This window comes from Pectobacterium versatile, assembly GCF_003932035.1.
Classification (GTDB): Bacteria; Pseudomonadota; Gammaproteobacteria; order Enterobacterales; family Enterobacteriaceae; genus Pectobacterium; species Pectobacterium versatile.
On record NZ_CP034276.1, the window covers coordinates 4,725,043 to 4,782,713 of the forward strand.

48 protein-coding genes and 1 pseudogene (1 of these 49 running past the window's edge) are annotated in these 57,671 nt (G+C 53.3%); 18 read left to right on the forward strand and 31 right to left on the reverse strand.

Annotated elements, in window-relative coordinates; all coding sequences use genetic code 11:
* The 6 genes from aguB to EIP93_RS21450 form a co-directional block, all read right to left on the reverse strand.
* Positions 1 to 625, reverse strand: the 5' portion of a protein-coding gene (gene aguB, locus EIP93_RS21425; protein ID WP_039474891.1) for an N-carbamoylputrescine amidase. It extends 260 nt beyond the left edge of the window; only the first 625 of its 885 coding nucleotides appear in the window; the start codon lies at positions 623 to 625; its stop codon lies beyond the left edge, outside the window.
* A gap of 509 nt (positions 626 to 1,134) precedes the next feature.
* Positions 1,135 to 1,893 (reverse strand): ABC transporter ATP-binding protein, encoded by a 759-nt coding sequence (locus tag EIP93_RS21430; protein ID WP_125233242.1) that lies wholly within the window; start codon positions 1,891 to 1,893, stop codon positions 1,135 to 1,137.
* Between the two features lie 17 nt (positions 1,894 to 1,910).
* The gene (locus EIP93_RS21435; RefSeq protein WP_125233243.1) at positions 1,911 to 3,518 is read right to left on the reverse strand and encodes an ABC transporter permease; all 1,608 of its coding nucleotides are present in this window, start codon (positions 3,516 to 3,518) and stop codon (positions 1,911 to 1,913) included.
* 21 nt (positions 3,519 to 3,539) lie between these two features.
* Positions 3,540 to 3,941, reverse strand: coding sequence for an ExbD/TolR family protein (locus EIP93_RS21440; protein ID WP_039474885.1), 402 nt, complete (start codon positions 3,939 to 3,941; stop codon positions 3,540 to 3,542).
* 1 nt (position 3,942) lies between these two features.
* A complete protein-coding gene (locus EIP93_RS21445; RefSeq protein ID WP_040032702.1) occupies positions 3,943 to 4,659 on the reverse strand; it encodes a MotA/TolQ/ExbB proton channel family protein in 717 nt (238 codons plus the stop codon).
* A gap of 10 nt (positions 4,660 to 4,669) precedes the next feature.
* Positions 4,670 to 5,533 (reverse strand): energy transducer TonB, encoded by an 864-nt coding sequence (locus tag EIP93_RS21450; RefSeq protein ID WP_116361644.1) that lies wholly within the window; start codon positions 5,531 to 5,533, stop codon positions 4,670 to 4,672.
* 582 nt (positions 5,534 to 6,115) lie between these two features.
* On the opposite strand from EIP93_RS21450, the gene EIP93_RS21455 reads away from it, so the two are divergent.
* The 4 genes from EIP93_RS21455 to EIP93_RS21470 all read left to right on the forward strand — a co-directional run bounded on the left by EIP93_RS21455 (position 6,116) and on the right by EIP93_RS21470 (position 13,007).
* Positions 6,116 to 7,123, forward strand: a complete 1,008-nt coding sequence (locus EIP93_RS21455; protein ID WP_107333591.1) for an ABC transporter substrate-binding protein — start codon at positions 6,116 to 6,118, stop codon at positions 7,121 to 7,123.
* Between the two features lie 85 nt (positions 7,124 to 7,208).
* Complete coding sequence (locus EIP93_RS21460; protein ID WP_125233244.1) at positions 7,209 to 9,494, forward strand: TonB-dependent receptor; 2,286 nt, start codon at positions 7,209 to 7,211, stop codon at positions 9,492 to 9,494.
* A 4-nt stretch (positions 9,495 to 9,498) separates the two neighbouring features.
* Positions 9,499 to 12,279: an exo-rhamnogalacturonan lyase family protein gene (locus tag EIP93_RS21465; protein ID WP_125233245.1), complete on the forward strand. Its 2,781-nt coding sequence runs from the start codon at positions 9,499 to 9,501 to the stop codon at positions 12,277 to 12,279.
* Positions 12,279 to 13,007: a DUF6250 domain-containing protein gene (locus tag EIP93_RS21470; protein ID WP_103862307.1), complete on the forward strand. Its 729-nt coding sequence runs from the start codon at positions 12,279 to 12,281 to the stop codon at positions 13,005 to 13,007. Before EIP93_RS21465 ends, EIP93_RS21470 begins: the two co-directional genes overlap by 1 nt.
* Here EIP93_RS21470 and EIP93_RS21475 read toward each other — a convergent pair.
* The 12 genes from EIP93_RS21475 to cpxP form a co-directional block, all read right to left on the reverse strand.
* The gene (locus EIP93_RS21475; protein WP_109225571.1) at positions 12,994 to 13,923 is read right to left on the reverse strand and encodes a LysR family transcriptional regulator; all 930 of its coding nucleotides are present in this window, start codon (positions 13,921 to 13,923) and stop codon (positions 12,994 to 12,996) included. The two genes, EIP93_RS21470 and EIP93_RS21475, sit on opposite strands and share 14 nt — an antisense overlap.
* A gap of 457 nt (positions 13,924 to 14,380) precedes the next feature.
* Positions 14,381 to 15,343, reverse strand: a complete 963-nt coding sequence (pfkA, locus tag EIP93_RS21480) for a 6-phosphofructokinase (protein WP_012821982.1) — start codon at positions 15,341 to 15,343, stop codon at positions 14,381 to 14,383.
* A 206-nt stretch (positions 15,344 to 15,549) separates the two neighbouring features.
* The gene (fieF, locus tag EIP93_RS21485) at positions 15,550 to 16,452 is read right to left on the reverse strand and encodes a CDF family cation-efflux transporter FieF (protein ID WP_125233369.1); all 903 of its coding nucleotides are present in this window, start codon (positions 16,450 to 16,452) and stop codon (positions 15,550 to 15,552) included.
* Between the two features lie 61 nt (positions 16,453 to 16,513).
* Entirely contained in the window at positions 16,514 to 17,701 is a 1,188-nt protein-coding gene (locus tag EIP93_RS21490) for a sugar transporter (RefSeq protein WP_039275814.1), read from the reverse strand.
* 291 nt (positions 17,702 to 17,992) lie between these two features.
* A complete protein-coding gene (locus EIP93_RS21495) occupies positions 17,993 to 20,065 on the reverse strand; it encodes an SWIM zinc finger family protein (protein WP_125233246.1) in 2,073 nt (690 codons plus the stop codon).
* The gene (locus tag EIP93_RS21500) at positions 20,062 to 21,213 is read right to left on the reverse strand and encodes a VWA domain-containing protein (RefSeq protein WP_125233247.1); all 1,152 of its coding nucleotides are present in this window, start codon (positions 21,211 to 21,213) and stop codon (positions 20,062 to 20,064) included. The genes EIP93_RS21495 and EIP93_RS21500 overlap by 4 nt, the downstream gene beginning before the upstream one ends.
* Entirely contained in the window at positions 21,210 to 23,762 is a 2,553-nt protein-coding gene (locus EIP93_RS21505; RefSeq protein ID WP_125233248.1) for a DUF5682 family protein, read from the reverse strand. Before EIP93_RS21505 ends, EIP93_RS21500 begins: the two co-directional genes overlap by 4 nt.
* Before the next feature lie 59 nt (positions 23,763 to 23,821).
* Complete coding sequence (locus EIP93_RS21510; RefSeq protein WP_125233249.1) at positions 23,822 to 24,931, reverse strand: AAA family ATPase; 1,110 nt, start codon at positions 24,929 to 24,931, stop codon at positions 23,822 to 23,824.
* A 69-nt stretch (positions 24,932 to 25,000) separates the two neighbouring features.
* Positions 25,001 to 28,744, reverse strand: a complete 3,744-nt coding sequence (locus EIP93_RS21515) for a DUF4132 domain-containing protein (RefSeq protein WP_125233250.1) — start codon at positions 28,742 to 28,744, stop codon at positions 25,001 to 25,003.
* Positions 28,745 to 29,004: 260 nt separating this feature from the next.
* Entirely contained in the window at positions 29,005 to 29,367 is a 363-nt protein-coding gene (locus EIP93_RS21520) for a type II toxin-antitoxin system HicB family antitoxin (protein ID WP_010308714.1), read from the reverse strand.
* Positions 29,364 to 29,639 (reverse strand): type II toxin-antitoxin system HicA family toxin, encoded by a 276-nt coding sequence (locus tag EIP93_RS21525; protein WP_103862315.1) that lies wholly within the window; start codon positions 29,637 to 29,639, stop codon positions 29,364 to 29,366. The genes EIP93_RS21520 and EIP93_RS21525 overlap by 4 nt, the downstream gene beginning before the upstream one ends.
* A gap of 229 nt (positions 29,640 to 29,868) precedes the next feature.
* Complete coding sequence (cpxP, locus tag EIP93_RS21530; protein ID WP_103943770.1) at positions 29,869 to 30,393, reverse strand: cell-envelope stress modulator CpxP; 525 nt, start codon at positions 30,391 to 30,393, stop codon at positions 29,869 to 29,871.
* 153 nt (positions 30,394 to 30,546) lie between these two features.
* On the opposite strand from cpxP, the gene cpxR reads away from it, so the two are divergent.
* From cpxR to EIP93_RS21550, 4 genes are all read left to right on the forward strand, one after another.
* Positions 30,547 to 31,245 (forward strand): envelope stress response regulator transcription factor CpxR, encoded by a 699-nt coding sequence (cpxR, locus tag EIP93_RS21535; protein ID WP_010308725.1) that lies wholly within the window; start codon positions 30,547 to 30,549, stop codon positions 31,243 to 31,245.
* Positions 31,242 to 32,612 (forward strand): envelope stress sensor histidine kinase CpxA, encoded by a 1,371-nt coding sequence (gene cpxA, locus EIP93_RS21540; protein WP_103862317.1) that lies wholly within the window; start codon positions 31,242 to 31,244, stop codon positions 32,610 to 32,612. The genes cpxR and cpxA overlap by 4 nt, the downstream gene beginning before the upstream one ends.
* Before the next feature lie 193 nt (positions 32,613 to 32,805).
* Positions 32,806 to 34,980: a PA5441 family protein gene (locus EIP93_RS21545; RefSeq protein ID WP_105879854.1), complete on the forward strand. Its 2,175-nt coding sequence runs from the start codon at positions 32,806 to 32,808 to the stop codon at positions 34,978 to 34,980.
* Positions 34,950 to 35,750, forward strand: a complete 801-nt coding sequence (locus tag EIP93_RS21550; RefSeq protein ID WP_125233251.1) for a DUF3142 domain-containing protein — start codon at positions 34,950 to 34,952, stop codon at positions 35,748 to 35,750. The genes EIP93_RS21545 and EIP93_RS21550 overlap by 31 nt, the downstream gene beginning before the upstream one ends.
* Positions 35,751 to 35,760: 10 nt before the next feature.
* Here EIP93_RS21550 and EIP93_RS21555 read toward each other — a convergent pair whose 3' ends face one another.
* Positions 35,761 to 36,225 carry a tRNA (cytidine(34)-2'-O)-methyltransferase gene (locus tag EIP93_RS21555; protein WP_102118143.1) on the reverse strand — a complete coding sequence of 155 codons (465 nt, stop codon included), beginning with the start codon at positions 36,223 to 36,225 and terminating at the stop codon, positions 35,761 to 35,763.
* A gap of 322 nt (positions 36,226 to 36,547) precedes the next feature.
* Between EIP93_RS21555 and EIP93_RS21560 the strand changes: the two genes are divergently transcribed.
* The gene (locus EIP93_RS21560; RefSeq protein ID WP_102118142.1) at positions 36,548 to 36,844 is read left to right on the forward strand and encodes a hypothetical protein; all 297 of its coding nucleotides are present in this window, start codon (positions 36,548 to 36,550) and stop codon (positions 36,842 to 36,844) included.
* Positions 36,845 to 36,857: 13 nt separating this feature from the next.
* On the opposite strand, the gene EIP93_RS21565 is transcribed toward EIP93_RS21560, so the two are convergent.
* From EIP93_RS21565 to EIP93_RS22970, 11 genes and pseudogenes are all read right to left on the reverse strand, one after another.
* A complete protein-coding gene (locus EIP93_RS21565) occupies positions 36,858 to 37,814 on the reverse strand; it encodes an AEC family transporter (RefSeq protein WP_102118141.1) in 957 nt (318 codons plus the stop codon).
* Positions 37,815 to 37,929: 115 nt separating this feature from the next.
* On the reverse strand, positions 37,930 to 38,679 hold the full coding sequence (ugpQ, locus tag EIP93_RS21570; protein WP_107333601.1) for a glycerophosphodiester phosphodiesterase: 750 nt from the start codon (positions 38,677 to 38,679) through the stop codon (positions 37,930 to 37,932).
* On the reverse strand, positions 38,679 to 39,752 hold the full coding sequence (locus EIP93_RS21575) for a sn-glycerol-3-phosphate import ATP-binding protein UgpC (protein WP_125233252.1): 1,074 nt from the start codon (positions 39,750 to 39,752) through the stop codon (positions 38,679 to 38,681). The genes ugpQ and EIP93_RS21575 overlap by 1 nt, the downstream gene beginning before the upstream one ends.
* Positions 39,753 to 39,950: 198 nt before the next feature.
* Positions 39,951 to 40,796 (reverse strand): sn-glycerol-3-phosphate ABC transporter permease UgpE, encoded by an 846-nt coding sequence (gene ugpE, locus EIP93_RS21580; RefSeq protein ID WP_039542012.1) that lies wholly within the window; start codon positions 40,794 to 40,796, stop codon positions 39,951 to 39,953.
* 25 nt (positions 40,797 to 40,821) lie between these two features.
* Positions 40,822 to 41,709, reverse strand: a complete 888-nt coding sequence (ugpA, locus tag EIP93_RS21585) for a sn-glycerol-3-phosphate ABC transporter permease UgpA (protein ID WP_010303217.1) — start codon at positions 41,707 to 41,709, stop codon at positions 40,822 to 40,824.
* 72 nt (positions 41,710 to 41,781) lie between these two features.
* Entirely contained in the window at positions 41,782 to 43,116 is a 1,335-nt protein-coding gene (gene ugpB, locus EIP93_RS21590; protein WP_010303220.1) for a sn-glycerol-3-phosphate ABC transporter substrate-binding protein UgpB, read from the reverse strand.
* Positions 43,117 to 43,248: 132 nt separating this feature from the next.
* Positions 43,249 to 43,731 (reverse strand): GNAT family N-acetyltransferase, encoded by a 483-nt coding sequence (locus EIP93_RS21595; RefSeq protein ID WP_125233253.1) that lies wholly within the window; start codon positions 43,729 to 43,731, stop codon positions 43,249 to 43,251.
* Positions 43,722 to 44,000, reverse strand: coding sequence for a type II toxin-antitoxin system TacA family antitoxin (locus tag EIP93_RS21600; RefSeq protein ID WP_125233370.1), 279 nt, complete (start codon positions 43,998 to 44,000; stop codon positions 43,722 to 43,724). Before EIP93_RS21600 ends, EIP93_RS21595 begins: the two co-directional genes overlap by 10 nt.
* A gap of 110 nt (positions 44,001 to 44,110) precedes the next feature.
* Positions 44,111 to 44,527: a hypothetical protein gene (locus EIP93_RS21605; protein WP_125233371.1), complete on the reverse strand. Its 417-nt coding sequence runs from the start codon at positions 44,525 to 44,527 to the stop codon at positions 44,111 to 44,113.
* 1 nt (position 44,528) lies between these two features.
* Positions 44,529 to 45,224, reverse strand: coding sequence for a hypothetical protein (locus tag EIP93_RS21610; RefSeq protein ID WP_125233254.1), 696 nt, complete (start codon positions 45,222 to 45,224; stop codon positions 44,529 to 44,531).
* A gap of 116 nt (positions 45,225 to 45,340) precedes the next feature.
* Positions 45,341 to 45,511: pseudogene (locus tag EIP93_RS22970) on the reverse strand (DeoR family transcriptional regulator); the annotation flags it as partial.
* Positions 45,512 to 45,721: 210 nt separating this feature from the next.
* Here EIP93_RS22970 and EIP93_RS21620 point away from each other — a divergent pair.
* Together EIP93_RS21620 and EIP93_RS21625 are read left to right on the forward strand one after the other, a co-directional pair.
* The gene (locus EIP93_RS21620; protein ID WP_125233255.1) at positions 45,722 to 46,147 is read left to right on the forward strand and encodes a type II toxin-antitoxin system RelE/ParE family toxin; all 426 of its coding nucleotides are present in this window, start codon (positions 45,722 to 45,724) and stop codon (positions 46,145 to 46,147) included.
* On the forward strand, positions 46,098 to 46,427 hold the full coding sequence (locus EIP93_RS21625) for a helix-turn-helix domain-containing protein (RefSeq protein WP_010303241.1): 330 nt from the start codon (positions 46,098 to 46,100) through the stop codon (positions 46,425 to 46,427). Before EIP93_RS21620 ends, EIP93_RS21625 begins: the two co-directional genes overlap by 50 nt.
* Before the next feature lie 23 nt (positions 46,428 to 46,450).
* Here EIP93_RS21625 and ygbI read toward each other — a convergent pair whose 3' ends face one another.
* Positions 46,451 to 47,212: a DNA-binding transcriptional repressor YgbI gene (gene ygbI / locus EIP93_RS21630; RefSeq protein WP_103862321.1), complete on the reverse strand. Its 762-nt coding sequence runs from the start codon at positions 47,210 to 47,212 to the stop codon at positions 46,451 to 46,453.
* Positions 47,213 to 47,550: 338 nt separating this feature from the next.
* Between ygbI and ltnD the strand changes: the two genes are divergently transcribed.
* The 7 genes from ltnD to EIP93_RS21670 all read left to right on the forward strand — a co-directional run bounded on the left by ltnD (position 47,551) and on the right by EIP93_RS21670 (position 56,910).
* Entirely contained in the window at positions 47,551 to 48,465 is a 915-nt protein-coding gene (gene ltnD, locus EIP93_RS21635; RefSeq protein WP_014917036.1) for an L-threonate dehydrogenase, read from the forward strand.
* The gene (gene otnK, locus EIP93_RS21640; RefSeq protein ID WP_103862323.1) at positions 48,462 to 49,736 is read left to right on the forward strand and encodes a 3-oxo-tetronate kinase; all 1,275 of its coding nucleotides are present in this window, start codon (positions 48,462 to 48,464) and stop codon (positions 49,734 to 49,736) included. Before ltnD ends, otnK begins: the two co-directional genes overlap by 4 nt.
* Positions 49,733 to 50,389: a 3-oxo-tetronate 4-phosphate decarboxylase gene (otnC, locus tag EIP93_RS21645; RefSeq protein WP_103862324.1), complete on the forward strand. Its 657-nt coding sequence runs from the start codon at positions 49,733 to 49,735 to the stop codon at positions 50,387 to 50,389. The genes otnK and otnC overlap by 4 nt, the downstream gene beginning before the upstream one ends.
* Before the next feature lie 33 nt (positions 50,390 to 50,422).
* A complete protein-coding gene (gene otnI, locus EIP93_RS21650) occupies positions 50,423 to 51,205 on the forward strand; it encodes a 2-oxo-tetronate isomerase (protein WP_103862325.1) in 783 nt (260 codons plus the stop codon).
* 193 nt (positions 51,206 to 51,398) lie between these two features.
* A complete protein-coding gene (locus EIP93_RS21655) occupies positions 51,399 to 52,757 on the forward strand; it encodes a GntP family transporter (protein WP_040032727.1) in 1,359 nt (452 codons plus the stop codon).
* A gap of 323 nt (positions 52,758 to 53,080) precedes the next feature.
* Positions 53,081 to 54,760, forward strand: a complete 1,680-nt coding sequence (locus tag EIP93_RS21660; protein ID WP_125233256.1) for a methyl-accepting chemotaxis protein — start codon at positions 53,081 to 53,083, stop codon at positions 54,758 to 54,760.
* A gap of 479 nt (positions 54,761 to 55,239) precedes the next feature.
* On the forward strand, positions 55,240 to 56,910 hold the full coding sequence (locus EIP93_RS21670) for a methyl-accepting chemotaxis protein (RefSeq protein ID WP_103862328.1): 1,671 nt from the start codon (positions 55,240 to 55,242) through the stop codon (positions 56,908 to 56,910).
* Positions 56,911 to 57,671 lie beyond the last annotated feature (761 nt).

The following is a 57,671-nucleotide window of genomic DNA, read 5'->3' on the forward strand; positions in this document are numbered from 1 at the left end:
CCGGCACCAGATTCGCGGCGGCGTGACCTTGCTGAACGCGGGTCCAGTGCGGCTGGCTGTCGATGTCTGGGTAAGCGGGTTCAGAACCAATCGCGGTAGGATAGAAAATCAGCTCGGCACCCTGCAACGCCAGGCTGCGTGCGGTTTCTGGGAACCACTGATCCCAGCAAATGCCCACGCCGATTTTTGCGTAGCGCGTCTGCCAGACTTTAAAACCAGTATCGCCCGGAATGAAGAATTGCTTCTCCTGATACGCCGGGCCATTCGGAATGTGCGTTTTGCGATAAACGTCCAGCACAGAACCGTCCGCGTCAATCATCACCAGCGAGTTGTAATAGGCGTTATTGGCACGCTCAAAGAAGCTCAACGGCAACACCACGTTCAGCTCCGCCGCCAGTGCGGAAAAATGCTTAATCAGCGGGCTGGTTTCCAGCTCCTGCGCCAGCGCATAGTGCTCCGGGCTTTGATCGATACAGAAATACGGTGCGGCAAACAGTTCCTGAATCAGGATAACCTGCGCGCCTTTTGCATGCGCTTGTCGCACCAGTTTTTCAGCGTTTTCGATATTCTTGGGCAGATCCCAGGAACACGCCATTTGTGTTGCGGCAACGGTAACTTTTTTCATGCGAAAACCTCAATAATAACGATATATACCCGCCCTTTCTCACCGGCAAGTATCGGCAATAAGTGTTTCTCTCGGTCACGATTATGCATCGGCGCTAACCAGCGCGGCCTTAACGAGTGTAGGCCAACACGCCGACTCATGCCCGACGGGAATCCCCCGTTAAGGTATTGACCGAAAATGACATGCGCATTATGCCAGTTAATGGCAGCACTTCACTATTCTGAAAATGCATGATCTCGCGTGACGGGCAGAAAAGAAAAACCGCCTTTTCACGGCGGTTCAGACTGCCAACAAACTTATTTGCTGAACGAAAACGGGAATAACGGAATAGAAGAGTAAAGCGTCCGCGACAGGGATGTCGCGGCTCGAGCGTACAGGGATGTATTTACAGCGTCTTTACGATCTATCCGTTACTCCCGCTCTACGGACTTTGTCAGCAACCTTAATCGCCTTTTTCACGGCGGTTTCTATCGATGATTAAGATTGAGAGAAAGCGGTAGGCAGCAGCATCAGACTTCAACGGTATCCGCCTGGTGTAAGGCCTGACTGACCGCTTGCCGCTGCTCCAAGAGCGTTGGGCTGGTGCGGTCGCGAGGATAGGTCAGCGTCACAGGTAGAATCGCGCTAATCCGGCCGGGTCGGGGCGACATCACCACGACTCTGTCCGCCAGAAAAACCGCCTCTTCCACATCATGCGTCACCAGCAGAATCGTCAAATCCGTTTGCTGGCGAATCTCTGCCAGACGTTCCTGCAACTGCTGTTTGGTCAGCGCATCCAGTGCCCCAAAGGGTTCATCCAGCAAGAGAATGCGCGGCGTCGACACCAGCCCGCGAGCGATCGCCACACGCTGCGCCATTCCGCCCGACAGCTGGTGCGGCCACGCGTCGGCAAAACCTTCCAACCCCATCATCTGGAGATAGTGTGCAATACGGCGCGTCACTTCCGCAGGAGAAAGATCGAGGTTGAGCATACCGAGGCGAATATTGTCCGTCACGGTGAGCCACGGAAACAGGCGCGGCTCCTGAAACACCAGACTGACATAGTCAGGAATACCGCGCACAGGGCGTTCGCCAATCAGAATACGCCCGCGTTCCGTGGTATCAATTCCGGCCGCCAAACGCAGCAGCGTCGATTTACCACAACCGCTGGCACCGATGACCGCAACCAGTTCACCGGCATGCAGCGACAGATCGATGTCCTGTAACACCGTCAGCGGTGCGCCGTTGACGGTAAAATGTTTAGTAATGTGCTGAAAATGCAGGGACATAGATTCTCCGTTAACGGTCACGCAAAGCGCCAGCGGGTCAGCCGCCGTTCAGACAAGGTAATCAATCGGGAAAACAGTGCGGCCACTGCGGCAATCAGCACCACGCCCGCCATGATGCGATCGGACTCAAGCAACTGCTGGGCACGAATCATCATGCCGCCCAGCCCCTCGCCCGACGGCATGAAATATTCTGCACCAATCGCGCCCGTCCACGCATGCATCAGCGCCAGCCGTAGACCGGAGAACAATGGTGGCAATACGCTGGGCAGTATCAGCGTGCGAAGCGTCTGCACGGGCGTCAGACGCAGAACCTGCGCTACTTCCAATAGCGCAGGCGGAAGTTGGGCAATCCCCTGACGGGTTGCCAGCATCACAGGAAAGAACGCCGCTACGGCGATAAACACGATTTTGGCGCTTTCCCCTAAACCAAACCAGGCCGTGATCAGCGGCAGCCAGGCAAATAGCGCCACACAGCGCAGCGCGGACAGCGCCGGATTAAACAGCCTGTCGGCGATGCGCCAACCGCCGAGTAACGCGCCGACCAGCACACCGATCGCACTTCCCAGCACAAAGCCCTGTAGCGCACGCAGCAGGCTGGCCTGGAGATCGGCCAACAGCCCGCCCTGAGCCAGCCCCGTCCACAGCGCGTCGATCACGCTGCTTGGTGCGGGAAGAAAAGCCACGTTCACCCACTCGCGCACGCTGCTAACCTGCCACAGCGCAACCAGTACCACTGGTGCTAACCACGGCGTCAGCGACAGGCTCGGCAGCGCAGTGCTCAGGCTATCGCGCCCCAACACCGGCGCAGGCCAGTGAATCCAGCGACGCTCCAGTTTCAGCAGCACGCGTTCTCCGGCAAAGCCCAGTATTCCAATAATCAAAATGCAGACAAACACCAGATCGAGCATGAACAGCTGGCGGCTTTGTACCAGCAGATAGCCCAGCCCTTCGCTGGATGCGAGCAGCTCGACCGCGATCAAGGCGACCCATCCGGTAGAAAACGCCAGCCGAATGCCCGTCATCACATAAGGCAGCATCGCAGGCAAAATCAGATAACGTAGGAAAGCGGCGGGAGGTAAACGCAGGCTACGCGCCATTTCATGCAACTTTTGCGGGGTCTGTTGGATACCCGCGCAGGTATAAAGCGTCACTGGCACCGTTACCGATTTCACCAGCACCACCAGTTTCAGTGCTTCACCGATACCCAGCGACAGCATCAAAAGCGGAATCCAAGCCAGCGTCGGAATCTGCGCGATGACGGTAAAGAGTGGCATAAACAGCGCATTCAGCCGTCGGTTCAGACCGAACAGGCTACCGAGCACCAGACCCAGCGCGATCCCACCGCTAAAGCCAATCACCAGCCGTATCAGGCTGATAGGTAACTGGTGAATCAGCTCTTCGGGGATAAAAGCCCGTGCGCTATCGATGACTGCCAGCGGCGAAGGCAGAATCTGTTCAGACATCCATCCGTGGCGACTGGCAAGCCACCAGCCTGCGAGCACCAGCAGCGGCACGATCAATGACATGACCAATGACATGACCAATGCGGAATATCCCGCCGACAGCGTGGCGGTCAGCGAAGCGTCAAAGGCGGAGCGTATCCGCAACGGGTATTTAGGCATCATGATCGTCGGTATCCGGCTACGTTATTTTTGCGTTAGCAGGGATAGGCGCGTAATCCCCGCCTGCTCGACATCAGCCAGCAGCGCGGCAACCTCGCCGTAATTCGCCTCTTTGTCCGCCTGCACCTGCACCACCAGATCCGCGTTACTCGCTTTAGCTTGTTGCAAGCGCGGCACCAGCTGTTCCCGCGCCAGATTCTCTTTATTGATGAACACACGCTGCTCGCCATCAATGCTAATCACCACCGGATCGGCGCGATCGGCCGGTGCCACCGCCGACGTTTTCGGGAGCTGAATCGGAATGGCATTGGTCAACATCGGCGCGGTAACGATAAACACCACCAGCAGCACCAGCATGACATCCACGAGCGGCGTGATATTCATTTCACTCATGACGTCTTCATCATTACGCGAGGTAAACGCCATATCAGACCACCTCTCTCAGGTTCTTCACGGAGAAAGCGGTGGCCGATGGCTCCGCGCTGGGATGAAACGTGCTGACATGAAAATCGTTCGCCTGCATCACGCTGTAGACGTCATGCGCAAAGTCATCCATGTCTGCGACGGCCAGCTTGAGGCGACGCAAAAAGTAGTTGTAGATCAGCACCGCAGGAACCGCGACGGCAATCCCGATTCCGGTGGCAATCAACGCGTTGCCAATCGGCCCCGCAACGGTATCGAGACTGGCAGAACCCGAAAGCCCAATCTCCTGCAACGCCGCCATAATCCCCCAGACGGTGCCAAACAGGCCGATAAACGGCGATGTACTGCCGATACTGGCGAGAACCGCCAGCCCGCTTTCCAGCGAACGGCGTTCACGCTGAATCTGCTGTTGCAGCGCGCGCTCAACCCGATCGGGCAGATGAATATTCAGCGCAAGCTGTCCGCTAATCCGTTCCGGTGCTTTGACGGCAGCCAGCGCCAAATTGGCGAGTGAGCCGGGCTGCTTTACACTGGTTTCTGGAGTCTGACTGACGTCATCCTGCTGCCAGAAGGCGGCGCGAAAACGTCGATCGCGCCGTTGCGCCCGACCGTATTGGACGAATTTCAGTAGCCCCAGCCCCCAGGTGACGAGAGAAAACAGCAGCAGCAACAGGATCACCGCGCCTTCCGCAGAAAAGAGTTCAATGTGTCCGAGCGTCATAACCAATACCTCATGAATTTAGCGAAAAATCGACGGGAACCACCACCCAGCCGCTAACCGGCTGACTGCCACGGCGCGCCGGAACGAAAGACCAGCGCCGCACAGTGTCTCTGGCGGCATCGTCCAGCGAGGGATAACCGCTTGATTGATGGATCTGAATGGTTTGCACCTTGCCGTCGGCACGCACCTGCACGTTCAACAGCACGGTGCCTTCATAACCACGGCTAATCGCCACGTCGGGATAAGCCGGTGCGGGATTATGCAGGTAGTCAGCATTCGCGAGCGGCGGCGTCAACGGCGCATCAACGGGCTGTTCGACGGCCTTTTTCGCCACCGGAGCAGGTGTTATCGGGGCCGTTGCCGATGCAGCTTCCGCCTGAGGTTTCGGCGCAGGTGCGGGCGGACTCTTTTTCACCGCAACCTTTTTCGGCGCGGGTTCAGGCTTTTTCTCAGGCTCTTTTTTCTCGGGCACTGGCGGCAGCAGCGCGTTGTCATCAACCGGCTTGTCCACGGGCGGCGTAGTAAATTCCGGCGGTGGCGTTACGACGTCAGGCTCAATAGGTTCAGGTTCGGCTGGCTGGGCTTGCAGCACCGGTTCGGCAGCCGCAGCAACCAGCTCGATGCTGACAGGCTGTGGCCGGGCAGGCACCGTAACGGGCGGTGTCGATGCGCTGTGGAATAATGCCAGCACCGCCGCGTGCAATAGCAACGTCGCTATCACCGCCAGCCAGCGTTCCGGTCGAGACGAAACCGTCGTATTCAACGTCGGCAAGCGTGGCTGCACGACGCCGCTCACCCGGCTGGCGTGCGGAGCCGGCTCCGGTGAATAAGACCGGGATCCTGGCGCTGCTCCCGCATAGAGTAATTCCGTCATGGTAAGTGCTCCTGACCGTGTTTATTTATACCCGTCATACTTCAAATTGCCTGTGTGTTGGCTTCCCTTACTCACCCCAGTCACTTACTTGTGTAAGCTCCTGGGGACTCGTTCGGTTGCCGCCGCCATGCAACTCGAATTATTTAGGGTATTTACCCGGCATAATTCACATTGCAGGCGTCATGGATAGATGACCTGAAATAGCGGTGGAATAATCGATTCTTCTCGAGAGCTTAATAAAGTCAACGTATGTATCTGTATATCGATATTCATTTAATTATCTATTTCATCGAAAAGATAATCGCGTCCATTGTTTAACGACAAACTAAAGGCAATAAGTCCCGATAGGCTAATGCATAGTTGGAATAGTTTTTTTTCGTTCGCTGCATAACGATGAAATAAGCGATGAATGCTGATTTAGCTATTTACTAAAAATAATAATGCTTTTTTTGTATTAGTCAGTTTATTGCCAAGCCTTTAAATGTGGTTCTGCAACGATATGACGCCGTGCTAAATCGGCGCAATAACAACATTGATATTCACACACTCACATTCAAACACCTCATCACTGGCGGACGAAACATGACAACATCAGGACGAAAATGGTTAGTGACCGGCTTATTGGCAATGGGTATGGCCTGGTCAGGCATCGCATCGGCTATCACTGAAATTCGTATTGCCGCGCCGGACATTGGCGCGGGCACAAAACCCAGCGGCGGCGGCCTGCTCGACGTCATCCACAGCCAGAAGCTGTTGGAACGCGAATTCGGCAAAGATGGCATCAGTGTCCGCTGGACATTCATTAAAGGCGCTGGCCCCGTCATTAACGAAGCATTTGGTAACCATCAGGTTGACGTGGCCTATCTGGGTGATTTAGCCAGCATTATCGGCCGTTCTCGCGGTCTGGATACCCGAGTGATCGCCGTGGCATCACGCGGCATCAATCACTATCTGGCGGTGGCGAAAGGCTCCGGTATTGAGAAAATCCCCGATCTGAAAGGCAAACGTATTGGGATCTTTCGCGGAACAGCAGGCGAGCTGTCCTTCGTTAGCGCGCTCGATTCACAGGGCCTGAAGCCTTCTGATGTGAAGCTGATCAATCTCGATTTCGCGGCAGCCAGTGCGGCGTTAGCCGCTGGACAGATTGACGCCACCTGGGGCGGCAGCAATACGCTTTCGCTGCGGGATAAAGGGCTGGCGGATGTTCCGCTGTCGAGCCGTGATCTGGGCGGCGCAGGCCAGCTCAGCGGCTTCCTGCTGGTGGATGAGAAATTTGCCAAAGGCAACGAGGATATTCTGCAGCGATTAGTTAAAGTCCAGCGCGAGGCGGCAAACTGGGCCAGCGATGCTAAAAATAAAGATGAATTTATTCGGCTCTTAGCCACCCAGTCAGGCTACCCGGAAAATATATTACGCGTCGAATGGGATACATTACCGCCATTATCTGAGCGTCTTTCACCCAAATTAGATACCGCCTATGTGGATAAATTAAAACGTGCGGTAAAACTGGCCTATGAATCACGCCTTATTCGGCAGCCTTTTGATGTCGATAAATGGCTGGATGATTCTTATCTGAAAGCCACCCAGTAATTTATACCCCAAAAAGATTATAGCCCACGTATTGCCGTGAATTTCACGGCAATCGGCAACCTATTGACGACATTCGGAAGAAACCATGTATTTAAAAAGACACCAGCAGTATTTAAAAAAACACCAGCGCAACATAACGTCAGGCATTTTAATGAGCTGCGTCTTAACGCTTCCCGCGATAGCGCGGGCAGCCGACCCACAAGTCACAACGGATAATCCATCACAACAGATAATACCCGGCACCGAGACGGCAACCGCCGCCCCGGTCCAGTTGAAACGCGTGAAAGTTAACGCTCAGCGTGTACCCGTTCAGCCGCCGACCACGCTGGCCTCGGTGATCGATGGCAAAACGCTCGAAGAAGAGCGGATCTACCGCTTTGAAGAACTGTCGCAGTTGGTGACAGGGCTGGATGTCGATACCGTCGATGTGATGGACACCACGGTGACCATTCGCGGGATTGGCGACGGCGGCGAGAGCGGCACCAACATCGGTATGCCGGGCAGCGTGGGCCTGTTTGTCGATGGCGTTTACTTGTCCCGTCCCGGTGTCATCTCTAATGATTTGCTGGATATCGACAGCACCCGCGTGTTGAAGGGCCCGCAGGGCGCGGCCTATGGCTTTAATACCACCGGCGGCGCGATTGATATTCGCACGCGCAAGCCGACCTTCACGCCTGAATATTCACTGGAGCAATCGTTCGGGCAGCGTGGCTATCTGCAATCCAAACTGATGGCGTCCGGGCCACTTAGCGACCACTGGGCGGGACGCATCAACCTGTCGCGTACGGAGCGCGGCGGAAACGTCACGAATATCGAAAACGGCCATAAGCTGGGAGGTAGCACCAATAACGGCGTGCGCGGCCAACTGCTTTATCAGCCCAATGACAGCTTTAGTCTCAGAATCACCGGCGACTACAGCGATTCCACCCAGCGTCCGGTCTCCGTGCTGGTCAGTGCAACCGACGACTTCCGTACCCGCGCACAACAAACTGGCCTCAAGGTCGTCGGCGGTCGTCAGGTCGCGATGGACGATGAAAATGTGATTCGCGTTGCGCAAGGCGGTGGCTCGGTAGAGGCCAACTGGAAGCTGAAGAGCGGCTATAGCCTCAACTCCCTATCGTCACTGCGCTATTTCCGCGTGCTGCCCAGCACGGCGGATAACTGGAATATCCCGCTCTATCGCGACAGCGGCGCTGACGTACGCGATCGCGTCTGGTCGCAAAGTTTTTGGCTCGATTCTCCCAAAGGCAATACCTTCGATTATTCACTGGGCGTCGATTACTGGGGAGAAAACCTCGATACCGAGGCAAACAGCCGCTACTACAACGACAACCGCGTGCGGACGTGGGTCGGAAATGGCTATCAGGGTATTAACGTTCAGCGCTTTGGCACGCTGGATGACACCGTCTATTCCGTCTATGGTCGCGGGACCTGGCATGCCGCCGATAAACTGGATGTCATTGTCGGTCTGCGTCAGACCTATGAGAAAAAAGAGGGAACGTTCCAGCGTAAAAATCGCGCCACCTTTGATTCTGGCCCACTCTCGCAAACCAACCACCTGCCCTCTGGCTCCGTCAGCCTGAACTGGTTCGCGGCACCAAATGTTACGCCTTACGTCACGCTGGGCTACGGGGAAAAATCCGGCGGCCTGAACGTCTCCTCTGGTGCCGCAAGACAGCTGGGGATTGATTCGCTGTACGTCGATCCAGAAAAAAACCGTTCGGCAGAGCTAGGCGTCAAAACCCACTGGCTACAGCGCAAAGTGGAATGGAATACCGCGCTGTTCTGGAGCGTCGTCGAAGATTTCCAGAACAACGCCTATGACGAAGAAACGGATACCAGCTATCTGATTAACGCGGGGAAATTCCGCTCGCGCGGCGGCGAAACGCAGTTAACGCTGCGCCCCGTTGACGGCTTAAGCATCAGTCTGGCCGGTACCGTTCTGGATGCCCGCTACCTGAATTTCCCTAACGCCCGCTGCCCGGCAGAAATCTCCGCTGTCTCGTGCGATATGTCTGGAAAGCGTGTCTTTAAATCCCCAACGCTGAGCTACAACACGCGCGTACGTTATCAATGGGATACGCCAAATAACCTGCAAGCCTCGGTTTCCGGTCAATGGTCATGGCGGAGCTGGGCCTACGGCACGCTCGACGATTCCGAATCCAACCGTATTCCCTCATACGGCGTCCTCAACCTGTCTAGCGGGCTGAGCGGCAAGCAAGGCGACAACCGCTGGAACGTGTCGCTGTGGGTGAAAAACGCGCTGGATAAAAACTACTACCGCTCGGTCAGAGGCTCCAGCGCCACAACGGGCGTGATTGGCGAACCGCGTATGGTCGGCATATCAGTCGGCTACGATTTCAAAGGCTAACGTCATGGACAAGATGACTTACTCACGCCGACGCTTCCTGCGCGACAGCACGCTGCTGGCGCTGTCGGCACCGTTCTGGACATCTGCGCACGCCGCCGCACCGCTGGCCCCAACCTCTGGCTACGCTGGCGAATCGGCACCGCAGGTCGGCCTGCGTTGGCTAGATGGGCAGCGGCCTCTCGCCTTCACTGGCGTAACCTGGGGCGTCCCCTGGCCGCAGGGGGCGGTACGCAACGACAGTGGTTTCCAACTGCATGATACGCAACAGCGAGCTTATGACCTGCAAAGCTGGCCGCTGGCTCGCTGGCCGGATGGCTCGATTAAATGGTCGGCGCATGCGCTGGGTGGCGATATCCCGCCAGAAGATGGGCTAACGCTGCGGCCGACAGCCAAAGCAGAGAAACCATTGGCTTCCGGGATGGTCAGCGAGCATGACCACGGCTGGACGGTGGATACCGGCCGCATTCGCTGCGTGATTCCACGCTCAGGCTCTCGCTTGATCGAAGAAATCTGGCGGGATAATCGACTGGCATTAACCAACGGCAGGCTGGTGTTGCGCATGCAGCGAGGTGTGGAGGCGGATAGTACGCTGACGCAGGATACCTATCAGGGCGTGATCGACACCGTCACGGTGGAACAAAGCGGGCCACAGCGGACGGTGATTGCGCTACGTGGTAAGCACCACGCGCAACAACAGGGGGTGGCGCACATCCCCTTTATTATCCGGCTGTATAGCTATGCGAACACCGACTCGCTGCGCGTCATACACACCCTGATCTATGACAACGACGACGACCTTCTCAGCCTGAAAGGACTTGGGCTGGCGTTCGACGTTCCGCTACAGGGGGAACTGCACGATCGCCACGTACGCTTCGTTTCGGATCAGGGGGGGCTCTTTCGTGAAGCGGTACGCGGCCTGAGTGGGCTACGTCGCGATCCCGGCGCGGCGGTTATCGCGGCACAGCTGGCTGGGCAAGCCACGCCACCAATCGCAGATTTTTCACCGGAGGTCGGGAAACGACTGGATTACATTCCCGCGTTTGGCAGCTACCGCCTGACGCAGCACCATCCCGATGGCTTCCAGATACACAAACGCACCGCGGCCGGACAGGGCTGGCTCCTTTCCGCCACGGGTGACCGGGCGGCAGGCGTCGGCTATCTGGGCACGCCCACCGGCGGCGTGGCATTCGGCCTGCGAAATTTCTGGCAGAGCTATCCCGCCAGTCTGGAAATCGACAATGCCCACACCGACGTGGCGACCGTCACGCTCTGGCTGTGGTCGCCGTGGGCAGAACCGATGGATATGCGCTTCTATCATGACGGGCTGGATCAGGATACCCATGAAAAACAGCGTGAAGGGCTGGCAATCACCTATGAAGATTACGAGCCGGGTTTCGGTTCGGCGGTCGGCGTGGCACGCACCAGCGAACTGTTTATCGATGTGCTGCCCGCGACGCCTGACGCGGAAAATCTGGTCAACCGGGCGCGGCGCATGCAGCAACCGCCGCTGCTGGTCGCGGATGCACAGGATCTGTACCGCGCGCAGGCGTTTGGCCCACTCTGGGCTCCGGCTTCTTCCTCTGCCACCACGCCCGGCCGCATCAGGCTGGAGAAACAGCTGGATGCGTATTTCGATATCTACCAGCAGGAAGTCGAACAGCGGAAATGGTACGGCTTCTGGGATTTCGGCGACGTGATGCATACCTATGACAGCGACCGCCACGTCTGGCGCTACGATGTGGGCGGCTATGCGTGGGACAACTCGGAACTCAGCACCGATCTGTGGCTCTGGTATTACTTCCTGCACAGCGGACGCGCCGAGGCGTTTCGTATGGCAGAAGCCATGACGCGCCACACGGGCGAAGTTGACGTACACCATTTGGGGCAATTTAGTCCGCTGGGGTCGCGGCACAATGTCCGCCACTGGGGCGACAGCGCCAAGCAATTACGCATTTCTACCGTCGCCAACCGCCGCTTTCTCTACTATCTCACCGCTGATGAACGCATCGGTGACCTGATGGACGAACAGATCGAGGCACTGCGTACGCTCGGCACCGTGCTGCCCGGCCGCAAGATTGGGCAGACATCGCCCGCCGATCCGCATCACGTCAGCCTGAGTTTTGGGACAGACTGGGGCGCGGTAGCCGCCGCCTGGCTAACCGCATGGGAACGACACGGCGATCCGGCAATGCGTGAACGCCTGCTGACCAGTATGCAAACCATTGCCGCCCAGCCGCACGGCTTTTTCACTGGCGGATCGGCTATCGACCCCGATACGGGCCGTATCGAGCTGGCCCCACCGGATCAGGTGGAAATTTCACATTTGAGTGCGGTTTTTGGCCTGACAGAAATCTGTAGTGAGCTGGTTGAAGCCCTGCCCGACCCCGCCTTTACCCGCGCATGGCTCGACTACTGTCGGCTGTATAACGACCCCGTCGCGTTAAGCGCAGTCGTGGGTAAGACGGTGAAAAAGCTCAATCTGGCTCAGGGACATGCCCGGCTGACCGCCTTTGCCGCACGACGGTTAAACGATCGCACGCTGGCGCAACGCGCTTGGGCAGAATTTACCGCGGGCAGCGGCGGTATCGCCCATCCGACTCTCGAACAGCGGCGCTTAACGCCCCCCACCGTGCTTTACCCAATCAATGAGGCGCTGATTGATTCGACCATCGATAAACATTCCGGCAGCACCACAGCCGCCAATCTGGCAACCAATGCCGTCGCCCAATGGGGATTAACCGCTATCGCCCTGCTGGCCTTGCTGGATGACATTCCCTCTTCTTAATGCCGCCCCCCGGCGGCACGCTACAGGACATCACCATGACTGACCCAAGCTGTACTGAAAATACGCTCCTCCTGTCGCCGCAGGCAGGCAGCACACATGAGATTATCGATTCGCCACACCGTTCAACGTTTATCTGGTCCACGGATTCAACGGGCCAGCCGCTACGCTGGCAGGTGGAACAGGAAGACCCTGACCGCACGGCGATCCAGACCACGTCTGAGCGCCTGACGCTGGAAAGCGCCGCCGGGCTAACGATCTGGCTGGATGCGCCGCTCTCAGGCACCTATCGCATCGCCTTCACGCGCGAGATTCTGGTTACCGATCGTCCCTACGACCGTGTGTCCGACCTCAACCAATTCTGGGCCGCGCGTGACCTGCATCATTCGAACCTTTTTACCCGGTACGGCAAGCTCAACGAATATGACAGCCTGAATCTGTACTATGTTGGCATGGGCGGCAACTGGAACAGCACTACGCGCTTTCGTTATTACGACGGTCACGGCGAACGCCTGCTGCTCGGTGAGTACACCGATGCCGCACATCTGCTGCGTCCGAATCATCGCTATAGAATTGTGATTGAAGTGGATCGGCGGGAAACCCGTTTTTGGGTCGACGATGTACTCTATTTTCATGCCAGCTATCCGAGCACGCCCGCTCCGGGCTATTTCGGCTTTCGGACGGTCTTTTCGCGTCAGGAAATCAGTGAGTTCAGTATCACTCCGCTGTAAGCGCCACAGGTGTACCGTGCAGGTCGCTGTCGACCTGCACGAAGGTTTCAATCAGCTTGCGCGCCAGCAGCGATAGGCGGGCGTCCGCCAGATAAATAATGCCGTAATGGGTATAAAACTCGTCGGTATTGTCGTCCAGACCGGCAATCTTCAACATGTGAATGCCGTGCCGATCGGGCTCGTTGAAATGATTCGTCGTCCCGATGGCATCCGAATGGCGTACCACGTCCAGCAGACTGTAGCCATTTTCACACTCAATGCTGGTGCGAATATCCAGTTTACCGCTCAGCTGTACCAGCGCACGGTGCAGGTTAGGAGGGCGTATCGTTGCCGCCAGCGGGTAGGAAAAAAATTGTTCGACGGTAATCTCTTCCTGCGCCGCCAACGGATGCCCGCTACGGCAGCAAAATCCCCAACGGTGCTGGCTCAGCGGCTGAACCCGATAGCGGGTATCGAATTCAAAGTTACGCATATCCGCCACGATGAAATCCAGCTCTTCGGCCATCAGCCGATGGCCTAACGCCTGCCAATTATCAACGCGAAAAACCATCCGCACCTTTGGATAATGTCGGGAGAAAACCCCGATCACCTGCGGCATAAGCCAGGCGGCGGGGGCCGGGCCGCAGCCAAAATTCACTTCGCCTGCCTCTTTCTCATTGAACTGCTGGATATCGTTAAACAGATCGTGCGTCTGGTTAATCAGGCGACGCGCGTGTTCCAGCACCACCAACCCTTTCGGCGTCGGCTCCAGTTGGTTCATACGGTCAATCAGGCGGGTGCCGATGGTCTGCTCCAGCGACTGGATGCTGCGGCTGAAGGCAGATTGGGAAAGCTTCATCGCCTGTGCCGCCGACGTAAAATTGCGATGCTCAATCAGGGCAATAAAGTGGCGCAGTTGGCGAAGATCGATATTCATAGCGGCAGTCGCGTGTCATCAAGACGGAAGGAATGGGCAGGCTAGCAGGTCTGGTCACGCAGAAAAAATAATAAAACCGATGTTTATATTCTTACCGGTTATATATGCAGCGCGGTCTCTTATACGTCAATCCAGAGGCATCGCGGGTTTTGCCGTTATCCGGCGTAAAAAATTATGCTGAGGAGATAGCGGGCTTAGGATGAGCCGCAGGGACGCGGCTCAAGCTTGCGCCACGTAGGGAACGTGTCGCAAGCGGTCCGTTAAGCCAGATACCGACGAAGGCACCGCGTAGCGGCATAATTCGCGCCAAAAGCCAAGGGGTCACGGGGCGAGCGGCGCTTAAGCCGCCCCGTGTCGGGCGCGTGCTACGAGGTAGCATGAAAATAACGACATTACCGCGCACGAAACCGTCTCGGCGTCCGCATAAAATGGACTAAGAGACGGAGGATCAGATTTCTTAGAACAGTTTTTTCGCTGTATCCAGCCAGTCGCCTTTGAAAGGACGCTTCATGTTCTCAATGGCATCAACGATGTCGTGGTGCACCATTTTCTCATTCTGGATACCGACACAGCGGCCGCCGTAGCCCTGCTGTAGCAGCTCAATAGAGTAGGCGCCCATGCGTGAGGCCAGAATACGGTCATAGGCAACCGGCGAGCCGCCGCGCTGAATATGGCCAAGTACGGTCGCACGGGTTTCGCGTCCCGTTTCTTTTTCAATGTATTTCGCTAATTCATCGACGTCGCACACCAGTTCGGTGATCGCCACAATCGCGTGTTTCTTGCCTTTCTCAATGCCCGCTTTGATTTCACAGACCAGATCTTCTGGGCTGAATGGCACTTCCGGCAGAACGATGAACTCACAGCCGCCGGCAATTGCCGCCGCCAGCGTCAGGTCGCCGCAGTGGCGTCCCATGACTTCAACAATAGAAATACGCTGGTGTGAAGAGGAGGTATCGCGCAGGCGGTCAATCGCTTCCAGCACGGTTTCCAGCGCGGTAAAGTAACCGATGGTGTAGTCCGTACCCGCAACGTCGTTATCGATCGTGCCGGGCAAGCCGATACAAGGGAAACCCATTTCAGTCAGACGCTTGGCACCCATATAGGAACCGTCACCGCCGATAACGACCAGCGCATCCAGGCCGCGTCTTTTCATATTTTCCACGCAGACCTGACGCACAGCTTCATCACGGAACTGCGGGAAACGCGCGGAACCCAAGAATGTGCCGCCACGGTTAATCACATCCGATACGCTGTAGCGATCCAACTGCTCCATGCGATCTTCGTACAAGCCCTGATAGCCATCATAAATGCCATAAATTTCCAGCCCTTCCGATAGTGCAGCGCGAACCACACCACGAATTGCCGCATTCATACCTGGTGCATCGCCACCGCTCGTCAACACTCCGATTCTTCTAATCATGACAACCTCTGGACTTGTAGATGTAATTTTGCAGGATTCTTCTATCGTAAATTCACCGCCGCCGTGAAACAGGCAGCAACGCCTTATTCTTTTATTAGCATATTATAACAAACACCCGAAGCTGAATTGATTCAGGTCAGGCTAAATTGTGCATAAATTTTCATGGCGTATCACGTTTTTAACATAAAATGCTGAAACCTGGCCGACTACGCCGTCAATCTGCCACGCTGATTTTCTGGCACGGCAGAAACCGGATCCTGATGGATAATAATATCGGCCCCCGGAAACTGTTCACGTAATGCCTGCTCCAGATCGTCTGCAATTTGATGTGCCTGTACCAGCGGCAGCGTGTCATCCATTTCCAGATGCAGTTGAATAAAGCGCGTAGGGCCGGAACGTCGGGTACGCAACGCATGTGCGCCGCGAATGCCCGGCCAGTTCACAATCACCTCAGCAATAGCGCGATGCTCGTCCTCCGGCAGCGCGCGATCCAACAGCGACTGCACAGCGTCATACCCCATGCGTAACGCGCTATATAAAATATAGCCGCCAATCCCCAATGCAAACAGGGAGTCGGCGCGCGTAATGCCTTTCCAACTGAGCGCCAACGCCACCAGAATCGCGCCGTTCATCAACAGATCGGACTGATAATGCAGCATGTCCGCACGCACCGCCTGACTGTGCGTACGCTTCACGACCCAGCGCTGGAACGATACCAGCAGCAGCGTGGCCACCAGCGCAATGAGCGTCACCCACATACCCACTTCCGGCGCGTGCAGCGTCTGCGGCTCCAGCGAATATTGCAGCCCCGTCAGGATCAGGAACAGCGCCGAGCCGGAGATAAACATACTCTGCGCCAGCGCGGCCAGCGATTCCGCCTTACCGTGGCCGAACGCATGTTCAGTATCCGCCGGTTGCAGCGAATAGCGCACCACCAGCAGGTTCACCAGCGACGCGGCGATATCCACCAGCGAATCAACCAGCGACGCCAGCAGACTCACCGAGCCAGTGTGCCACCAGGCGAACACCTTCATTATGAACAGCACCAGCGCCACAGCCGTTGCACTCACGGCTGCCAGCGTCACCAGACGTGCATAGTGTGGATTCATCATGCCCTCACGTAAGACGATGCCCTTACATACAATAACTAGCTCAGGTCGTCGCTTGTATTCAGTTCGTTAATGACGTTTTTAACACACGGGAATAGCGGACAAACGTAAAAATACAGCACACGGTTGCCAGTATCGCCATCGCCGCGCCAATGAAACCGATGTCAGGCAAGCCCAAATGGACAATCACCTGATTGCCCAGCAGCGCACCGCCGCCGATCCCAATGTTATAAATCCCCGAATAGAGCGCCATTGCCACGTCGGTGGCATCCGACGCCAGCGTCAACACCTTGACCTGCATGCCTAGGCTCAACGCCATAATGGCGATCCCCCAGACGACACACAGCGTCGACAGGCTCCAACCGCTGAATGACAAAGGCAGCAAGAGCAGTAAACATACCGCCAGAAACGCAAACGAGACAATCAGGAAGCCCGCCGGATATTTGCTGCTGTAGCGGCTGAACAGCATGCTGCCAATGATGCCAGCACCGCCAAAAACCAGTAGCAAGATGGTGGTGAAGTTTTCGCTCAACAACGCCACTTTCTGGATAAACGGCTCAATATAACTGTAGGCGGTAAAATGCGCCGTCACGATCATGACGGTCAGGCCGTACACGCACAGTAGCGCCGGACGTTTAAGCAGGAGAGGCAAGCTCTTCAACGAACCGGAATTGCTGCTCGGCAGCACAGGCAGCAGCCGCATCAGGCCCAGCATAATCCCCGCGGCGATCAGGCCAATCAGGACAAAGGTCACACGCCAGCCCAGATACTGCCCGACCACACGTCCCAGCGGTAACCCTAGCACCAGCGCCAGCGCCGTGCCGGTCGCCAGCAAGCTTAATGCCTGCGCTTTTTTGTCCGCCGGTGCCAGACGCACCACCAGCGATGCCGTAATCGACCAGAACACCGCGTGAGCCAGCGCCACGCCGATACGGGCGATCACCAACACCCAATAGTTCCAGGCCAGACCGGACAACACATTGCTGACGGCAAACAGGATAAAGATTTTGATCAGCAGGCTGCGTCGCTCCATATCGCTGGACATCAGCATGCAGGGCAGCGACATCAGCCCAACCACCCAGGCGTAAATCGTGATGATCAGCCCGACCTGCGCGGCGCTCATGGAAAAGCTGGCAGCGATATCTGACAACAGCGCGACAGGGGCAAATTCAGCGGTGTTAAAAATGAATGCCGCCAGAGAAAGGCTGACGACGCGTAACCAGGCGGTCGAACGGGAAGAACGGGTCATGGTATTGATATCAAAAGTTAAAATAAAAGAATGCGCCCCCTGTCGTGGCAGAGGCTAACGCGATGAAGCAATGGTACAGGGAAAGTATGACATCACCGTGTAATCGGCGAGCGGCCAAGGGTGTTTCAGCGTGCTTTTATGAGGATGTCAGCCAAAAGCCTGAAGACAGGTAAGGGAACATTCATGAGCATCATTTTTGGTGCTCATATTCTACGCTTTACTACTCCCTTACGCTGTCTTTTTCGTGCCCTTCTTACTCCGCCTCTCTCCTGTTCTCTGTCGGGAAAAGTGCTACGCAGATGACGATTGGCGTAGCGCGATCGGCAACCCGTTTTGAAAACGCTGAAGCCTGTCGCAAAGAAAGACGATCCGCAGCAGGCTCTCCACTTCCGGCTGGGGTTGCGCTAAATAGCGCGATAATGCATTTTCGACGAGCGTTAAGCCCAGCTCATTGGCCGTTTTCATGCTGTGTTGTAACTGATCTCTTTGCGTTGAGGTTAAATACCGACGTCCGGTGCAGGCCTGCGCGTCCAGCACATCAAGAATCGGGTGACAAACCCGCTGTGCCAGCGTGGGCAAGGGGCGCTGCACCGTTTTACGCTGCTTTCTCTCCGCAAATAGCGTTTGAATATGGCTAATAAAACTGGGCACGGTTTTCTTGGTCTTGATGGTCTGAAAATCTAAACAAAACGCGGTCACCACGCTGCCATCACTCACCAGGAGAGAATAGGGATGGAGATCAATGTCATTCCCACGACGACGGGGCTGAACCAGCACCGCTACAATAGCCCACTTTTGCTGAGTGGCCTGTTTGAGCCTGTCTATGCGCTGATGCTGCGTTTTTTCCCAGTTTAAGCTCAGATACAGCGCATTATCCGCATCATCAAAAATCGGCCAGACCACACGCTGTTCCACCTCATTCCAGACGACAGGTTCATAGCGGTTTACATGCAGCAGCAGAGGCTGTGGGTAATCCTGATTCTCTTGCTCAAAATAGTGAAACAGCTGCGACCAGTCGGCAATGCCGCACGTCGATTTACACTGCGCATAGGCGACGGCAGGCCACGGCGAGCCCTCAAGATTCGCGTAACTGTCACCGCCTGCGGCCAATTTCCCATCGTCAGAAAAACGCGGATGGTGCAGCGTAAAGGGAGCGCGCATGATGTGTTCGCCCAGCTGTTTCCACATGGCCTGCCCCTGCCATACGCCCTGCTGGCTAAACGTCACATCATGGTAATCGGCCCGCGCTTGCGTACAGTGCACTAATTGCTGGTTTTCACTATCCCAAAATGAAAATGTGGCACCGCGCGCACCGCCTTCGGTGGCCCACCACTGCGCGCCCAATGGTACAAGCGATAAGGCTTCAGGCTGTTGTTGATACTGCCGCCGTACCTGCCCACGCAGGTGCAGCAAGCGCTCAGGCGTCGCCTGCTCAAGCTGGTATAGATACGCCGACAGACGGGCAATGAACAGCAGCACATCACGCTCTTCCAGACTGTAATGCCTGTCCGCCAATAGACCGACCTGTCCGCTCACATTGCGCAGGTAGCCCGCCAGCCGGGGGAGTCCTTCCGCACGCGCGGACATATTCAGCAAGTGAAGCTGTCGCGCACTGCTTTTACTGATGTGCGAAAGCCCCTGATTCATGATGTCCTGAATAAACGCATTAAGCGTAGCCATCAGCGCACGCTCATCGGCATGGAGCGCCCGCACCTGTGTTTCCTGAACCAGACAATCCTCGGGCCACGGCCAGACGCGCTGATTGGCGGCAAAGAGGCAGGCAATGGCGGCAAGATGCAAGGCAGGCTGCTTCTCCCGCAAGAAATCCGACAACATGCCAGCAAATCCCGCCCCAGCCAGATAGATAACGGGACTTTCCAGCGTCGGCAGGTGAATTTTAAGCTGGCTCGACAGGGATTCTGTCCTCACTGGCTCTTCTGCCCACATCTGTACAAATCGCGCGGCATGCCGCGTTTGCCCTTTGCCGACCTGCTTCATTAGCGCATCAGGATCAAGCTGTAAGATCTCGGCGAGCACGTCTATTGGTTTTGCCGTGGCTTCCTCAGATGGGGCTTTGGTCTGTTCCGCACCACGTTCAGCATGGTCTTGTAACCACAGCACCGCCGCCAAAATGTGCTTACAGCAGCCTGAGGCTGAACAATCGCACCGCGCGGTTTGTATTCCCTGCGCATTCAGCACCACCTGCTGACCATCGCTGACAAAATGCCCTTCTTGCTCAGCGTCCGTTACCAACGTCACTTTGTCGCCAGCCAGATCTTTTTTTGCCCGGCGCAGCAAACCGACATTCGCAAAAACGCTCAGCGCATCGTCATCATAATTCAGATAAAGGGATTGCCAGCTCATCGCATCACCTCCGCCAGCCACTGCGCAAAGTGCTCCGGCGTCAGCGCCGCAACATGCATGCCGCGGTCGGCCAATTTTTGCCCGATTGCGGTGTCGTATACTGGCTGTGCGGCATCATCAAGCGCCGCAAGCCCTAACAGCGTGATCTGCTGGCTGTGCATGCGCTGCACGCAGCTGAGCAGGCGATTCAGCGCCCCGCCTTCTTCAAAATCGCTGATTAACGTCACGATGGTGCGTTTCGGGTTTTGTACTTGCTGTTCGCAGTACTGCATGGCCTTCGCAATATTCGTTCCGCCCCCCAGTTGCACCGTCATCAACACGTCAACCGGATCGTGGGCAAGATGCGATAAATCAACCACCTGTGTATCAAATACAATCAGTGAAACCCGTACCGCAGGCAATGCCGCCAGAATGCTGGCGCAGACCGCCGCGTACATCACTGAACTGGACATCGAAGCACTTTGGTCGACGCACAAAATGACATCCCACGGCATATGCCGCTGCATGCGTGAATTAAAATGCGGTGTTTCAATGACCAGCCGATTCTTCTCACGATCAAAATGCTTAAGATTGGCTGCAATCGTGGCACGCCAGTCGAAATTTTGACTGCTGGGAATCGGTGAACGTCGGAATCGATTCCGGCGACCGGTGAGCGCATTCGTAAACGTCGGCCTCAGCGTGCGTAATATCTCATCGACCACCTTGCGAATAATGTCGCGTACCGCTTCTCGCGTTTCTTCATTCATCCGTCCCCGTAAACTCAATAACGCCTTAGCGAGCGCGGGCGTGGGCTCCATCGCTTGCAGAGCCTGCGGGTCGTTGAATAAATGCGAGATTTCATAGCGTGAAATCGCTTGCGATTGCATTCGTTCAAACGTGCTGCTGGGGAACAATTTACGCGCCTGATTGAGCCAGTTAACCGCCGTTAGCTGAGACTGATCCAAAGAGCCGTGCCGTCCTCCTTCCTGCTTAAGCCCACGACGCTGATATTCACGGCGATAGAGATAATCCAGAGTACGCTCGACTTTCAGGTCATGTGCGTCAAAGGCCGCTTTACCTAATGCCTCGTCGGCATAGTGGCCCAGAATCAATCGCCAGCGTTTGCCGTTTTTTTCTTTATCATCAGACTGCGGATCTTGCGCACTCATCGGGCTGCACCCTTCTCTTTTTCATACCATGACAGTAAATCGTTTTCCGCCAGCTGCTGTTTCAGCTTTTGGTTTAACTGCATCGTCTGTAGCAGTTCCTGTTCCGTGAAATCCGTTTGCCAAAGATGCATTTCCGGCTCAGAGAAACCACATTGTTCAGCGATATAGTTCGCTAACGTTGCATTCTGCTTCGGAGTGAGTTGGCTGAAGGCAAAGCGCAAGTCGGGCAACACATGCAGAAAACGATCATCATCCCACTGCGACATCAGCGCATTTAACTTATCGACCAAACGCGGGGTTTTGATAATGAGCTCAGGGGCGGCACGCATTAACCCCACAAAATAGCGAACCGCCTGCTCAGGGTCGCTGCCCTGACTAAAGACGTTCGATAGATGGTCATCAAGCGTTTGCTCATCAATTTCATCACCGAGATAGCGCAGCGCATCAACCGCGCCTTTTAACAAAGGCACGTCCTTTAACGCTGGGGCGATCTGCTGCAATTGGTGGTAAAAATCGCGGCTGGCAGTACTGGAGGGATCGAGCGTAGGCATAAATTCAATCAGCTCACGCAAGGCAAGCAATGCAGTAAAATGTTCTTCCTGCTGTGACTCATCGCCCGCGGTGATGGTCGGTAAGCAAAACAACGTCTGTGGAACCAGCTTAAACAGCAGCTGAGTTAACTCAGGCTGATTGCGTAAGCCAAGAAAGTCACGCCCGCGCCAGAGATGAATCAGGCTATGCCCGCATTCCACGAGCGAACTTAACCGAAAATCGTTATGTATATCATCATGCAATAAACGGAATAGCCCGGCTACACGCGACGGTAATCCCAACAGCGCCGCCTGAATCAGCACACGCACCGCATTCTTGCTCGACCGATTCTGCCCCTGTTCCTCTAACTGCTTTTCCAAATAGAGTAATTTATCGATGGCAATCGCTTCGAGCTGGCTTCCCTTCTCCGAGAGCGTAATCAATCGCCCTTCGATCGACGGTGTCCACGCATAGTGCCACTCTTCAAATAGCAGATCGAGATTGTGACCACCCAAAAAATCAGGGCCATTACTGCGCGTTGCAAAACCCACTTCAAGGAAGCTCAACAGATGAAGAAAGCGGCTGCGGGCACGATGCTGCGGGTTGCGATAGATATCCAAACGGCTCAGTTTGACGAGCGTGTCATCAAGCTTAAAGCGATGATATTTCGCTAATCGATAGGTTTCATCAACCAGCGGAGGTGTCGCACTGCCTGCTGGGATTTGCCCTAACGCATGGCCGGAGAACGCCTTTTTGATCTCAAGCCACAGATCGCTTTGCGCATCATCAATACTGCCTTTGATAAAACTACTTTGTAGCCCATCCAGCAGATCATAACGACCTGGGCCTTCATGCCCGCGCAATGCCGCTAAGCGAACACTCTGCTCTACCGCATTTTTTACCGTGATATAGCTGGGGGGATCGTCAAAAGATTTAGCACGGAGCAGGCTGGCAACCTCAGACAAAAAACGCATCCCCATGTTATTGCGGTGTTCCTGCGTCGTGAGCGTTCGCCCCGTTTTATCGCCCCGCTGCGCCATGAGCATTTGCCAGCTTCGCTGATAGTACGCAGGCGCAGGCATGCCGGAGGCATACCCATTGAGCGCATCTAATCGGTCAAAGCTGTAGCGGATTAACCACGCACTGTCTTTTTCCGCCTGCTTCAGCTGTTTTTGGTACTGCTTCTTCGCAGCATCCGTGAAGGCATTGAACGATTTAGCGTCGTGAGACAGCCCTTCGAGCAGCGCCAGTGAATGAAACCCCCCAGTCACGACCAGAATTTTCCCCGTTGGATGTTCAGCACGAACCTGCATGATAGCGGCGAGCATATGCGCCTCACGCTGTGCAGATCCCTCCGCTTCCAAAACCTGAGGCTCATAGTCCAGTCGAGCCAACGCACACCAGACCAGCGTATCGCGGAAAAGCTGTTGCCAGTCGGTCAGTGCCTCAATCGAACGTAATTCAAATAAGTGCTCCCACAAGTCATCGTGATCGCGGCAATAGCATTTTTTTGCGAGTGCCGAAATGAACTGGCTGTGGGCGAGATAACGCTCCGCTTGCAGGCTCTGACTGGCGTCATTCTGACGTTCCTCAATCGCGATTTGCTCAACCCACGGCAAATCAATAAAGCGCAGTGTTGCGTTGTGACTGCGCCCCGCGTGCAGCGCAACCCATTCAGGCGAGTAGTCACAAAAAGGGAAAAAAGCACTGCGCGTGGTCGCTTGCGGCGTTTCGCCCTCTTGCGACTCGCGGGCTTGAAAGTCAGCCTGCCCCATCACCGCGATAGGGGGCTTCGCGTCAGGATGAAGCAAATCGGGCAACAGGTGATTAAAACTGACCGGTGCCTCAATCAGAATGTGATCGGGCTGGATATCATCAATCAATGACAGCAGGCCGTAGGCACAAGCTGGGCTATGGTGGCGAACCGGCGCAAAATAGATCTGCTGCGACTGCAAAAAATCCCATGTTGCCAGCGCCTGTTCCATCCGTGCGGGCAATACGATGTTCGAAAGACTCACCAGCGCGTTTCCTCCTGAAAAAGTGTCCGTGAAATCATCAACAACAATTGGCCACGGCCTTACTTCCAAAACTGTCGTGAGGCATCATAAAACGCTTTCCAGTCATCGCTGCTTTTGGCCCTTTCTCGCGCCACGTTATCAACGTAGTAGCGCATACGTTTTGCATCGTCAGGATTATCTTTTAATACCACACCGATAATCTGGCGGGCGATGGCGCCTGCATTCAACGTGCTATCGCCCAGATAATGCGCCTCAAGCGCGGAGGCATAGGCAATGTTGACCGCTTCCGCACTCGACATCACCGCATCTGGCGTTTTGATGCTGCCCCCGTCACGCGTATTGCCCGAGCGCAGTTCCTGAAATGTGGTCACCAGCAGTTCAATGACGCTCGGTGGCACGGTGACAAGCGCAGCCAGATCGCCCAATTCACGCGTAAGCTGCGTTTGAATAAGCTCAATTTCGAATTCAGGGTCTTGAATCGGCCTCACGGTTTCAAAGTTAAAGCGCCGTTTTAATGCGGCTGACATTTCATGTACGCCGCGATCGCGCAGGTTCGCCGTACCAATCAGGTTAAAACCGGGCTTGGCACTGATCCGCCCTTGCTCACCCATTTCAGGAATCATCAGCTGTTTTTCAGACATCAAAGAGACCAGGACATCTTGTATTTCCGGCGGGCAGCGGGTGATTTCCTCAAAACGGACAATCCTGCCCTGCACCATCCCCTGATAGAGCGGTGAACCGATAAGCGCGCGCTCGGTGGGGCCTTCAGCAAGCAGCAGCGCATAGTTCCATGAGTACTTGATATGGTCTTCCGTTGTTCCCGCCGTACCTTGAATGGTCAGGCCAGAATCTCCCGAGATCGCCGCAGCAAACAGCTCAGACAGCATGGATTTTGCGGTTCCGGGCTCGCCAACCAGCATCAATCCCTGTTTCCCCAGCAGCGTCACAATCGCCCGATCGACCAGCGCATTATCGCCAAAAAATTTCGCGGAAATATCTAAGGCCTCATCACCCAGAATAAACTGGCGTACCGCACGGGGTGAACGCAGCCAACCCTGCGGCTTCGGGTTCTTTTCGTCTGCTGTGGTCAGGCGTGCTAATTCATCCGCAAAGCGAATTTCAGCATGTTGACGCAGCACATCGTTGGCTGTCGGTGAGTGTTTTTCCATGTTCGTGTCTCTGTTCGCCACAAAATAATGAACGAAGCCAGCACAAGGTGTACTGGCTCCATAAGCGGATTACCAAGGCGTTTTGCTTTCCCAGTCGGCATCGTATCCCGAGCAGGCTTCTGCAACTTTCAGGTAATCGGCATAGCTTTCTGCCAGTAAAATGGGCGGGACATCCTGTAATGCCAGATTGTTACGATCCCAATAATTTTGCTGATTTTTCTCAAAGCTCAAATCAAACAAGACCGCTGGAATATTTTCTTCTGGCACGTAGCTACCGCTAAACCCAATATTGACGTACACATTCAAACTACTGAAATGCTTATAATAATGATTAAACGACCCGCCATCTTCCGCTGGCGCACGCTGGTATCCCATCTTGGTTAAGACGCCGCGCAACGTGAACGTATCGGTCAACCACCCTTTTTTATCCTCAATTTCAACCAGTTTACGATCGAGTTCAGGCAGCATGTTCACCATCTGCGAGAACAAGAACGTCACTTTATAATCCTTAAAGTGCGCGAGCCAGGCTTCACGCGTCTCGTTATCGACAATGGCGGCATGCGCAAGCTGAATCATCGTGCCGTCCGATAATTCCACCTCGTCGTCTTCAAGATTAAGTAAGCAACCGTCATCCGTCGGCCGGAAGGTATTGAGCACCTGCTCATCTTTCACTTCTTGCCACACCAGACGCTCGATTAACGGACGCATCACAGGGTGACCCATGATGTAAGTCTGCCAGTCCTCACTCGACCATTGGCGCTGAGCACACATCGATTCATACAAGCGTGCAGTTTGCAGGTCGATCACCTGTTTCAGCTCTTGTTTGCTTGATGAGAATAGCTTTTTCGCTTCTTTTATCTGCTCTTCGTTATCCGTTTTACGCGCCGCAGGCAGGGCTTTAATCTCTTTGCCTTCTGGGTTCAGGAGCACCAGCTTCTGTTTGCTGTCCATGCGTGCGGTAAAGGTCCGCTCGCCGTATTCCAGCACCAGCGTGCCCGTTTCATCCAACCCCGCCGTAGGGATCGTGCGGTCGGCCAGCTCATCAGCGCTCCAGCCATTGCGGTCGGCAATCTCTTTGACTAGCTCACGCGCCTTTTCCTGAATCGCCGCGGTACGGTAGCGGCGAGAAAGTGAGAGTAACAATTGGATAATGAGCGGGTCGTCGCTAATCGCCATCGCGCTGATCATCGCTTCAATCTGTGAACGACGCTGATAATGGTCACGTGTGTAATTGCGTAATGCGGAGACGGCAACATGGCCCTCGATACGACCAATCAACGCCAACATACCTTTATCCGCGATGGCAGAACCTAAATAGCGCCGCAAGACTTCATTCTTTATTTCCTCAGCCGCCTGTTCCAGCGTGTAATGCTCATATTTTTGGTAATACTCAGGGTAACGCTCAAGATAGTACTGATACGTTTTTAAACGTGCGGGCGCATCCTTATGCGCTTCCAACATCGCGTCTTCCAGCGACGGGTTTTTTACATCCTGCGTGATAAACGCATGTAGAATAAAGTGGCCCAACTTATGCTGGCTCTCTTTGGCTAATAACCCGACATAGCGTTGCAATAACGTGTTACCTGCGGGCATTTTTAATTTCACCGCCAGAATGATCCACCATTTGATAATGTCGGCATCGACGGCCTTGCCGTTTTCCCATTTCAATGGCGGTATCGCGTTATAGTCAAACCAGCTCATGCTCGCAGGCGGGCTTGCTTTCAATCCCTTCAACGCTTCGTCATGCAATACCTTTTCGGACAAATACGGCGAAATATCCTCACCAAACTGCTCTAACGCCGCCAGCAATGCGGCACGGACGGTTTCTCTCTTCTCTTTTTTTAACAACGCATAAAGCGGCGCGATGCTGTCTTTATGTTTTATCCGCGCAAGCCATTCAATCGTGGTAATACGGATTTCTTGTTTCGCGGAATGTAGGCTTTCCTGCGCATTCACATGCACGTTCGGCAATTTTTCAAGCAACTTCTGCGCACTCACGCGGAACGTTTTATTCTCGCCTAACGCCAGTTCCATAATGCGTGGAATAAACTGCGCGGGGATAGCAGGGAATTTACCGAGCAACTCAAAGGCATGGCTTAATTCAAATTTTCTATATTGGCTATCGCTCTTATTAGGCAATAGGCCTAACGCCTCTGCAATATAATCGGGATAGAGAGAGAAAAATGGCCAGAGTTGCTCCGATTTAGAAAAGATCTTCAGCCCATTATGATAAGTCTCTAAACAGAGCGCAGCGACTACTCGTGAGGGGTCACGGCAGGCTAATTTTTGTAAAACATTTTCAAGCTGACGTAATTCTAATGTCGCAATAATATGAAATGGAATTTCACTTTCCATTTGATATTCATTTAAACTGAGGTTGTTTTTTTTATTATTTGAAATAATCCTCATAGCATGATAAAGCGTAAAATCAGGAAGATTTCTGATGCGCTTTTTATATTGAATAATACTCATATCTTCTTTAGACAGACGAACATCGTCAGTATTCAATACGTCGATCAAGGTACGGCAGTGTTCGACGGTGATTTTTTGGAATTCTTTATAATATTTTTGTGCCCATGTATATTTATTCAGGCTCGATGCATTCTCAGCTATCTCTTTTTCAGCACTGACTCGTGCTTTTTCCAGCATCTCGATAAAATTTTCGACAAGAATATCTCTTGCGCTTTCAGGCAGCGGCGTATCAACAAGCACCGTTAGCTCGGGTAATTCAGGAAATTCAATATCTTGTGCCGTATCGACAACGTCAAAACGCGTCATCGCACTCTCAATATTTTTTATGACGGCTTTACTTTTTTCTAGCTGTAAGGCGCGTTCTAAAATATCTTTATTTTCGCCTTGACGGGCAAAGAGATCGGCAGCCTGAGAGCGCTGTTTTGGCGTTCCGTTAAATAGGATATCGCTTAAATGGGCTTTAACATCGTCAGCAGGAAGAATGTTTAGCAGCGGCTCAGCTTCAACACGTACCGTCTTTTTTTGATCTATTGCCAACTTAACAATCACATCTGAGAACAAAACGCGCAGTGTTTCCCGCTCGGACAAATACTTCAGAAACTGAACCACCCCGGATGCAGAAAGCTTTTCAACCAATGTTGTACGAACAAACTGCGCATGATGCTCAATGTATATCTGTAAATCAGGGAGTTCAAAGAAAAGCGCTAACTCCGAGCTATAGTATTCACCTATTTCCTTCCGATCAAAAATAGCAAATAAAATATTCTCGCCTTTCTCATCATGCTGTTCACTAGCCACCAGGTCAGCGAGAAGTTGAACACTCCAGTCAGCACGGTGCTTTAATTTCAGCTTTTCATTAGATGTGCTTTTCAACGTAGTGGCCAGCGCATCACAGAGCAAATAAACCATCCAATTTGGTACTTCGTCAGTTATTATTTTTATATTTTTATTCTGACATGCCGCAGCTAATACTTTCGCAAAGCGTACCGTTTGTTCGTTTGTTAATCCTTGGCCTACCATGGAATAGAGTTTATAACGCGCATTACTTGCCTTCCTGATTATTTTACTATATTCACTGGAATTAAAACTGTTATTTTGAACATAGTACCAGTCAACCGAGCCCGGCTTGTCCAGAAGGACGACTGTTTTATCAGAATCTAACTGATTTAAGGCATAGAGAACCTCAGGTTCGGTGCCCATCATGACATAATGAAATATTTTCTTCGGCAACGTTTTATCAAGTTCTGCAAGCGGCAAGAGAGATTCTTGCAGCAACGTTTCCGTCGGCGTTACTTTCTTATCACCAAAAATCGGTAACAGATCGAATAATTTTTTTATCATGTCAGCACCTGGTTATGTATAGATAAACAGTAATTTTTTAACATGATTTGTGATTATTCTCAATTTCAAAATTCATCTTTTTTTACAAATTTTAATTTCGCTTATTGTGACTTATATAGTGAATAAATCCAATTTATTTGAATCTTATCCAAAATTTTAGGTGAAAATAGAATTGGTTGAAAATATCGCAATATTAATGAAAACATCAAGAATTATGTGGTTACTTTCAGATAAAAAAAACCCGCCGAAGCGGGATATTGTCAAGCCTGTTTCAGGTGTTCGCTAAGCGTTTCAACAATAAACGTATTCACTGAAATGTGACGTTCAGCGGCCGCAATGGTCAGTCGTTCCCCGAATGATTCAGGGTAACGGAGGGTGAATGTTTTCACCTTCTCTTCACGCTCGTAAGGTTCAATGCCATTTTCCTGACAGTCTTCCAGATATTCGCGTAGCGAAATTTCACCCTCGCTTCTCAAGCCATTAATACTGTCGGCGACAAAATCACAGTAGCCAGATAAGCCAATAAACTTACCACGAAACATACCAATTTCCGGTACGTAACTGATAATGGCAGGTTGTCCAGAAACAACCATCGTATTTGGTGTGTTGAGTGCTTTCGTCATGGTTTTACTCCTATACTTTCCAGCCATTCACGCAGGCTAACCAGGGCACCTTTATCAGTATCCGGTGACGGATGAGGACGATGGAACCGGGCGATACTCCCGTTCAATAAAAATCGCACTCGTGACCCGCTACCTTCCTTAATTTCACCGCCTAACGCAGTAACGAGTGACTCAATACTCGACCATTTAACACCTGAAAGTACTGGTGTTTTGAAAATGTGGCTCAGTGTTTCCCGCTGCTTCTTTCGTAGGCTGGCTATTTTTCCCTGCATGACCGATTCCATGATGTCATTTACTGAAGTCAGTATAGACCCCGCCAATATGAAGTCAAATGATGAAGTCAAAACACGCCATATGCCTGAAAAATCCCAAAAAAAAGCCCTCCATCATGGAGGGCAAAAAGACAGGGATGGTGTCTATGGCAAGGAAAAACAGGGTGTGTACCTACTACACATTACTACTCGGACTGCACTACATTTCCTACAGACTACACTAGCGCTACTACTCGGGATTCTTTGTCTCGGCATGGCTTGTCGTGCCTGGTGCTGGAGCGGCCATCTGGTTAAACATGGATATCTGCTGCTGCATCTCTTTCATGCGTTGCTTATGCTTCAGCTCTAGTATCTCTTTCTGCGCTGGCGTCAGCAGGTTATACATTTGGTTGCGCACTCGGGTCATCTGAATCTGACGCTCAAGCTGCACACTCATCATTCGGGTTATCTGCGCTCGCACCGCCGCTTCATCAAACGTTTCTGCCGTCACCAGCTTATGCATGGCTTTAACATCTTCGGCATTAAACGCCGGTTTGTCCTGACGACTCTGGTGCATCAAATCACGCATTTGCTGACGCTGTTGCTCAGTCAGCCTCACGCCATCGAACATACCTTGCTGGCCGGGTGCGCCTTTTGTGGCGGAATCATCGATATGCCAGCCGCTCGCCGGGGCGTCTCCACTTTCTGCTGCAAAGGCGGTAAAAGTGCCTAACATAAGCAGTGAAGCAAGAGATAAGGTTGCGAACTGTTGCATCAATAACTCTCCAGTGCGGTACGTCATTTTGTGAATCAATGAACAGGAGTCTACGCATCTTGCTGCAAACATGCGTCAGAGGATGTAAAACTACGTAAAGTCATGGAATAGCGCTAATCTATGTCGTATTTTGCCCTTGGAGGTAGAGAAAACATGAATAAAATTCTGCTGGTTGATGACGATAGAGAGCTGACCGCTTTACTGAAAGAATTGCTCGAAATGGAAGGTTTTAACGTCGTTGTCGCCTACGACGGCGAGCAGGCGTTACAGATATTAGATAACACCATTGACCTGTTATTACTGGATGTGATGATGCCGAAGAAAAACGGTATCGATACATTAAAAGAACTACGACAACAGCATCAAACACCGGTCATTATGCTGACCGCCCGCGGCAGTGAATTAGACCGCGTTCTTGGCTTGGAACTGGGTGCCGATGATTATCTGCCGAAGCCCTTTAATGACCGAGAACTGGTGGCGCGAATTCGCGCGATTCTTCGCCGTTCCAACTGGACCGATCAACAGCAGGCAGGCGATAACAGCGCCCCGACGCTGGAAGTCGATGGCCTGCGTCTGAACCCCGGACGGCAGGAAGCCAGCTTTGACGATATCGTGCTGGATCTGACGGGCACAGAATTCACGCTGCTCTATCTGCTGGCACAGCGGCTGGGGCAGGTAGTTTCCCGCGAGCATTTAAGTCAGGAAGTGCTGGGGAAACGGCTGACACCGTTTGACCGCGCGATCGATATGCATATCTCGAACCTGCGACGTAAGTTGCCAGAGCGCAAGGACGGTCTGCCTTGGTTTAAAACGCTGCGTGGACGAGGCTATTTGATGGTATCGGCTGCATGATCAATAGTTTGACCGCTCGTATTTTTGCCATTTTTTGGTTAACGCTGGCGTTGGTACTCATGCTGGTTCTGATGGTGCCCAAGCTGGACTCGCGCCAGCTTACCGCCTTGCTGGAAAACGAGCAGCGGCAGGGCATCATGCTGGAACAACACATTGAAGCGGACCTCGCCAACACGCCAGCCAACGATCTGCGCTGGTGGCTACGGCTGTTCTGGGTATTGGAGAAGTGGGCTCCGCCGGGACAGCGCCTTTTTCTGGTTACCAGTGAAGGTCGGATCTTCGGCGTAGAGAAGCATGAAACCCCGATTGTGCGTAATTTTATCGGGCTGTCGGATAACGCCGATCATCCGCAAAAGAAAAATTACGGCCGCATTGAGCTTCTTGGCCCCTTTGCGATCCGCGATGGTGATGACAACTACCAACTTTATCTGATTCGTCCTGCCAGCAGTCCGCAGTCCGATTTCATTAGTCTGCTGTTTGACCGTCCTTTGCTGCTGCTAATCTTCACCATGCTGATCAGCTCACCGCTACTGCTCTGGCTTGCCTGGAGTCTGGCGAAACCCGCACGTAAGCTCAAACATGCTGCCGACGAAGTCGCCAAAGGCAATTTACGCCAGCGCCCTGAGCTGGAATCTGGTCCGCAGGAGTTTCAGGCGACGGGCGTCAGCTTTAACCAGATGGTCAGCGCATTGGAGCGGATGGTCACCGCACAGCAACGTCTGCTGTCGGACATTTCCCATGAGTTGCGCACGCCGCTGACACGTTTGCAACTGGCGACGGCGCTGCTGCGTCGACGTCAGGGTGAGGGCAATGAACTGAACCGCATCGCAACAGAAACCCAGCGGCTCGACAGCATGATTAACGATCTGCTGGTGCTCTCACGCAATCAGCACAAGAACGAGCTAACCCGCGAGTTCCTGCGTGCCGATGAACTGTGGGGCAATGTGCTGGACGATGCCGCCTTTGAAGCCGAGCAGATGGGGAAAACGCTGGAAGTGCCCTATCCTCCGGGGCCGTGGACGCTCTTTGGCAACCCTGCCTCTCTCGACAGTGCGCTGGAAAATATCGTGCGCAATGCGCTGCGTTATTCTCACAACCACATCGAAGTGGCCTTCTCGGTGGATAATCAGGGCATCACCATCAAAGTGGATGACGATGGCCCCGGCGTGAGCCCGGAAGATCGCGAACAGATTTTCCGCCCCTTCTACCGTACGGATGAAGCGCGTGACCGCGAATCCGGCGGCAGTGGTTTAGGGCTCGCCATTGTGGAAACCGCCATTACACAGCACAAAGGCTGGGTAAAAGCGGAAGACAGTCCACTGGGCGGATTACGACTGATCATCTGGCTGCCGTTGCATCAACGGTAAATCAGGCAGGCTATTTTCCCACCACCGACGTTTCCCTCTATAACACGCTCTCAGGTGCCCGACATGGGCACCTGTCACTTTCTGTTTATCTTCTCAAGGTTATACTGGATTGAGTTTTTTAGGCGATTGCGTAGAGTGATCGCCACTCATGCCGAAAACAGGCAAGACCCGTGTTGAATGAAGGATACAAACCATGAAAGGAGTAACGCTGCTGGCTGGCGTACTGACCGCGTTAATGAGCAGTCAGGCATTCAGTTCCAGCGATGGAGTGTGCGGCTTTTCCGACTCGGAATGTGGCGTGTCCGCCCTGCCCTATTTGCAGCCGGGCAACGACACGCGTGCTAACCTGATGTTGCTGCAAAGCCGTCTCCACAACATGTCGCTTCCGTTACCCCATCCTTTACCCGATCAAACGCGTTCACGTATCGACCCTTTCACAGCCTACCGGGTCATGGGGATTGCAGCCACGGAAGAGGTTCCTTCGTCAGGTTCAGCGGAGGATATCACGGCAGATGCGCCTTACCTTTCAACACTGAATAAAGCGAAGCAGCTTAACCTTCCTTTAGCCGTTCAGGGCACTATTTCCACGTTTTCGCCTGACGATAACGAAGGACGCCATATTTCCAATGCGCTCTCCACGCTGGAAGCGTTTTTCGACGTCCTGCTGGCTGACACACAGCTCACCAATGAGCAACGCACGCTGCTGGCACATCAGCGGGTGAATCTCCTCAACCCACTGTATACCAAAGAGGCGCTGAACGAGGGTCTTGCAAGCCTGCCGGGCGAAGGACATGCCAGTGCGCTCACTCAGTATCTGTTCGCGGTTCTCGCGTTTTATCAGGGACACTTTGATGAGGCGGAAAGCGGCTTTGAGGCGTTAACCTCTTCACCACAGCCGTGGGTGGCGGAAACGTCGCGCTATATGTTGATTCGCGTAGCGATCAATAAAGCGATGGAAAACGCGCTCGATGAATACAACATGTTTGATGCCAGTAAAGCCGATAAAGCGGCTGCACAGCTGGCCATTCAGCATATCGGCGACTATCTGAAACAGTATCCAGACGGGCAATACATCGAGTCCGCTAACGGGCTCTACCGCCGCGCTTACTGGATTATGGACGATGTGAACGCCCTGGCGACAACGTACCAACACGAACTGGACAACACCGCCGACGTCGAAGCACTCCTTGAATTGAGCGACGAGATCGACAACAAGCTGCTGGAAAATCGGCAGTTCACCAGCGCGCCGGGCAGCCCGCCGTTGACGATGGTGCAAGATCTCAAGCGCTTGCGTTCAGATGACGGCTGGCTGGCATTACCCGCCTTATCCACTGACGAGCTGGCCGCGCAGAAGCCGCTGTTTGCGCAAGACAACATGCAGGACGCGTTCAGCTACCTTCAGGCAGCGCAGCTATTTTATGGTCAAAAAGATTACGCTGCCGTGGTTAACAGCGTTCCCGCCACACAGGCGAACGATCTGACTGATACCGTGCGTTTCAGCCTGCAAGTCTTACGCGGTCGGGCGCTGGTGCGTCTGGAGCGCTGGGATGAGGCGGAAGCACACTGGCGTCAGCTGTTAACGCGCAATATGGGGTACACGCAAAATCAGTTCCTGCAACTGGCGCTGGCGGAAACGCTGGTCAAGGCAGGTCATCCAGAGCGGATCTTTGCCGCCGACAGCCCAGTGAAAAATCTGCGTTTCCGTTCCGCCGTGCTGAAAATTAGTGCCAACGCCGATCTGTTGCGTCAGCAAACGGGCTCGCAGCAAACCCATGAAGAACGGGCTATCGCACTGCATACGTTGTTAACCAAGTCGCTGACCCACGGTGATTACGCCAGCTATCTCAAAGATGTTCAGTTGAGGAAAGACATTGCGCCGCTAGTCAGCAGTGAAAATCAAAGCTGGAATCAGGAAGATTTAACAGCATTTGACTGGGACGGCAGCGATACCGAAGAAGACTACCAATGCCCAGCGCTGGGTAGCGTGGTCGAGACGCTAAATCAACGCCCTAATGACGCTCGTTCGATTAACTGCCTCGGTGAGTTTTTCCTGCGCACCAATAACAGCGTGGGCTTCGACTGGGGAGAAGGCAGCATGTTGAGTGGACTCACCAACGCGCCAACGCAGTTCATCGGCACTGAATATAACCGTTTGGATGGGTATATGCGGGTGATTGCCGATCCGAAAGCGCCGCCGGAAGACAAAACCTATGCCCTGTATCGCGCGGTTAACTGCTATGCGCCAAGCGGCTATAACGACTGTGGTCCGCAGGACATCAGCAAGGCAACCCGCAAAGCCTGGTTTACCCAACTGAAAACCAAGTACAAAGGCAGCGTGTGGGCAGACAAGCTCGATTATTACTGGTAACGCCGTTAATCGTGCTGGCAGGCCTGCTCTCATTCTTTACGCAGGCCGCTTCCGTTAACGCAGTCCCTTCAGCCATCAACACGGCGTCCCCCATCGTCGACGCGATGCGCTATCAGGATTTCTGGCTATGGGCGGCGGTGCGGCCCCAGCCGATTCTGCATCAGGCACAGACGCTGTACCTGCATCAGGGCGAAGTGGCGCGCCGTCAGGGCAAGGTCGTGTTCCTGCGTCAGGGGATCCCGCCCAGCCAGCTGCGCGTTAACCGCGTCTGGCTGGCTTTCCGCATGACCACGCTGGAGCTTTCCGATCGCCATCTGAACCGGATATTAAAGTTACGGGAAAAATGGCAGCGCCAGGGTAATCACGTCGCTGGAATTCAGATCGATTTTGACGCGAAAAGCTACCAGTTAGCAGGCTATGTCGCGTTTCTGACGCAATTACGCGAGCGTTTACCCGAAGATTGTCAGCTCAGTATTACGGGGCTGCTCGACTGGTCGAAAACCGGTGATGTTGCGGCGTTGAACCGCTTACAGGGCAAGCTGGATGAAGTGGTGGTGCAGACCTATCAGGGACGCAGCACCATTACCAACTACGCCGAGTACCTGCCCGCGCTGATGAAGCTGACCCTGCCTTTCCGAGTCGGGCTGGTACAACACGGCAAGTGGGAACCGCAGTGGCAGCAGCGCCTTGCCACTTCACCGTATTATCGCGGGGAAGTGGTGTTTCTGGTGAATCCGCCCATGAAAAAATCCGCCAACGGCAGACTGTAGCAAGCTATGGCTACAGGCACCCACCGAAGCCATTTTGCCGCCAGGCTTCATAGCTGATAATCGCCACGGCATTCGACAGATTCAGGCTACGGTTATTAGACTGCATGGGAATGCGGATACGGAAATCCGACTCAAAGCCGTTGCGAATCTCGTCTGGCAGACCGGACGTTTCCGATCCAAACAGCAATACATCATCTGGCTGGTAGCTCGGTTGGTCATACGGGCGGCTGCCTTTGGTGGTACAGGCGAAGATACGTTTGCCGGGAATCGCAGCCAGAAAATCCTGATAGTTTTTATGACGGCTGACGTTCGCCAGATCGTGATAATCCAGTCCCGCACGGCGCAGCTTTTTCTCTTCAAAATCAAAACCCAGCGGTTCAATCAAATGAAGCGTACAGCCGTTGTTGGCCGCCAGTCGGATAATATTGCCAGTGTTCGGTGCAATTTGAGGCTCATAGAGCGCGATATGGAACATGAGATAGCGTCAACCACGAAGAAAAATTCCGCCGCAGTATAACGCATTCCCACAGGGCAGCCCAAAACCTGTGCACGCAGGATTGCGGATTACTCTGTACTTATGCCAGTCGCTTAAGAACCGAGATACACGGAGCGACCACGGGGCGAGGTATCCCTACGGGAACCTCATCCCCGTATTTCTCCTAAAAATGAGCTTAAGTAATCGGCATCAGCTTACTCTGCACGACGTTTTCATCCGCAGCGATTACACTTAAGTGAATACATCAGGATAATGCGCTGATGAAAACACGATGCGGGCATACGGCCTGTGTGGAGGTTTAATGAAACACCCTAAGACACTATTGGCCTGTGCTGCCCTGCTCGGCCTGCCGCTTCTGGTAAGTGCCAATACGCCGCAAGCGCCCACACCTCAGCAGCAGTTTGAGAGCGGCATAAGCAGCCAGAAACAGTTGCAGCAAAATATGCAGCAGAACCAGAAATTGCAGCAACAGCAGTTGAATAATCAGCTTCAGCAGCGCAACCAGCAGTTGCAACAACAACGCCAGCAGCAGCTACAGCAAGATTTACAGCGGTCACAGAGAACCACGCCGCCACCGCCAATTAAGCAGAATCCCTGATGCGATGATGGCCTTATAGCCGCACACCCATCAGCGTTAAAATCAACGGCGTGGTTAACGCCGCCATCGCCGTTGATAACAGCAGGCTTGATGCCACCGGGCCGCCCAGCACATCGAACTGACGCGACATCAGATAGACGTTGACGCCCACCGCCATCGACCCCAGCAACACAACCGCTCGCGTTTCCATTTCCGGCAGGCCGAGCGCGATAGCAATTCCCCAGATCACTAGCGGCTGTACCAGCAGTTTGATCGTACAAATCGCTGTGCTGATCTGCCAACCGTCACGCACGCGGTATTCCGCCAGCCCCATTCCCAGCGCTACCAGCGACAGCGGTGCAGCAATCTGCCCCAGCATGGCCAGCGGTTGGTCAACATACGACGGCAGCGGCAGGCCCGTCAGGCTAAATAAGGTACCGGACAGAATGCCGATAATCAGCGGGTTCTTCAGCACGCCCAGTGCAGTTTTGGTAAAGCCCTGTAGCGACAACGCCCCGTTACGCGCCCATTCCACCGACACCGTCACCAGCGTCCACAAAATAAGCCCGTTAAACACCACCACGAGCGCAACCGACGGGATCGCCTCTTCGCCCAGCATCAGCGTGGCAATCGGCAGCCCCAGCATCACGTTGTTAGAGAAGATGCCGCTCAACGCAAACAGCGAGCCGGAAACACCATCAAGGTGAAAGATTTTGCGCGCCACGATCCGGCCCAGAACAAACACCAACAGGCAGCCGCCAAAAAAGGCGATCAGCAGCCGGGCATCCACCACCGGACGTTTGGAAAAATCCGACATCAAGCGGAATAGCATGGCGGGCATGGCGACGGAGAAGACAAAGCGCGTCATGCCATCGGTCACGGTGGTCGGCCATTTACCGTAGCGAATCAGGCTATAGCCGAGCGCGATAAGAACAAAGAGGGGTAATGACAGAAAAATCTGGTGCCAAAGCGAAACAATAAATGCGGGCATGAAGCCACTTCCTTATTACCGGCACCAAGTCAGAAAGAAGGTCCCCGCATTATATTTTCTTGCAGCAATATCAACATCGCCGCAGCTTGAAGTATGACGGGTATAGAGGCAGACCTCAGCCGGTCACGAAGTTTGCCCCGATTAAATCTATCCGGTCAGTACAGATACAGTCAACGCCCCAATCCAGCAAAGTTTGCGCGCGATCGGGTTGGTTGACGGTATAAACCAGAATGCGCAAACCGGCGGCTTTCAGATCCGCGACGCGTTCTGCCGTCAGCAGTTTGTGATTCAGGTGAATGGACACGCATCCCAAACGCTGCGTTAACGCCAGCCAGTCCTCTTCCCACTCATCCAACAACAGCCCGCGCGGCAGTTCCGGTGCGGCCTGTTGCGCCGCTTCAAGCGCATCGATAGAGAATGATGACAGTAGCGGCGCGGCCGGATGGTCGGCCCACAGCTGACGCGCCGCCAGCGCAATCACCCGCCCGGTTTCTGCTTCATATCCGGTGGTGGGTTTAATCTCGATATTGGCCGCCATGCCGTACTGCACGCAGCGTTTTGCCACTTCCGATAGCAGCGGCAGGCGTTCACCAACAAATTTATGGCCGTACCAGCCGCCGACATCCAGCCCGACCAGCTTGTCCCACGGCAGTTCCCCAGCAATACCCCAGCCGTTGCTGGTGCGCTCAAGCGTGTCGTCGTGTAGGAGGAAAATCTGGCCGTCCTGCGACAGCTTAGCGTCAAATTCGATCATCTTGTGACCGAGGCTCGCGCCGACATCAATCGCCGCCAGCGTATTTTCCGGTGCCAGTGAACCGCCGCCGCGATGGGCGACAATGCTCGGGTAAGGCCAGAGTGTTTCCATTATTCCATCCGTAATCCGCTTTGCGAATCAAACAGGTGCCATGATGGCGTCGGTAAGTGTAGCCAAAGCGTCGAGCCGATGGCGGGGCAGTGCTCATAAGAGAGCCGCGCGATCACATTCTGCCCGCCCCACTTGCCGTGCGCTAAGTTATCCGCGCCCAGCAGTTCGAGTGTTGAAATCTGCAACGGGATACCGCCGGTTTCGCGCGTCGCCAGCTGAATATGCTCTGGCCGAACCCCCAGCGTCAATGCTTTACCGCGCCATTGCGGCTTCGGTTCAGGCAGTGCCAGCGCGATGTCACCATCGATTTCAAAACGGCAGCCGTCATCGCTAATGCGACCCGACCACAGGTTCATGGCCGGTGAGCCAATAAAGCTGGCCACAAACAGCGATGCCGGGCGGCGATAAATATCAGCCGGCGCGCCGATTTGCTCGGCGATACCTTTGTTCATCACGATGACGCGCTGTGCCAGCGTCATGGCTTCGACCTGATCGTGCGTGACGTACAGGCTGGTGGTTTTCAGGCGCTGGTGCAACTGCTGTAATTCGAGCCGCATCTGTACGCGCAGTTTGGCGTCCAGATTCGACAACGGTTCGTCAAACAGGAACACCGCCGGTTCACGCACAATCGCCCGTCCCATTGCCACGCGCTGACGCTGACCGCCCGATAATTCACGCGGTTTGCGTTGCAACAGCGGCATCAGTTCCAGAATACGCGCTGCGTCTTCCACGCGCTCACGAATCTGCGCCTTACCGAAGCCACGGATTTTCAGGCCGTAAGCCATATTGTCGAACACGTTCATATGGGGATAAAGCGCATAGTTCTGGAACACCATCGCAATACCGCGATCTTTCGGTTCCAGATTGGTGACCCGCTGGTTATCGATATAGATATCGCCGCTGGTGGTGCGTTCGAGGCCTGCCACCATGCGCAGCAGCGTCGATTTACCACAGCCCGATGGCCCGACCATCACGACGAACTCGCCGTCAGCGACGTCCAGATCGATAGGTTGGATAATCTGTGTTTTGCCATCGTAAGACTTGGTGACGGCCTGAAGTTTTAAACATGCCATAAGCGTTTCCGAAATTCGTCTCGATAAATCGCTGCTAAACCTGACGAGCGGTGCGGTGATAATGGGTAGATCGTAAAGACGCTGTGAATACATCCCTGTACGCTCGGATTGCGCCATCCATGGCGCAAACGCTTTACTCTTCTATCCCATTATCACCGTTCTCATTCTATGAAGAGGTTTACCAACGGTATGACCTATTTATTTTTCGCTGTCGACCAGACCGCGAACGAACCAGCGCTGCATCAGCAGTACCACCAGCAGCGGCGGCAGCATGGTCAGCAGCATCGCGGCCATCACCTGATTCCACTGGGTCGCGCCATCACCGGAGGCAATCATGCTTTTGATTCCGGCGACTGCGGTGCCCAGATCGGCATCGCTGACAATCAGCAGCGGCCACAGGTACTGGTTCCAGCCGTAGATGAACGTGATCACAAACAGCGCCGCCAGATTGGTCTTCGACAGCGGTAACACCATGTCGAAGAAGAAACGCATCGGGCTGGCACCGTCGATACGCGCCGCTTCCATCAGCTCATCCGGCAGCGTCATAAAGAACTGGCGGAACAGGAAGGTCGCGGTCGCCGAGGCCATCAGCGGCAGCGTTAAACCGGTGTAGCTGTCCATCATGTCCAGCCGCGCGATCACTTCCACCGTCGGGAAAATACGCACTTCCACCGGCAACATCAGCGTCAGGAAAATCATCCAGAAGAACAGGTTGCGCAACGGAAAACGGAAATAGACGATGGCGTAGGCAGACAGGATCGATACGGTAATTTTGCCCACCGTAATCGCCAGCGCCATCACGAAGCTGTTAAGCAGCATCAGCCCGAACGGCGTAGTGTTATTGCCCGCGCCGTGCAGCCAGATATAACGCAGGTTTTCCCACAGGTGAGAACCGGGGATGAGCGTCATCGGAGCCTGAAAGACTTCCTGATTATCCAGCGTGGCAGCGACAAACCCCACGTACAGCGGAAACAAGACGGCGAGAATGCCGACGATCAGCATGACGTGGCTGAAAATATCTAACCCGCGACGATTCTCAATCATTGGCATTGACCTTGTAGATTTATCTTCATTGGTAATTCACCTTCCGCTCAACAAAACGGAACTGAATCACGGTCAGCCCGATAACCAGTATCATCAGTACTACCGACTGCGCTGCTGAACTGGACAGATCCAGCCCTGCGAAGCCCTCACGATAAATTTTGTAGATCAGCGTGGTCGTCGACTGCACTGGCCCACCAGCCGTCGCGGCATCGATAATCGGGAAGGTATCGAAAAAGGCATACACCAGATTGACGACCAGCAGGAAGAAACTCACCGGCGAGATCATCGGCAGTACCAGATTGAAGAAACGCCGCACCGGCCCTGCGCCATCAATCGCCCCTGCTTCCACCAACGAGCGGGGAATGGATTGCAGCGCCGCGAGGAAGAACAGGAAGTTATAGCTAATCTGCTTCCAGACCGACGCCAGTACGACTAAAAACATCGCCTGACCGCTGTGCTGCGCGTGGTTCCACGTATAGCCCAGCAGCCCGAGAAAATGGGTAATCAGCCCCAGTCCAGGGTTAAACAGAAACATCCACAGCACGGCCGCGACGGCAGGTGCTACGGCATACGGCAGGATGATCAACGTCTGATACAGGCGGCTAGCACGGATCACGTAGTCCACCAGCGCGGCCAGAAAGAGTGAAATCAGCATGCCAAACCCTGCCACCAGAAAGCTGAATATCAGCGTGGTGTAAAACGAATCGAGGTAGTAAGGGTTATTGAACAGCTGTCTGAAGTTTTCCATGCCGACAAATTCGCTGGATAGTCCAAACGGATCCAGATTCTGCACCGAATACCACAGCGCCTGACCAGCAGGCCAGATAAAGAAAATCACGGTAATCAGCAGTTGGGGCAACACCAGCACATAGGGCAACCAGCTGCTACGAAAAACGGGGCGGGATGATGTCATGCGGTAACTCATTGCAAACAGAAAAGAAGCAGGCCGATTCCCTTCGGCCCGATATTACTCGACAAAAATGTATTACTTCGTCGACTGCTCGAAGCGACGCAGCAGCGCGTTACCGCGTTCTACCGCGCTATCCAACGCCTGCTGTGGCGTCTTCTTACCTGTCCATACGCTTTCTAATTCTTCATCCACAACGGTACGAATTTGCGGCATGTTGCCCAAACGCAGACCTTTGGTGAACGGCAATGGTGGCTTGTTCAACATCTGACGCGTAGCGATATCCGCACCAGGGTTTTTCTCATAGAAGCCCTGCTTCTGCGTCAGTTCGTACGCCGCAGTAGTGATTGGCAGGTAACCAGTTTTCTGGTGCCATTCAGCCGCATTTTCTGGCTCGGCGAGGAACTTCATAAACTCAGCGACACCTTTGTAGGTCGCGGCATCTTTACCGCCCATCACCCACAGGCTGGCTCCACCGATAATGGCGTTCTGCGGCGCGCCTTTCGCATCGGCGTCATACGGCATCATGCCAACACCGTAGTTGAACTTGGCGTGTTCGCGAATATTCGCCAGCGAACCGGAAGAGGCCGTTGTGATCGCGCAATCGCCGTTATAGAACTTCTCGGTCGGCTCATCCTTGCGCCCGAAATAGGTGAAGTCACCCTTCTTGTTCATGTCCTGCAACAGCTGGATGTGTTTGACCTGCGTTGGCTTGTTGAATTCCAGCACGGCATCGGTGCCGTCAAAGCCGTTGTTCTTGCTCGCAACTGGCAGACCATGCCAGGCGCTGAAGTTTTCAATCTGAATCCAACCCTGCCAGCCGCTGGCGTAGCCGCACTTCATCCCAGCAGCACGCAGTTTGGCGGTGTACTCAGCCATCTGCTGCCAGGTTTTCGGCGGCTGCTCTGGATCTAAACCGGCTTTCTTGAAGGCATCTTTGTTGTAGTACAGCACCGGCGTGGAGCTGTTAAACGGCTGCGACAGCAGGTGACCGCTCTTCGCATCGGTGTAATAACCGGAGACGGTCGGTACAAACACCGACTCATCAAAATTAATGCCTGACTCTTTGAAGACTTCATAGACTGGCTTGATGGCTTTACTTGCCATCATAGTCGCCGTACCGACTTCATAGACCTGCAAAATGGCGGGCGCATTCCCGGCACGGTAAGCCGCAATCCCGGCAGCCAGATTCTGTTCGTAGTTGCCTTTGTAGACCGGCACAATTTTTACATCGCTGTGCGCTTTGTTAAAACGGTCAGCCAGAGAATTCACTTCTTTCCCTAATTCGCCTTCCATAGAGTGCCAGAAAGGAATTTCTGTCGCGGCCTGCGCACTGGCGCTCATCAGCGCTAATGCCACACACGCCGCGGCGGTGCGAATAGCATGTGTTTTACGAATTGTGTTGTTGAACATGCCTGTCTCCTGCAATCAATTAAATGCGCCATCATTACGGCGTTTTTTATGCGAAGGTAAACATGACATGAGCACATGACAGAAAAATAACTGGAAGATGACGGGAAAGTGACAGAGGGGGGAGGAAAAGTTCTAAATTTTAATTGGGTAGAGTAGCATCAGGGGCTGCACTGGCGAGGGATCAAAAGCGAATTTAAGGTAGAAATTGCGCACGTTCTCATCCAGAGCGTGAACGACTAATGCCCTCACACCCACTTGCAAAGCAATATTCTCAGTCCGAAATATCGCGTCTTTTAATAAAGCCACACCCAAACCTTTACCAGAATACGCCTGATCAATGGCAAGCCGCCCAAGGACAATGACTGGTAGTGATTCAGGTGCATTGCGCCTATATGCACCTGGTGCCGTATTTCTCTGAACGCTACCTGTTGATAAACAATAATATCCAATCACCTGATGGGTGCCTTCAGCGCAAATAACATATACGCGGGAAATCCCTGCACTATGATTTTTTAGCGCTTTCTTTTTTAGCCATTCATTCAAACTCGGTTCTTGGCTGCAAAATTCCGCAAGATTATGGCCGGCGGATAATGGCCCTGGTGCAGTTATTCCCATGGAGATTTGCGGCTCATCAGCTCGTTAATGCGAGCCTGACGCTCTGCGGTGATAGGTGCATCCAACTCGGCCAAAAATTCGTCAAACTGTTCGTTGTCCAGAATAAACAAACGTTGATCCAACAAGATGTCCTGCGCCTCGCGGCAGGCGGCTTCAAGCATAAAATCGGTACGTGATTTTGACACAAGGTTTGCAGCCATATCGATCAAGTCCCGCTGGGAGGCTTTGGCCCGAATATTGATTGGCGCTTCTTTAGTTTCAGGTTTCATCATCATGCCTGTGTAGTGAATCTCTATACGACTATACATGACGTGTACAAAAATGCTACACACCGGAACATCACCCATACATTCAAACACACTGAATGCTCAGATCAGGGCTATTTTCGTATGACATCAACGATAACGGTTTTAGGATCGTTGATGATTCCTATATGTATCGTTTTATCTGAATCCGTAGACTTCCAATACTCACCCGTCGTGTCTGTGTAGCTCAGCGTAAAACCAAGCGACGCTAGATAGCTGCGTATGTTTGTCGCATCATTGGTATTTTGAAACGTAATATTGCTGACTTCCAACGCAGGGCCATCAACCGTTGCATAGCCAAAATCATAGAGAGAAGAAATGCGCGGGCTATTTTTAATGATATCGTCCGTAAGCATTTCATACCGTCGGGTGTCCAGCTCCGAATAGCGAGAACTTCCTTCCATCAGAATGACTAATGCAGGCCAATAATAGATAAGCGGCAAGGCAATTAGGATCGATATGACGAGTGGTATAATTATCTTTTTTTTCATGTTATTTAAAGAAATTTGTTGTGAGTTCAGTGCCATCGTAGGATGCAATACCTACATTTCCTGACGCAAAGTCGTTATAAGGTTGTATTGTTTGCATAAAAGAGGGGAGAAACCCTAACCGAGGTTGAGCATCGGGCATGAGCTCAGGGTTCGGAAATAAAATAGGTCGGAATCCTATATTTTTAAAATTTCCGATAGGGCCATAGAAATCCCATCGTTTTAATGCTTCTTCTTTACTCACTGGCCGTAATAAATAAAAAGGGTTAGGAGTAGAAACCACTCGGTAAAAACCCAATAAATCTGAAACAAGATCTTCCCCACTAAATCCACTATCTGTAACTAAATTGAATGGAAAAGAGGCCTGCGTAGATTCAAACCGTTTCGCTACGGTGAGCATCATAGCAAGAGCAATGCGATGTCTTTCTTGAAGAGACCTTCCTTTTTTTATCCGCCATTTAATAAACCGGTTGATAGTGACACTTCTTCTGAGCCCAATCATGCCTTGTTTATAGGTCACATCGTAGTATGGCATTCCGTCTTCAGTATTCTCTCCGACATACATTTGTTGAATAATATCCTTAATGTCGTCCCCTTTCGCATGGCCTAAATCAATCCACCCTAGCACCTCGGTATAAATCAAGCCATATGTCACACCAGAGGCTTGTCGGCCATCAATAATTTCACTACGCACGCTCATTATTTACATTCCTTTGTTTTTCATGAGTTTATTTAATTAATGACATCACGATAATACGTTTATTTCCACATTCGACTCAAGGCGATAGTTAGGCCGTCCCAATTTGGTTATCCCCCTCACCCCGCCACCAGCACCTCAGCCCACATTTTACCTAGCGCTTCTTTGGCAGCGGCAGGCAGGCCGTCGTCGGTGATGATGCTGTCGAATACGCTGAGCGGCGTGGCTAGGTGGGTGGCGATGCGGCCGTATTTTGAGGTGTCACACAGCAGTACGCGTTTTCTGCTGGCTGAACATCACGGCGTTTTTTGGGCGAAAACAAACATGGCATGCGCGTATGACAGAAAAATAACTGGAAAATGACGGGGAAATAACAAAGAGAGGGAGAGGTAAAAGCACCGATTAAACATACTATTTCGTGCCACTACGATTGCGAACATTGCAGAAAACCCGTAATTTAGACTATAGTTATTATTACTAGTCATGTTTAAGGATGAACCGTGGCGGTATACACGACAAAGCTCTTCGATAAAAAACTAAAAAGCGAAATACTTTCAGATTGTTACCTTTGTGAGATTGCTCATGAGGTAATGAATGGTCGCTTTGAGGGTGACCTTGGCGGTGGTGTGATTAAGAAACGAATCGCATTGAATGCCGGAAAGAGTGCAGGAGCCAGAACTATCATCTTTTTCAAACTGGGCTCTAATCTATTTTTTGCCGATGGATGGAAAAAAAATCAGGTCAGGAAAGGCGTTAAAGAAATTCAGGATGATGAGCTGGCTGTTTATAAAGACATTGCTGGTGACCTACTTCAACTCACCGTTCAACAAATAGCTCAATTGGTAAAAGTGAAAGAACTACGAGAGGTGGAATGCGATGGCTGCAAAGATGAAAGAGCTGCAGGAAATGGCGAAAAGCCTGCATGAACACGGGGGTATCACTGATACCACAATGGAACGCATCAATAATCGGGTTGCAGCACGGGAATTCCGTGAACGCATCGAGCAAGCTCACGCAATGAGCGGTGCAGAAATTCAGAACATGCGCTCCCGTTATAAAATGTCGCAATCTTCTTTAGCTTACGCTCTCAATATGTCCGTTGAGAGCGTCTCAAAATGGGAACGGAATGAGAAGAAACCCTCAGGGGCTGCGCTACGTCTTCTCAATATAATCAACGAGAAAGGTCTGGATATTTTTGCCAGTTAGGCAAACAGACATAAACAACCCCCTCACCCCGCCACCAGAACCTCAACCCCCATTTTACCTAGCGCTTCTTGGGCAGCGGCGGGCAGGCCGTCGTCGGTGATGATGCTGTCGAATACATTGAGCGGCGTGGCGAGGTGGGTGGCGATGCGGCCGTATTTTGAGGTATCGCACAGCAGGACGCGTTTTCTGCTGGCCTCCACCGCCGCGCGTTTCACCACGACTTTGTCTTCATTCGGCGTGGACAACCCGCGCAGGCTCCATGACGATGCGGAGATAAAGGCGATGTCGATAAACAGGTTGCGCAGCGCCTGCGCCACCGCTTCGCCGATGCAGGATCGGTTTTCCCGACACAGCGTGCCGCCGGTGTGGATCATGCGACACTGGCTGGACTCAATCAGAAAGGCCGCGATCACAAAGTCGTTAGTGACAATCAGCAGATCGTCGCGCTCGGCCAGTTCACGCGCCAGCGATAGCGTCGTGGTGCCTGCATCCAGATAAATGCAGCTATTGAACGGGATATGCTGCGCCGCCAGCTTGCCAATCGCCTCTTTCTGCTGGCTGAACATCACCGATTTATCCTGATGCGACGGCTCAATCGCCAGCCGTTCAGGCGAGCGCACGCCGCCGGAAACGCTCAGCAGCAGGCCGTCCTGCTCCAGCTTTTGCACATCACGCCGTACCGTCATATGCGACACGCCCAGCCGTTCGGTCAGTTCGTTAATGCTTACCGCGCCGCGTTCGGCGATCAGCGCCAGAATCTGTTGATGACGTTCTACTGGAATCACGCTGTCCGTTCCCTGTTTGATTGTGCTGGTCTGATGAATATGGAGGCTGATAAATATTGTGAGAAACACCCCGTTTGATGACGATAATTATCATAAATTCACGTTATAAACCACGCCAGACATAACAACCTTTCTCATCACTCAATGCCAAAACAGAATTAATCTGCTGATATATAAAGATAATAATGAAAACCATCTTCCCAGCGGGGTTCAGCTACACTGAATCATCACGATCTCAATGTTAATTTATGTGATAAAAATCACCACAATTTGTTCTGATAGTCCTTATATTTAACACCAGAGAACAAAAAATCACTAATTTTAACAAGGCAACCACGATGAAAAAGACTTCTGATTATGCTGTCGCCGTTATCGGTCTGGGTTCCATGGGCTTTGGCGCTGCGGCGTCCTGCATCAACGCTGGCCTGACGACATACGGTGTCGATATCAATCCGCAGGCGCTGGAACGCTTACGTCAGGCGGGTGCGGCGCAGGCCGACACGCGTATTGATGCCTTCGCTGACAAGCTGGATGCCGTCGTGCTGCTGGTGGTGAATGCCGCACAGGTGAATGGGATTCTGTTCGGTGAGCCGCAGGTCGCAGCGAAGCTCAAGCCCGGCACCGTGGTCATGGTGTCCTCCACGATCTCCGCGCAGGATGCCAAAAATATCGAGCAGCGTCTGGCTGAGCATCAGCTCATCATGCTGGATGCACCGGTATCTGGCGGTGCGGTGAAAGCCGCCGCGGGCGATATGACGGTAATGGCATCCGGCTCCGATCTGGCTTTTGAGAAACTGAAGCCGGTGCTCGACGCCGTCGCGGGCAAGGTCTATCGCATCGGTGAAGAGATCGGGCTGGGTGCGACCGTTAAAATTATCCACCAGCTGTTGGCAGGCGTACACATCGCCGCCGGTGCAGAGGCGATGGCGCTGGCTGCGCGTGCCGATATCCCATTGGATATCATGTATGACGTGGTGACCAACGCCGCCGGGAACTCCTGGATGTTCGAAAACCGCATGCGCCATGTGGTGGACGGCGACTACACGCCAAAATCTGCCGTTGATATCTTCGTCAAAGATCTGGGGCTGGTCACCGACACCGCTAAATCGCTCCATTTTCCGCTGCCGCTGGCTTCCACCGCGTTCAATATGTTTACCGCCGCCAGCAACGCCGGATTCGGTAAAGAAGACGACAGCGCGGTCATCAAGATTTTTAACGGCATTACGCTGCCGGAAAAGAAGGAGGCGCCATGATCAAGCTGGGTGTGATTGCCGACGATTTTACCGGTGCCACGGATATCGCCAGCTTTCTGGTGAATAACGGGCTGCCGACCGTGCAGCTCAACGGCGTACCGCCGTCCGATTTTAAGGTTGAGACGCAGGCCGTCGTCATTAGCCTGAAGTCGCGATCCTGCCCGGCGGAGCAGGCGGTAGCGGATTCCCTCAAGGCGCTGGCGTGGCTGCAACAGCAGGGCTGCCAGCAGTTCTACTTTAAATATTGTTCCACCTTCGACAGCACCGCGAAAGGCAACATCGGTCCGGTGACCGATGCACTGTTGGAGCAGCTTGGCGAAACGCAAACCATCATTTCTCCGGCGCTGCCGGTGAACGGCAGAACCGTCTATCAGGGCCACCTGTTCGTGATGGATCAACTGCTGTCCGAATCTGGAATGCGTCACCACCCCGTAACGCCAATGACGGATAGCAACCTGATGCGCGTCATGGAGCAGCAAGCTGCCGGGCGCTGCGGTTTGGTGCCGTATACCGTGATGGATCAGGGGGCAGAGGCAGTCAAACAGCGTCTGGCGCAGTTGAAAGAACAGGGCGTGCGCTATGTGGTGCTGGATACGCTGAACGAACAGCACCTGCTGACGCAGGGCGAGGCACTGCGCGACATGAAGCTGGTCACCGGTGGCTCCGGCCTGGCGATTGGGCTGGCGCGTCAGTGGGCAGAACCCGCGACACAAATCGGTTCCGCAACCGAGGCAGGCAAGCCGCAGTCCGGCGCAGGCGTTGTGCTGTCCGGTTCCTGTTCGGTGATGACCAACAAGCAGGTCGCCCACTATCTGAAACAGGCGGCGGGTCGCGCGATTGACGTCGCGCGCTGCTTAGAAAGCAATGACGCTCAGCAAACCTACGTTCAGGAACTGGCCGACTGGGTGAAGGCACACCGTGACGACACACTCGCGCCGCTGCTGTACGCCACCTCATCATCCGACGAACTGGCGCAAATTCAGCAGCGCTGGGGCGCGGAAGCCAGCAGTCAGGCGGTGGAGAAATTGTTTGCCGCCGTTGCCCGCCAGCTTCAGCAAGACGGTTTCCAGCGCTTCATTATCGCGGGCGGTGAAACCTCCAGCATCGTGGTACAGACGCTGGGCATCCGCGCGTTCCATATCGGGCCGTCAATTTCTCCCGGCGTGCCGTGGGTGCGCTCCACCAATCATCCACTCTCTCTGGCGTTGAAATCCGGCAATTTTGGTGATGAAGACTTTTTTGCCCGCGCCCAAAAGGAGTTTGCCGCATGAGTGAACAACACCACAGCACCGAAGCAGTGCTGAACAGCGAGCAACGCGCACGCGCGGAAATGGTCAAGCTGGGCGCGTCATTTTTCCAGCGCGGCTACGCCACCGGTTCGGCAGGCAACCTCTCACTGTTATTGGATGACGGCACGCTGCTGGCAACGCCGACCGGCTCCTGCCTCGGCGAACTGGATGCCGAGCGGCTGTCCAAAGTCAGCATGAGCGGCGAGTGGATCTCCGGGGATAAACCGTCGAAAGAAGTCAGTTTTCACCTGTCGATTTACCGTAACGATCCCGAATGCAAAGCGATCGTTCACCTGCACAGCACCTATTTGACGGCGCTCTCCTGTCTGGAAGGGTTGGATACGCAGGATGCCATCAAGCCGTTCACGCCCTATGTGGTGATGCGCGTCGGTAAAGTGCCCGTCGTCCCTTATTACCGCCCCGGCGATGCGCGACTCGGTGAAGATCTGGCGAAGCTGGCCTCGCGCTATAAAGCGTTCTTGTTGGCTAATCACGGTCCCGTCGTCACCGGTAAGGATCTACGGGCGGCGGCGGACAACATGGAAGAGTTAGAAGAAACCGCCAAGCTGATTTTTATTCTCGGTGATCGAAAAATTCGCTACCTCACCGCTGACGAAATTACCGAGCTCTCTTGATGAGTGACTTTTTACTGAGCTATGGAGTTAACCATGCCTAAGTTTGCTGCCAATCTTTCTATGCTGTTTACTGATGTGCCGTTTCTCGATCGTTTTAAAGCCGCTGCCGATGCGGGGTTCACCTCGGTCGAGTACTTGTTTCCTTATGAATATCCGGCACCGCTGCTGGCGGAAAAGCTGCGGGAAAATGGTCTTAAGCAGGTGTTGTTCAATACCGCGCCCGGCAATATTGCGGCGGGCGAATGGGGCGTCTCTGCCCTGCCCGACCGTATTGAAGATGCACGCCGGGATATCGATAACGCCCTGGAATATGCGCTGGCACTCAATTGCCCTTCGGTGCTGGTGATGGGGGGCGTCGTGCCGCCCGGTGAAGACCGTGCTGCCTATCAGCAAACCTTCATCGATAACCTGCGCTACGCCGCCGATAAGTTTGCACCGCACGGCATCAACATCATGATTGAGGCGCTGAGCGCGAAGGTGAAGCCGAATTACCTGTTCGCTAGTCAATATCAGGCGCTGGAATTAGCCAATCTGATCGACAGGCCGAACGTTTATATCCAGCTGGATTTCTTCCACGCACAAATTGTCGATGGCAACCTGACGCAAATTATTCACGATTTGGCTGGCCGCATCGGACATATTCAAATTGCTTCGGTTCCTGCACGACATGAACCTGATGAAGGGGAAATTAATTATCCGTTCATCTTTGCCGAATTGGACCGCGTGAATTATTCCGGCTGGGTTGGCTGTGAATATAACCCACGCGGCAAAACCGAAGACGGGTTGGGATGGGCTAAATCCTATCTGAAGAAATAAGTTATCGCGGAAAATATTGCTGTTCCCATAAAAGAATAAACACCAGAGACATATTTATAAAATATCGAGAAAAGGTCAGGTTCCCGCATTATTCCGATGCGGGAATCAGGTCACCCTTTTCTTCAAATAAAACAATAACCCACTACCTTTTCAGCCTCTGAATTGAAAAGACGGGATCAATGAGGATAAGAACATGGCCACCTCGCTCTTACTCTGCATCGCTATCGCCGGGGTATTACTCCTGCTGCTGATGGTCATTAAATTTAAAATTCAGCCCTTTGTTGCCCTGCTGGTCGTCAGCCTATTGGTTGCATTAGCAACCGGAATACCCACAGAAGAAATAATGAAAGTGATGTCCAGTGGAATGGGCGGGGTACTCGGTTCGATCACCATGATCATTGGGCTAGGTGCCATGCTGGGCAGAATGATCGAAGTTTCTGGTGGCGCTGAGTCTTTGGCAAAGAAATTCACGCAAACACTGGGAGAAAAACGCGTCATTGCCGCATTGACCATGGCGGCATTTATTCTCGGCATTCCGGTATTTTTTGATGTCGGCTTTATTATTCTGGCACCTATTATTTATGGTTTCGCAAAAGTCGCCAAGGTCTCTCCACTTAAATTCGGTCTGCCCGTCGCGGGAGTGATGTTGACGGTTCACGTCGCCCTGCCCCCTCATCCTGGACCGGTTGCGGCAGCCAGTTTGTTAAAAGCCGATGTGGGCTGGTTAACTATATTAGGGCTGGCGATCTCTATTCCTGTCGGCATCATCGGTTTCTGGGTTGCAAAATATATTAACCGTCGGCAGTACGCGCTATCTGTTGATGTGCTGGAGCAACTGCAATTAGCAAAAACTGAAGAAAAAAATGAGGTGACGCCACATAAGAATGCGCCTTCCGCCAGTCTGGTTACGGCGCTGATTGTCATCCCTATCGCCATTATTATGCTCGGCACCGTGGCGGCGACGCTGTTCCCAGCAGGCCACCCGCTGCGTAATATCACCACGTTGGTCGGTTCCCCTGCGGTTGCGCTACTGATTGCCCTGGCACTCGCCTTTTACTTTATCGCCATGCGTAGAGGCTGGTCGCTTGAAAAGACCGGCAACATTATGGGCGATGCCATGCCTGCCGCGGCGGTCGTCATCATGGTGACAGGTGCGGGCGGCGTATTCGGTAAAGTGCTGGTGGAATCCGGTGTCGGTAAGGCGCTGGCGGATACGCTGACCAGCATTCACCTGCCGCTGGTGCCTGCCGCGTTTCTTCTGTCACTGGCGCTGCGTGCCTCGCAAGGTTCCGCTACCGTTGCCATTCTCACCACCTGCGGCCTGCTGAGCGAAGCCGTCAGCGGCCTGAACCAGATGCAACTGGTGCTGGTGACGCTCTCTGCCTGCTTTGGCGGGCTGGGTCTGTCGCACGTCAATGACTCCGGTTTCTGGATTGTCACCAAATATCTGGGGCTGTCCGTCGCCGACGGCCTGCGCACCTGGACGGTGTTGACGACTATCCTCGGGCTGGCAGGGTTCCTCTTCACATGGGCATTGTGGCTGGTGCTGTAATAGCGCTGGTGCTGTAAAGTGTGAAATTTCACAATGGGGAGGCTGCAGCTTCCCCGTTGGTATCAACTGAATAATGCATGTACATACCTCCTTTATGCTGAAAAATGCGCCCTTTTTACTCCCGTATTCCGCATCTACCCGTTTTTATTCTGCCTTTATAATATCGCTTGGGTAAGAAACAACGCGTTCTCCTGCCCGCTCTCGCAAATTGGCATACCGCAGTATGCAATCAGAAGCGCACCCCATTCCTGACCTGTCGTAAAGGATGACCAATCTGTAAGGTAAAGCCTGCATCAATCAATGAAAAATAATAAAGGAACATTATGAATTTTCTATCAAAAATGAAACTTAGTGCCATGCTGGGCACGGGTTTCGCCTCTGTCATCATTATCGGTCTGATGGTTGCCATTCTGGGGCGCGTCCATCTCGCCAATCTGGGTAAAGATATTGAATCACTCTCTGAAAAAAACCTGACCAACCTGCTCCTCATTCAGGACACCAAGAGTGGCTTTGAGGTTGTCGCCCGTGTTGTCCGTAATATCGGGCTGTCACAAGACAGCGCGCGTATCCAGGAAGAAAAACGCATTTTAGATCAGCAAATTACCCGTAATAGTGAAGCGCTGGAAAAAGTCTATAAACAGCTTGCCGAACCGGAGGCGCGTGCCTTGCTGGAACAGCTTACGCAGGCTCGGCCGGTTTATCTGAAAGCGGTGAATAACGCTATTGCATTAAGCCTCTCCGGGGTGCCGGAAGAAAAAGTGCAGGCCGCGTTAGTTATGGTCAATGAATTACCCCCCGCACAAGCGTCAGTTTTTGCTGCTCTGGACGGGCTGACGGCGTTGCAGAAAAAACAAACGATGGAAACGACGACCAACGCCATGCATAAAGCCAGAGACGATGGCAATACGCTGCTGCTGTTCGCTGCGTTCGCAGTCTTCGTCGGGATTTTTATCTCCATCTTGATTACCCGCACGATAAAAAACCTGCTGGGCGGTGAGGTGGCTTACGCGGCACACATCGCCCAAGAGGTTGCGCAGGGAAATCTAGCCGTCAGCGTCGATCTGCGCCCCGGCGACAACCACAGCGTGCTGGCTGCCATGAACGGTATGCGCAAAAGCCTGAGTGGGATTGTTGAACAGGTGCGTGAGAGCAGCGAATCTATCGCAACCGGTGCCAGCGAGATTGCCGCAGGCAGTACCGACCTCAGCCAGCGCACGGAAGAGCAGGCGGCGAATCTGCAACAAACCGCAGCGTCAATGGAAGAAATAAGCCAGACCGTGCGCCAAAATACCGAGACGGTACGTAATGCCACGCAGTTGGCGCAGGCCACCAGCGATACCGCAGCCAAAGGAGGTAAAGCCGTTGGCAATATCGTTGTCACCATGAAAGAGATTACCGACAGCTCGCGTAAAATTGGCGATATCATTAGCGTCATTGACGGCATCGCCTTCCAGACCAACATCCTGGCGCTCAACGCCGCGGTGGAAGCCGCACGGGCTGGCGAACAAGGCCGTGGTTTTGCGGTGGTTGCGGGTGAAGTGCGTTCTCTGGCACAACGCTCCGCTTCTGCGGCAAAAGAAATCAAAGAGCTGATCGGCCACAGCGTCGAGAAGGTGGAAGCCGGTTCCGCCATGGTAGACAGCGCTGGCGCGACGATTGAAGAGCTGGTACGTCAGGCACACAATGTTGCGGGTCTGCTTAACGAAATTGGCGTCACTACGCAGGAGCAAGAATCCGGCGTCTCGCAGATTCATGATGCCGTGAACCAACTTGACCAGGTCACGCAGCAGAATGCCGCACTCGTTGAGCAATCCGCTTCTGCCGCCGATAGCCTGAGCGATCAGGCTGCCCGTCTGGTCGAACTGATGAAAGTGTTCATCGTTGAAGGCGGATCGTCACAGCGTATTACACCGCCGTTGAAACGGCCTGACAGCGCCAAACTCTCTCTCGCTAATCCTAAAAGCAGCATGGGAAGCGATAGCCAAAACTGGGAACAGTTCTAATTCTATACTCTAAATAATTCGAGTTTCAGGCAGGCGGCAAGAGAACGAGTCCCGATGAGCTTACTCAAGTAAGTGATTCGGGTGACAAATCTGCCGGGAGCAGATTTGAACGCTGCTTGCAGCGGCCCCAACGGGGCGAGGCTCATGGATGAGCCGAGTAACGAACGCTGCCAACGCACATGCAACTTGAAGTATGACGAGTATACACGGGGGATGGATCGCGCATCCCCCACTTTGACGTTCACATTCCTTCTCCGCCAGCAGTATCCATTCCCTGCGTTTCCTGTTTTTTCCTCATCCGCATGCGGCAATATCGACAATTAAAATCAATGTTTTCCCAGCTTATGCCGATATCCTAGAGTGGACTGCTTGGTTATTCATCAGAAGGATTTAGAAACCGCAGCCGTACATCACTCCCGTCGTGCAAAAGAAAATCCGCTTAATAACAATAAATAATGTCAATAAGTCATGAGGATAACATGCAGAATAAAAGAAAAATGAAACTGGGTACTCAGGTCGGTTCGGGTTTTGCCATTGTTATTGTTATCGGCCTATTAGTGGCCATTTTCGGCAGAATGCATCTGGTTGGTCTCGGTAATACCACTGACAGACTGGCCAAACACCACCTTGCCAATCTCATCGTGCTACAAGAGTTAAAAGATAATCTTAACGTCACGATCAAAGCCACGTTGCGTATGCTTATCGCGACCGAGCAAAAGGTTCTGGAAGATAACCAAAAACTGATTGAAACCACGAGCGCCAAAAACACGAAGCTCGTCGCGCAGTTGGAAGAAAATTTACAGGCAACCGAGGTCCGCAATATTCTGGGGGAACTTCAGCAAAATCGTACTGAGTTTGCCACGGTAGGCCGTCAGGCCGTCGCACTGTCACTCAGCAATAGGCAGGCTGAATCTATCGAGTTAGTTAAAACCCAGCTTGAACCCATACAAACTCGGCTTTTTAACAACCTGAACGCCATGATTCAGTTGCAGAAAGACTACACCACGCAAACGGCAACCAACGCCATTGAAGAGTCCTACTATGATGGTAATTCACTGCTGGTTCTGGCCGTCATCGCCTCCTTGTTCGGTGCAGGCATCGCCTGGCTAATTACCCGCCACATCAAGAAGCAACTGGGGGGTGAACCCGCCTATGCCACACAGGTCACACAGGAAATAGCGCAAGGTAATCTCGCGGTACCGGTCGATCTGGCGTCGAATGACAATACCAGCTTGCTGTTTGCGATGAATAACATGCGCAAAAGCTTAAGTAGCATTGTTGAGCAAGTACGTGAGAGCAGCGAATCTATCGCAACCGGCGCCAGCCAGATTGCCGCTGGCAGCACTGACCTCAGCCAGCGCACGGAAGAGCAGGCGGCTAATCTGCAACAAACCGCCGCCTCCACGGAAGAAATGAGCCAAACCGTGCGTCAGAATGCCGATACGGTGCGCAATGCTGCTCAACTGGCGCAAGCTGCCAGCGATACCGCCGCTAAAGGCGGTGAAGCCGTCGGAAACATCGTTATCACCATGAAAGAAATTACCGACAGCTCGCACAAAATTGGCGACATCATTAGCGTCATTGATGGCATCGCTTTCCAGACCAACATTCTGGCGCTTAACGCCGCAGTGGAAGCCGCACGCGCAGGTGAGCAAGGCCGTGGCTTTGCCGTGGTGGCAGGCGAGGTTCGCTCGCTGGCACAGCGTTCTGCAACGGCGGCCAAAGAGATTAAAGAGCTGATCGGCCACAGCGTCGAGAAAGTCGAGGTAGGTTCCAGACTGGTCAGCGATGCGGGAACGACAATCGAAGAACTGGTGCGTCAGGCGCGCAATGTTGCCGATCTGATTAACGAAATTGGCGTCACCACGCAGGAACAAGAATCCGGCGTCTCGCAGATCCATGATGCTGTTAATCAGCTTGATAAGGTGACGCAGCAGAATGCCGCGCTTGTTGAACAATCCGCTTCCGCTGCCGATAGCCTGAGCGATCAAGCGGCCCATCTGGTCGAGCTGATGAAAACCTTCGCCGTTGAGGGCGGGTCGTCACAGCGCATGGCGACACCGTTGAAAAGACCTACCAGCGCCACGCTCGCTCTCTCCAGACCGAAAAGCAGCGCGGGAAGCGATAAGCAAAACTGGGAAACCTTTTAACAGCCAATCAAAAGAAACCCAAAACCGCTGATCGCTCAGCGGTTTTTTTATCCCTTTATGACCTGAACCCCTCACATTGCCACCCAGCCCCTTTCCGCTACCCATCGAAGAAACGCGCGAAATTTTTTCAATAGGGGAAAACAATGAGTAAGGAGAAAAAACAGCAATGCGTTTTATATTAAGCGCGATGGAATAAAATCAATAAAAAACGAGGAATGGCAATTTTCGATGATAAAAACATCAAATATATGAGGGTAAAGACATCATGTCGTTCGAAAAAAAAGAATGAATGAAAAATAAGTATCTTTTAGCGTTGAATAAATAAACAAAAAATCATAACTACAGCGTTTATACCCTAAATAATTCGAGTTTCAGGAAGGCGGCAAGCGAGGGAGTCCCAATGAACTTACTCAAGTAAGTGATTCGGGCGAGTAAACGCAGCCAACGCACATGCAACTCGAAGTATGACGGATATATTAACATGATTGTCAATTTAGCATTACAGCATGACTCCAGTTTATTTTTTCTCTAATCCATAGAGATATTGCGGCTTTTACCGCCACCTTTTATACTCCTGCGCCACCATTTACCCTTATTTGTCTATGTTCCATCGCACCAGACACGACGACCACTTACCGGAGAGCGTGACAGGAAAAAGTAAACTTAGGATAAGTTTATTAGCCAAGGGAAACGGGCAACAATTACAGAAAAGGATAGACCTGTCATTCCTCAAGCCGCATGTCTATTCATCTTTATGCGAC

Bases quoted from the DNA above. Each gene is read 5' to 3' on its own strand.
- EIP93_RS21430 (WP_125233242.1), bottom strand. From the start codon at position 1,893: ATGTCCCTGCATTTTCAGCACATTACTAAACATTTTACCGTCAACGGC.
- EIP93_RS21435 (WP_125233243.1), bottom strand. From the start codon at position 3,518: ATGATGCCTAAATACCCGTTGCGGATACGCTCCGCCTTTGACGCTTCG.
- EIP93_RS21440 (WP_039474885.1), bottom strand. From the start codon at position 3,941: ATGGCGTTTACCTCGCGTAATGATGAAGACGTCATGAGTGAAATGAAT.
- EIP93_RS21445 (WP_040032702.1), bottom strand. From the start codon at position 4,659: ATGACGCTCGGACACATTGAACTCTTTTCTGCGGAAGGCGCGGTGATC.
- EIP93_RS21450 (WP_116361644.1), bottom strand. From the start codon at position 5,533: ATGACGGAATTACTCTATGCGGGAGCAGCGCCAGGATCCCGGTCTTAT.
- EIP93_RS21455 (WP_107333591.1), top strand. From the start codon at position 6,116: ATGACAACATCAGGACGAAAATGGTTAGTGACCGGCTTATTGGCAATG.
- EIP93_RS21460 (WP_125233244.1), top strand. From the start codon at position 7,209: ATGTATTTAAAAAGACACCAGCAGTATTTAAAAAAACACCAGCGCAAC.
- EIP93_RS21465 (WP_125233245.1), top strand. From the start codon at position 9,499: ATGGACAAGATGACTTACTCACGCCGACGCTTCCTGCGCGACAGCACG.
- EIP93_RS21470 (WP_103862307.1), top strand. From the start codon at position 12,279: ATGCCGCCCCCCGGCGGCACGCTACAGGACATCACCATGACTGACCCA.
- EIP93_RS21475 (WP_109225571.1), bottom strand. From the start codon at position 13,923: ATGAATATCGATCTTCGCCAACTGCGCCACTTTATTGCCCTGATTGAG.
- pfkA (WP_012821982.1), bottom strand. From the start codon at position 15,343: ATGATTAGAAGAATCGGAGTGTTGACGAGCGGTGGCGATGCACCAGGT.
- fieF (WP_125233369.1), bottom strand. From the start codon at position 16,452: ATGAATCCACACTATGCACGTCTGGTGACGCTGGCAGCCGTGAGTGCA.
- EIP93_RS21490 (WP_039275814.1), bottom strand. From the start codon at position 17,701: ATGACCCGTTCTTCCCGTTCGACCGCCTGGTTACGCGTCGTCAGCCTT.
- EIP93_RS21495 (WP_125233246.1), bottom strand. From the start codon at position 20,065: ATGAGCTGGCAATCCCTTTATCTGAATTATGATGACGATGCGCTGAGC.
- EIP93_RS21500 (WP_125233247.1), bottom strand. From the start codon at position 21,213: ATGAGTGCGCAAGATCCGCAGTCTGATGATAAAGAAAAAAACGGCAAA.
- EIP93_RS21510 (WP_125233249.1), bottom strand. From the start codon at position 24,931: ATGGAAAAACACTCACCGACAGCCAACGATGTGCTGCGTCAACATGCT.
- EIP93_RS21515 (WP_125233250.1), bottom strand. From the start codon at position 28,744: ATGATAAAAAAATTATTCGATCTGTTACCGATTTTTGGTGATAAGAAA.
- EIP93_RS21520 (WP_010308714.1), bottom strand. From the start codon at position 29,367: ATGACGAAAGCACTCAACACACCAAATACGATGGTTGTTTCTGGACAA.
- EIP93_RS21525 (WP_103862315.1), bottom strand. From the start codon at position 29,639: ATGCAGGGAAAAATAGCCAGCCTACGAAAGAAGCAGCGGGAAACACTG.
- cpxP (WP_103943770.1), bottom strand. From the start codon at position 30,393: ATGCAACAGTTCGCAACCTTATCTCTTGCTTCACTGCTTATGTTAGGC.
- cpxR (WP_010308725.1), top strand. From the start codon at position 30,547: ATGAATAAAATTCTGCTGGTTGATGACGATAGAGAGCTGACCGCTTTA.
- cpxA (WP_103862317.1), top strand. From the start codon at position 31,242: ATGATCAATAGTTTGACCGCTCGTATTTTTGCCATTTTTTGGTTAACG.
- EIP93_RS21545 (WP_105879854.1), top strand. From the start codon at position 32,806: ATGAAAGGAGTAACGCTGCTGGCTGGCGTACTGACCGCGTTAATGAGC.
- EIP93_RS21555 (WP_102118143.1), bottom strand. From the start codon at position 36,225: ATGTTCCATATCGCGCTCTATGAGCCTCAAATTGCACCGAACACTGGC.
- EIP93_RS21560 (WP_102118142.1), top strand. From the start codon at position 36,548: ATGAAACACCCTAAGACACTATTGGCCTGTGCTGCCCTGCTCGGCCTG.
- EIP93_RS21565 (WP_102118141.1), bottom strand. From the start codon at position 37,814: ATGCCCGCATTTATTGTTTCGCTTTGGCACCAGATTTTTCTGTCATTA.
- ugpQ (WP_107333601.1), bottom strand. From the start codon at position 38,679: ATGGAAACACTCTGGCCTTACCCGAGCATTGTCGCCCATCGCGGCGGC.
- EIP93_RS21575 (WP_125233252.1), bottom strand. From the start codon at position 39,752: ATGGCATGTTTAAAACTTCAGGCCGTCACCAAGTCTTACGATGGCAAA.
- ugpE (WP_039542012.1), bottom strand. From the start codon at position 40,796: ATGATTGAGAATCGTCGCGGGTTAGATATTTTCAGCCACGTCATGCTG.
- ugpA (WP_010303217.1), bottom strand. From the start codon at position 41,709: ATGACATCATCCCGCCCCGTTTTTCGTAGCAGCTGGTTGCCCTATGTG.
- ugpB (WP_010303220.1), bottom strand. From the start codon at position 43,116: ATGTTCAACAACACAATTCGTAAAACACATGCTATTCGCACCGCCGCG.
- EIP93_RS21595 (WP_125233253.1), bottom strand. From the start codon at position 43,731: ATGGGAATAACTGCACCAGGGCCATTATCCGCCGGCCATAATCTTGCG.
- EIP93_RS21600 (WP_125233370.1), bottom strand. From the start codon at position 44,000: ATGAAACCTGAAACTAAAGAAGCGCCAATCAATATTCGGGCCAAAGCC.
- EIP93_RS21605 (WP_125233371.1), bottom strand. From the start codon at position 44,527: ATGAAAAAAAAGATAATTATACCACTCGTCATATCGATCCTAATTGCC.
- EIP93_RS21610 (WP_125233254.1), bottom strand. From the start codon at position 45,224: ATGAGCGTGCGTAGTGAAATTATTGATGGCCGACAAGCCTCTGGTGTG.
- EIP93_RS21625 (WP_010303241.1), top strand. From the start codon at position 46,098: ATGGCTGCAAAGATGAAAGAGCTGCAGGAAATGGCGAAAAGCCTGCAT.
- ltnD (WP_014917036.1), top strand. From the start codon at position 47,551: ATGAAAAAGACTTCTGATTATGCTGTCGCCGTTATCGGTCTGGGTTCC.
- otnK (WP_103862323.1), top strand. From the start codon at position 48,462: ATGATCAAGCTGGGTGTGATTGCCGACGATTTTACCGGTGCCACGGAT.
- otnC (WP_103862324.1), top strand. From the start codon at position 49,733: ATGAGTGAACAACACCACAGCACCGAAGCAGTGCTGAACAGCGAGCAA.
- otnI (WP_103862325.1), top strand. From the start codon at position 50,423: ATGCCTAAGTTTGCTGCCAATCTTTCTATGCTGTTTACTGATGTGCCG.
- EIP93_RS21655 (WP_040032727.1), top strand. From the start codon at position 51,399: ATGGCCACCTCGCTCTTACTCTGCATCGCTATCGCCGGGGTATTACTC.
- EIP93_RS21660 (WP_125233256.1), top strand. From the start codon at position 53,081: ATGAATTTTCTATCAAAAATGAAACTTAGTGCCATGCTGGGCACGGGT.
- EIP93_RS21670 (WP_103862328.1), top strand. From the start codon at position 55,240: ATGCAGAATAAAAGAAAAATGAAACTGGGTACTCAGGTCGGTTCGGGT.